42 protein-coding genes, 1 tRNA gene and 15 pseudogenes (1 of these 58 only partly in view) are annotated in these 57,671 nt (G+C 53.5%); 39 read left to right on the plus strand and 19 right to left on the minus strand.

All coding sequences use genetic code 11. The features are described from left to right. From ptsP to JCM12539_RS15460, 3 genes and pseudogenes are all read left to right on the plus strand, one after another. Positions 1 to 413: pseudogene (gene ptsP / locus JCM12539_RS02125) on the plus strand (phosphoenolpyruvate--protein phosphotransferase) (it extends 1,306 nt beyond the left edge of the window). A gap of 123 nt (positions 414 to 536) precedes the next feature. Beyond that, on the plus strand, positions 537 to 986 hold the full coding sequence (locus JCM12539_RS02130; protein ID WP_054648893.1) for a CopY/TcrY family copper transport repressor: 450 nt from the start codon (positions 537 to 539) through the stop codon (positions 984 to 986). Positions 987 to 1,059: 73 nt separating this feature from the next. Then, a pseudogene (locus tag JCM12539_RS15460) lies at positions 1,060 to 3,095 on the plus strand (copper-translocating P-type ATPase). A 55-nt stretch (positions 3,096 to 3,150) separates the two neighbouring features. On the opposite strand, the gene JCM12539_RS13015 reads toward JCM12539_RS15460, so the two are convergent. Together JCM12539_RS13015 and JCM12539_RS02140 are read right to left on the minus strand one after the other, a co-directional pair. Then, on the minus strand, positions 3,151 to 3,336 hold the full coding sequence (locus tag JCM12539_RS13015) for a hypothetical protein (protein ID WP_156301997.1): 186 nt from the start codon (positions 3,334 to 3,336) through the stop codon (positions 3,151 to 3,153). 8 nt (positions 3,337 to 3,344) lie between these two features. Further along, complete coding sequence (locus JCM12539_RS02140) at positions 3,345 to 3,596, minus strand: hypothetical protein (RefSeq protein WP_054648895.1); 252 nt, start codon at positions 3,594 to 3,596, stop codon at positions 3,345 to 3,347. A gap of 121 nt (positions 3,597 to 3,717) precedes the next feature. Between JCM12539_RS02140 and JCM12539_RS02145 the strand changes: the two genes are divergently transcribed. After that, positions 3,718 to 4,455 (plus strand): MBL fold metallo-hydrolase, encoded by a 738-nt coding sequence (locus tag JCM12539_RS02145; RefSeq protein ID WP_054648897.1) that lies wholly within the window; start codon positions 3,718 to 3,720, stop codon positions 4,453 to 4,455. 1,165 nt (positions 4,456 to 5,620) lie between these two features. Continuing rightward, positions 5,621 to 6,358, plus strand: a complete 738-nt coding sequence (locus JCM12539_RS02150) for an adaptor protein MecA (protein WP_054648899.1) — start codon at positions 5,621 to 5,623, stop codon at positions 6,356 to 6,358. 58 nt (positions 6,359 to 6,416) lie between these two features. On the opposite strand, the pseudogene JCM12539_RS02155 reads toward JCM12539_RS02150, so the two are convergent. The 3 genes and pseudogenes from JCM12539_RS02155 to JCM12539_RS02165 all read right to left on the minus strand — a co-directional run bounded on the left by JCM12539_RS02155 (position 6,417) and on the right by JCM12539_RS02165 (position 7,913). Beyond that, positions 6,417 to 6,744, minus strand: a pseudogene (locus tag JCM12539_RS02155) (AzlD domain-containing protein). Continuing rightward, positions 6,731 to 7,438 (minus strand): AzlC family ABC transporter permease, encoded by a 708-nt coding sequence (locus tag JCM12539_RS02160; protein WP_054648901.1) that lies wholly within the window; start codon positions 7,436 to 7,438, stop codon positions 6,731 to 6,733. Before JCM12539_RS02160 ends, JCM12539_RS02155 begins: the two are co-directional and overlap by 14 nt. A 115-nt stretch (positions 7,439 to 7,553) precedes the next feature. Continuing rightward, on the minus strand, positions 7,554 to 7,913 hold the full coding sequence (locus tag JCM12539_RS02165; protein WP_156301998.1) for a hypothetical protein: 360 nt from the start codon (positions 7,911 to 7,913) through the stop codon (positions 7,554 to 7,556). A 189-nt stretch (positions 7,914 to 8,102) separates the two neighbouring features. Between JCM12539_RS02165 and JCM12539_RS02170 the strand changes: the two genes are divergently transcribed. The 3 genes and pseudogenes from JCM12539_RS02170 (at position 8,103) to JCM12539_RS02180 (ending at position 10,557) form a co-directional block, all read left to right on the plus strand. Further along, positions 8,103 to 8,173, plus strand: a tRNA-Gly gene (locus JCM12539_RS02170). A 222-nt stretch (positions 8,174 to 8,395) separates the two neighbouring features. Continuing rightward, positions 8,396 to 10,079 (plus strand): annotated as a pseudogene (argS, locus tag JCM12539_RS02175) (arginine--tRNA ligase). Between the two features lie 22 nt (positions 10,080 to 10,101). Next, positions 10,102 to 10,557 (plus strand): arginine repressor, encoded by a 456-nt coding sequence (locus JCM12539_RS02180; protein ID WP_054648905.1) that lies wholly within the window; start codon positions 10,102 to 10,104, stop codon positions 10,555 to 10,557. A 125-nt stretch (positions 10,558 to 10,682) separates the two neighbouring features. Here JCM12539_RS02180 and JCM12539_RS02185 read toward each other — a convergent pair whose 3' ends face one another. Then, complete coding sequence (locus JCM12539_RS02185) at positions 10,683 to 11,516, minus strand: RluA family pseudouridine synthase (RefSeq protein ID WP_054648907.1); 834 nt, start codon at positions 11,514 to 11,516, stop codon at positions 10,683 to 10,685. A 153-nt stretch (positions 11,517 to 11,669) separates the two neighbouring features. On the opposite strand from JCM12539_RS02185, the pseudogene JCM12539_RS02190 reads away from it, so the two are divergent. From JCM12539_RS02190 to JCM12539_RS02200, 3 genes and pseudogenes are all read left to right on the plus strand, one after another. Continuing rightward, positions 11,670 to 13,719, plus strand: a pseudogene (locus tag JCM12539_RS02190) (PBP1A family penicillin-binding protein). Between the two features lie 38 nt (positions 13,720 to 13,757). After that, positions 13,758 to 14,102 (plus strand): YlbF family regulator, encoded by a 345-nt coding sequence (locus JCM12539_RS02195; RefSeq protein ID WP_054648909.1) that lies wholly within the window; start codon positions 13,758 to 13,760, stop codon positions 14,100 to 14,102. A gap of 1,039 nt (positions 14,103 to 15,141) precedes the next feature. Next, positions 15,142 to 16,128: pseudogene (locus JCM12539_RS02200) on the plus strand (3'-5' exoribonuclease YhaM family protein). 160 nt (positions 16,129 to 16,288) lie between these two features. Here the strand turns inward: JCM12539_RS02200 and JCM12539_RS02205 are convergent. The 4 genes and pseudogenes from JCM12539_RS02205 to JCM12539_RS02220 all read right to left on the minus strand — a co-directional run bounded on the left by JCM12539_RS02205 (position 16,289) and on the right by JCM12539_RS02220 (position 19,307). Further along, on the minus strand, positions 16,289 to 17,215 hold the full coding sequence (locus tag JCM12539_RS02205) for a peptidylprolyl isomerase (protein ID WP_054648911.1): 927 nt from the start codon (positions 17,213 to 17,215) through the stop codon (positions 16,289 to 16,291). A 209-nt stretch (positions 17,216 to 17,424) separates the two neighbouring features. Then, a pseudogene (locus tag JCM12539_RS02210) lies at positions 17,425 to 18,354 on the minus strand (peptidylprolyl isomerase). 194 nt (positions 18,355 to 18,548) lie between these two features. After that, positions 18,549 to 18,875, minus strand: coding sequence for a hypothetical protein (locus tag JCM12539_RS02215; RefSeq protein WP_054648913.1), 327 nt, complete (start codon positions 18,873 to 18,875; stop codon positions 18,549 to 18,551). Positions 18,876 to 18,877: 2 nt separating this feature from the next. Further along, positions 18,878 to 19,307: pseudogene (locus tag JCM12539_RS02220) on the minus strand (HIT family protein). A gap of 114 nt (positions 19,308 to 19,421) precedes the next feature. Between JCM12539_RS02220 and JCM12539_RS02225 the strand changes: the two are divergent. The 7 genes from JCM12539_RS02225 (at position 19,422) to JCM12539_RS02255 (ending at position 24,223) form a co-directional block, all read left to right on the plus strand. Next, positions 19,422 to 20,150, plus strand: a complete 729-nt coding sequence (locus JCM12539_RS02225; protein WP_054648917.1) for an ABC transporter ATP-binding protein — start codon at positions 19,422 to 19,424, stop codon at positions 20,148 to 20,150. 2 nt (positions 20,151 to 20,152) lie between these two features. Beyond that, on the plus strand, positions 20,153 to 21,370 hold the full coding sequence (locus JCM12539_RS02230; RefSeq protein ID WP_054648919.1) for an ABC transporter permease: 1,218 nt from the start codon (positions 20,153 to 20,155) through the stop codon (positions 21,368 to 21,370). A gap of 28 nt (positions 21,371 to 21,398) precedes the next feature. Then, positions 21,399 to 22,064 carry a tRNA (guanosine(46)-N7)-methyltransferase TrmB gene (gene trmB, locus JCM12539_RS02235; protein ID WP_054648921.1) on the plus strand — a complete coding sequence of 222 codons (666 nt, stop codon included), beginning with the start codon at positions 21,399 to 21,401 and terminating at the stop codon, positions 22,062 to 22,064. Between the two features lie 11 nt (positions 22,065 to 22,075). Then, positions 22,076 to 22,717 (plus strand): YtpR family tRNA-binding protein, encoded by a 642-nt coding sequence (gene ytpR, locus JCM12539_RS02240; RefSeq protein ID WP_054648923.1) that lies wholly within the window; start codon positions 22,076 to 22,078, stop codon positions 22,715 to 22,717. Between the two features lie 202 nt (positions 22,718 to 22,919). Next, positions 22,920 to 23,549, plus strand: a complete 630-nt coding sequence (locus JCM12539_RS02245) for a DedA family protein (protein ID WP_054648925.1) — start codon at positions 22,920 to 22,922, stop codon at positions 23,547 to 23,549. Next, on the plus strand, positions 23,539 to 23,760 hold the full coding sequence (locus tag JCM12539_RS02250) for a DNA alkylation repair protein (protein ID WP_054648927.1): 222 nt from the start codon (positions 23,539 to 23,541) through the stop codon (positions 23,758 to 23,760). The genes JCM12539_RS02245 and JCM12539_RS02250 overlap by 11 nt, the downstream gene beginning before the upstream one ends. Further along, a complete protein-coding gene (locus JCM12539_RS02255) occupies positions 23,735 to 24,223 on the plus strand; it encodes a DNA alkylation repair protein (protein ID WP_054648929.1) in 489 nt (162 codons plus the stop codon). The genes JCM12539_RS02250 and JCM12539_RS02255 overlap by 26 nt, the downstream gene beginning before the upstream one ends. Positions 24,224 to 24,343: 120 nt before the next feature. Here the strand turns inward: JCM12539_RS02255 and JCM12539_RS02260 are convergent, their stop codons facing one another. Continuing rightward, positions 24,344 to 26,410, minus strand: coding sequence for a CocE/NonD family hydrolase (locus tag JCM12539_RS02260; protein ID WP_054648931.1), 2,067 nt, complete (start codon positions 26,408 to 26,410; stop codon positions 24,344 to 24,346). 1,172 nt (positions 26,411 to 27,582) lie between these two features. On the opposite strand from JCM12539_RS02260, the gene mnmA reads away from it, so the two are divergent. Further along, entirely contained in the window at positions 27,583 to 28,716 is a 1,134-nt protein-coding gene (mnmA, locus tag JCM12539_RS02265) for a tRNA 2-thiouridine(34) synthase MnmA (protein ID WP_054648933.1), read from the plus strand. A 213-nt stretch (positions 28,717 to 28,929) separates the two neighbouring features. Beyond that, positions 28,930 to 30,132: an MFS transporter gene (locus JCM12539_RS02270; RefSeq protein WP_156302000.1), complete on the plus strand. Its 1,203-nt coding sequence runs from the start codon at positions 28,930 to 28,932 to the stop codon at positions 30,130 to 30,132. A gap of 448 nt (positions 30,133 to 30,580) precedes the next feature. Here the strand turns inward: JCM12539_RS02270 and JCM12539_RS14485 are convergent, their stop codons facing one another. The 3 genes from JCM12539_RS14485 to JCM12539_RS14490 are packed head-to-tail and all read right to left on the minus strand — an operon-like array spanning position 30,581 to position 31,667. Further along, a complete protein-coding gene (locus JCM12539_RS14485) occupies positions 30,581 to 31,129 on the minus strand; it encodes an Mbeg1-like protein (RefSeq protein ID WP_054648935.1) in 549 nt (182 codons plus the stop codon). 8 nt (positions 31,130 to 31,137) lie between these two features. Beyond that, entirely contained in the window at positions 31,138 to 31,218 is an 81-nt protein-coding gene (locus JCM12539_RS15020; RefSeq protein ID WP_369396043.1) for an Mbeg1-like protein, read from the minus strand. 41 nt (positions 31,219 to 31,259) lie between these two features. Further along, positions 31,260 to 31,667 carry an Mbeg1-like protein gene (locus JCM12539_RS14490; protein ID WP_054648937.1) on the minus strand — a complete coding sequence of 136 codons (408 nt, stop codon included), beginning with the start codon at positions 31,665 to 31,667 and terminating at the stop codon, positions 31,260 to 31,262. Between the two features lie 254 nt (positions 31,668 to 31,921). On the opposite strand from JCM12539_RS14490, the gene JCM12539_RS02285 reads away from it, so the two are divergent. The 11 genes and pseudogenes from JCM12539_RS02285 (at position 31,922) to phnW (ending at position 43,455) form a co-directional block, all read left to right on the plus strand. After that, positions 31,922 to 32,332, plus strand: a complete 411-nt coding sequence (locus JCM12539_RS02285) for a hypothetical protein (protein WP_054648939.1) — start codon at positions 31,922 to 31,924, stop codon at positions 32,330 to 32,332. 337 nt (positions 32,333 to 32,669) lie between these two features. After that, complete coding sequence (locus tag JCM12539_RS02290; protein ID WP_054648941.1) at positions 32,670 to 34,196, plus strand: Ppx/GppA phosphatase family protein; 1,527 nt, start codon at positions 32,670 to 32,672, stop codon at positions 34,194 to 34,196. Then, positions 34,178 to 36,379, plus strand: a pseudogene (locus JCM12539_RS12510) (RNA degradosome polyphosphate kinase). The gene JCM12539_RS02290 and the pseudogene JCM12539_RS12510 overlap by 19 nt, the downstream one beginning before the upstream one ends. Continuing rightward, positions 36,376 to 37,358: pseudogene (locus JCM12539_RS02305) on the plus strand (Ppx/GppA phosphatase family protein). Before JCM12539_RS12510 ends, JCM12539_RS02305 begins: the two co-directional pseudogenes overlap by 4 nt. 779 nt (positions 37,359 to 38,137) lie before the next feature. Continuing rightward, positions 38,138 to 39,160 (plus strand): phosphate/phosphite/phosphonate ABC transporter substrate-binding protein, encoded by a 1,023-nt coding sequence (locus JCM12539_RS02315; RefSeq protein ID WP_225350187.1) that lies wholly within the window; start codon positions 38,138 to 38,140, stop codon positions 39,158 to 39,160. Between the two features lie 13 nt (positions 39,161 to 39,173). Continuing rightward, positions 39,174 to 39,904: pseudogene (phnC, locus tag JCM12539_RS02320) on the plus strand (phosphonate ABC transporter ATP-binding protein). A gap of 41 nt (positions 39,905 to 39,945) precedes the next feature. Beyond that, positions 39,946 to 40,704 carry an ABC transporter permease subunit gene (locus JCM12539_RS02325; RefSeq protein ID WP_225350188.1) on the plus strand — a complete coding sequence of 253 codons (759 nt, stop codon included), beginning with the start codon at positions 39,946 to 39,948 and terminating at the stop codon, positions 40,702 to 40,704. Next, positions 40,701 to 41,126, plus strand: a complete 426-nt coding sequence (locus JCM12539_RS02330) for a hypothetical protein (RefSeq protein WP_054648949.1) — start codon at positions 40,701 to 40,703, stop codon at positions 41,124 to 41,126. The genes JCM12539_RS02325 and JCM12539_RS02330 overlap by 4 nt, the downstream gene beginning before the upstream one ends. Beyond that, on the plus strand, positions 41,120 to 41,542 hold the full coding sequence (locus JCM12539_RS02335) for a PhnE/PtxC family ABC transporter permease (RefSeq protein ID WP_054648951.1): 423 nt from the start codon (positions 41,120 to 41,122) through the stop codon (positions 41,540 to 41,542). Before JCM12539_RS02330 ends, JCM12539_RS02335 begins: the two co-directional genes overlap by 7 nt. 27 nt (positions 41,543 to 41,569) lie before the next feature. After that, positions 41,570 to 42,271 (plus strand): annotated as a pseudogene (phnX, locus tag JCM12539_RS13770) (phosphonoacetaldehyde hydrolase); the annotation flags it as partial. A gap of 132 nt (positions 42,272 to 42,403) precedes the next feature. Further along, a pseudogene (gene phnW / locus JCM12539_RS13775) lies at positions 42,404 to 43,455 on the plus strand (2-aminoethylphosphonate--pyruvate transaminase). Between the two features lie 78 nt (positions 43,456 to 43,533). Here phnW and JCM12539_RS02345 read toward each other — a convergent pair. The 3 genes from JCM12539_RS02345 to JCM12539_RS02355 form a co-directional block, all read right to left on the minus strand. Next, positions 43,534 to 44,925, minus strand: coding sequence for an MFS transporter (locus tag JCM12539_RS02345; protein ID WP_054648953.1), 1,392 nt, complete (start codon positions 44,923 to 44,925; stop codon positions 43,534 to 43,536). 74 nt (positions 44,926 to 44,999) lie between these two features. After that, a complete protein-coding gene (locus JCM12539_RS02350) occupies positions 45,000 to 45,290 on the minus strand; it encodes a MarR family transcriptional regulator (protein WP_225350189.1) in 291 nt (96 codons plus the stop codon). A gap of 311 nt (positions 45,291 to 45,601) precedes the next feature. After that, positions 45,602 to 46,018: a MarR family winged helix-turn-helix transcriptional regulator gene (locus JCM12539_RS02355; protein ID WP_054648957.1), complete on the minus strand. Its 417-nt coding sequence runs from the start codon at positions 46,016 to 46,018 to the stop codon at positions 45,602 to 45,604. A gap of 90 nt (positions 46,019 to 46,108) precedes the next feature. On the opposite strand from JCM12539_RS02355, the gene JCM12539_RS02360 reads away from it, so the two are divergent. Together JCM12539_RS02360 and efp are read left to right on the plus strand one after the other, a co-directional pair. Then, on the plus strand, positions 46,109 to 46,555 hold the full coding sequence (locus JCM12539_RS02360) for a GNAT family N-acetyltransferase (RefSeq protein WP_054648959.1): 447 nt from the start codon (positions 46,109 to 46,111) through the stop codon (positions 46,553 to 46,555). A 261-nt stretch (positions 46,556 to 46,816) separates the two neighbouring features. Further along, positions 46,817 to 47,380 (plus strand): elongation factor P, encoded by a 564-nt coding sequence (gene efp / locus JCM12539_RS02365; RefSeq protein ID WP_054648961.1) that lies wholly within the window; start codon positions 46,817 to 46,819, stop codon positions 47,378 to 47,380. A gap of 146 nt (positions 47,381 to 47,526) precedes the next feature. On the opposite strand, the gene JCM12539_RS02370 is transcribed toward efp, so the two are convergent. Together JCM12539_RS02370 and JCM12539_RS02375 are read right to left on the minus strand one after the other, a co-directional pair. Continuing rightward, a complete protein-coding gene (locus JCM12539_RS02370; protein WP_054648963.1) occupies positions 47,527 to 47,886 on the minus strand; it encodes a YxeA family protein in 360 nt (119 codons plus the stop codon). Between the two features lie 311 nt (positions 47,887 to 48,197). After that, positions 48,198 to 48,389: a hypothetical protein gene (locus tag JCM12539_RS02375; protein WP_054648965.1), complete on the minus strand. Its 192-nt coding sequence runs from the start codon at positions 48,387 to 48,389 to the stop codon at positions 48,198 to 48,200. A 390-nt stretch (positions 48,390 to 48,779) separates the two neighbouring features. Between JCM12539_RS02375 and JCM12539_RS02380 the strand changes: the two are divergent. The 6 genes and pseudogenes from JCM12539_RS02380 to JCM12539_RS02400 all read left to right on the plus strand — a co-directional run bounded on the left by JCM12539_RS02380 (position 48,780) and on the right by JCM12539_RS02400 (position 57,461). Then, positions 48,780 to 51,517 (plus strand): annotated as a pseudogene (locus tag JCM12539_RS02380) (HAD-IC family P-type ATPase). 850 nt (positions 51,518 to 52,367) lie between these two features. Continuing rightward, the gene (locus tag JCM12539_RS02385; protein ID WP_054648967.1) at positions 52,368 to 53,039 is read left to right on the plus strand and encodes a histidine phosphatase family protein; all 672 of its coding nucleotides are present in this window, start codon (positions 52,368 to 52,370) and stop codon (positions 53,037 to 53,039) included. Between the two features lie 27 nt (positions 53,040 to 53,066). Beyond that, entirely contained in the window at positions 53,067 to 53,765 is a 699-nt protein-coding gene (locus JCM12539_RS02390) for a tetratricopeptide repeat protein (protein WP_054648969.1), read from the plus strand. Further along, the gene (recD2, locus tag JCM12539_RS02395; protein ID WP_439645106.1) at positions 53,758 to 55,476 is read left to right on the plus strand and encodes an SF1B family DNA helicase RecD2; all 1,719 of its coding nucleotides are present in this window, start codon (positions 53,758 to 53,760) and stop codon (positions 55,474 to 55,476) included. Before JCM12539_RS02390 ends, recD2 begins: the two co-directional genes overlap by 8 nt. Next, complete coding sequence (locus JCM12539_RS15465; RefSeq protein ID WP_439645107.1) at positions 55,452 to 55,997, plus strand: ATP-binding domain-containing protein; 546 nt, start codon at positions 55,452 to 55,454, stop codon at positions 55,995 to 55,997. Before recD2 ends, JCM12539_RS15465 begins: the two co-directional genes overlap by 25 nt. 249 nt (positions 55,998 to 56,246) lie before the next feature. Then, positions 56,247 to 57,461, plus strand: a pseudogene (locus JCM12539_RS02400) (GNAT family N-acetyltransferase). The last annotated feature ends 210 nt before the right edge of the window (positions 57,462 to 57,671 follow it).

The following is a 57,671-nucleotide window of genomic DNA, read 5'->3' on the forward strand; positions in this document are numbered from 1 at the left end:
GCTGCCGTTTTGGCAGACCAGTTTGCTAAGCACGTTGACTTCTTCTCCATCGGTACTAACGACTTGATCCAGTACACGATGGCCGCTGACCGTGGTAACGAGCACGTTTCGTACCTGTACCAGCCGTACAACCCATCCATCTTACGCCTTGTTAAGCACGTGATCGAGCTGCGCACAAGGAAGGCAAGTGGGCCGGTATGTGTGGTGAAGCCGCAGGGGACCCAATTATGGTGCCACTGTTGCTCGGCATGGGCTTGGACGAATACTCAATGAGTGCGACTAGCATTTTGAAGGTACGGAGTCTGATGAAGCGCCTCTCAACGACTGACATGCAGAAGTTGAGTGAAGTCGCCATGAACGAACACATCAGTAACGACCAGAACAAGGAATTAGTGGAAAAGAACGTTCACTAACACCTAGATGGTTGTTTAGAAGAGCTGTCCGCAATGATGCGGGCAGTTTTTTTTACGCTTTATGTTTACAAATGTAAATCTTAGGTGTACGATTACACTTGTAAACGAACGGAGGAATTCTTCATGGCAGACTTAACTTTTGACGTGAGCCCCGCGGAGTGGGCCGTTTTGCGCATCGTGTGGACGCTGGACGGTGCGGATACTGGCACCATCGTGGACGCCTTGGTCGCAAAACGTGGCTGGGCACCCGCCACCATTAAAACTTTGCTGGGCCGGCTGGTAAAGAAGGGCGCACTCACGACCACCAAGGACGGTCGGCAGTTCCACTACACCGCTACCATCGGCGAGCAAGACTCCATGCATCACGTACTGCAGGCGCAGGTGGCCGCGATGTGTGCGATGAAGGTGGGGAGTGCCTTAACCCAGACCATTGCCGATATGCCGTTAAGCAAAGACGATATCACTAACCTAGTGGAAGTTTTGAATCAGAAACTAGCCACGGCACCGGCGATGGTTGAGTGTGACTGCTTACCAGCGTCAATGCGGGGAGTACAGCACGAAGGACACTGCTAGACGTAATTAATTATTGGGGGTAACCATGACGGATATGAATGAGCACGAAACAATGGATATGACGGGGATGGATATGTCCTCCATGAACAATATGCACGGTATGCACCACAACATGGCGGGGATGGACGATCCGGGGATGAAGTACATGGGCAACCTGAAACAAAAGTTTTGGGTCAGCCTGGTATTAATGGTCATCGTGGTGTTATTGGCCCCACTAATGGGGATGCAGTTGAGCGTTGGTGGACTGAGTTTGCCAATTACTTTTCCTGGTAGCGAATGGGTACTCCTAATCGTGGCAACGGCACTATTTCTCTACGGTGGGCTCCCGTTTGTCCGCGGCGGCATCGAGGAAATTAAGGCGCGCAAACCCGGCATGATGGCTTTGATTGGGTTGGGAATATCCGTTGCGTATTTGTACTCCGTGTACGCCTTTGTGGCGAACAACCTCATCCCAGGTCACGCCCACGTGATGAACTTTTTCTGGGAGTTAGCCACGTTAATTGTCATCATGTTGCTCGGCCACTGGTCGAGATGAACGCCGTGATGAAGGCGGGCAACGCGACTGATAGTTTGGGCCAGATGTTGCCCGATACGGTGCACATGTTGCACGGGGACGAAGTGATGGACATGCCTTTGGCGCACGTCCAGCTGGTAGTAAACTCCGTGTTCTGGCTGGGGAATCGATTCCAGCGACGGTCAAATTGATGACGGAGATACCACCGTTAACGAAGCGTTGGTTTCTGGCGAATCGGCCCCCGTGGTTAAGCACGCCGGCGACCAGGTGACAGGTGGTACCGTAAATGGCGATGGCACCATTACCATGACGGTGAGCGCGGTCGGCGAGGACGGCTTCATTGGTCAAATCGGGCACATGGTTAGTGATGCCCAGCAGCAAAAGAGTCGTGCCGAAAACGTCGCGTCGCGTGTAGCTGGCTGGCTGTTCTACATTGCGCTGGTAGTCGGCCTGTTGACGGTGGCGGTGTGGACGCCGATTAACGGCTTTGGTCCCGCCCTAATGATGGGTGTAACGGTGCTTATTATTGCCTGTCCGCACGCTCTGGGGTTAGCCCTGCCACTGGTCATCGTGCGCGCGACCGGGATGTCGGCTAAGCGTGGGTTGCTGGTCCGGAACCGCAACGCGTACGAGGCAACGAGCAAGGCCCGCTACATTATGTTCGATAAAACCGGTACGTTGACTACTGGTCACTTTACGGTGAACGCCGTACAACCGTTGGTGGATGGTGTGACCGCAGATGACCTGCTGGCCGACTTTGCCGCGCTGGAGCAAAGTAGCACGCACCCATTCGCAACTGGGTCCTGGCAGCAGCTAAGCAAAAGCGTGTGGACGTGACTCCCGCTGATAACGTTCAGACCATTCAGGGTGCCGGTCTGAGCGGCGAGCTGGACGGCCGCCAGTTGATGATTGTTAACGCTAAGTACCTGGTGGCGCACGGCCTTGACTTCGATGCCACCAAAGTCGACCAGCTAGCGGCGGCCGGCAACACGGTATCCTTGCTGGTGGTCGACCAGCAGGTTCAGGGTCTGGTGGCTGCGGGGGATGTTGCTCGTCCAGAAGCAGCCAAGGCCATTGCCGGTTTGAAGCAGGCCGGGTTGACACCAGTTATGTTGACCGGTGACAATCAGCAGACCGCCGCGACCGTCGCGGCCGCCCTCGGAATTGATGATGTGCACGCCGAATTAATGCCCGCCGACAAGTCCCGGCTGATTAGCGAATATCAGCGGCGGGGCGGCGTGCTGATGGTGGGAGATGGTATCAATGACGCCCCCAGCCTGGCAGGTGCCGACGTTGGGATTGCCATTGGCGCTGGTACCGACGTCGCGATTGACGCTGCCGACGTGGTGTTAGTGTCTAGCAAGACGACTGACATCCTCAACTTTGTCCGTCTGGCCAAGGCTACAAACCGTAAGTTGGTGCAGAACATTTGGTGGGCGGCGGGTTACAACATTGTAGCGATTCCGCTCGCTGCCGGCGTTCTGGCACCAATTGGTATTACGATGCCCGCAGCGTTGGGTGCGGTGGTGATGAGCCTGTCCGCAATCATTGTGGCGATTAACGCAATGACTTTGCGCGCACCGAGTGTTGAGTAATTGAGCAAGCAAAAAGCGTCGGCCAGGTTGGTCGGCGCTTTTATGCTAGACGCGGTTATTGGAATGTGGCCGGATCAAGCACCTTATAGCCAGTCTCGAAGTAACCGTTGGCACTGGCAGCGCGGTTGGTGAACGCTTGGAGGGGCTTAAACGCGGGCGTGGTTTTAAGGGCAAAGTAGTTGCTACCGCGCAACCACGAGGTCATCAACATGTAGTTAACCTCCGGCGATTCTTCGCGCATCAAGCACATCATGCCGACGCGGGGTACTGTTCACGCTGGTCGATTAGTTTGGCCATATTTGCTTCAAAGACGGACACGTCGTCACTGGTCAAACCAAAGTGCATGAAGTGTATGTACTCGTTCAGCGCAACGTGTCCCGTACTGATCACGGGCCGGTAAGTAACGGGCATGGTATAGCGACCCTCACCGGATAGGTCGAGCAGCGCGTAATCGGCACCGTGGTTACTAGGCTCAAGTAAAAATTGTTGGTCATTATGCATAAGACTGCGCAGTACGCCTTGCGTACAAAGACAGTTTGGATACGATTAGTCATAGAAAGCACCTCCATAATGATTATACCGCGGACTAACGGGTGGATGGTGACTGGGAGGTAATTAACTAATGGAAATTCGTGTATTAGGTTATTATGGCGGTTATCCAGCCGATGGTGTTGGTACCAGTGCGTACCTGGTCACCAGTGGGGATTACCACTTGCTGATGGATGCCGGTAGTGGCGCTCTGTTAGAGCTAGAGCCGGTACTGGACCCGTTGCAGCTGGATGCCGTATTATTGACGCACTACCACCACGATCACACTGCCGACGTGGGCACGCTCCAGTATTACTGGCAATTACGTCCTGGCGCCAAGAAGGAGCCGGTGTTACCCATTTACGGCCACACAAAGGATCCGTTGAACTTTGCAGCGTTGACGTTTGGTGATTTTACTATTGGCCGGGGCTACACGGCTGACAGCACGGTTGACCTGGGCCCGCTGCGGTTGACGTTCTTGGAGACGGAGCATCCGGTGCCCGCCTTTGCGGTGCGCATCGAAGAGACGACCACTGGCAAAGTGGTGGTGAACACGAGTGATACGCGTTACTTCGGCGGTCTGGCTCCGTTTAGTCGGGGAGCGGACCTGCTACTGGCGGACACGAACTTCCTGGCGGATAAACCGGCACCACGGTGGCATTTAACGGCGCCAGAGGCTGGCAAAGTAGCGGCGGACGCCGGTGTCGGCCAGTTGGTGCTGACGCACTTGCCGCAGACCGTTAACTTGCACGTACTGCAGCAACAAGCACAGGACGCGGCGGGGGACATCCCCGTACTCTTGGCCAGCGAACACCCGGTATTGCGGGTGTAGGTGGCGGTTTTGGTCGGTGGGGGTGCCGTGGCGTGCTGCGACTTTGTGGACCGCTCCACGGTGACCGCTGCTAGTGGCTGGTCGTACTGACGCGGTGGTTCCGGTTGAGCGGCTGGCCCCCGCGACCGGCTACGTGCCTCACGCTCACGCCCGTGCCGGGCTACCGCGAATTGCCGTAGCCCGAGAAAACCACTCGGTCTAGCCAATTTGATTCTGGGGTCGCTCAAGTGACGGTCTGCGACGGTCACTTGAGTTAACTCCCGGTAAGGGCTAAAGCCCAAACCGGAAGTAAACCAACAGAACTACGGGCATGCAGCCGTCGCGGTGACCAGCCGCTCAACCTCCACCACCACGCCAGTACGACCAACGGTAGGTGTTCACCGTTCCGGGTCCAGTCGTCTCCACACCCCCGGCACCCCCACCGGCCAGAACCACACTTGCGAACGAATTTACGACTGGTTTAGGCAACTGCAGCCATAGTACCCGTATTTTCAGTAGTAGCCGTTAACCCTTATGTGTAAGGGACGGCTCGCAATCGAAATTTTAGATGGGTTAGTGCCTGACTTGTAATAAAAGTGACTGAATTTGTCGTCAATTTCCTGTCCGGGGGCTTGTAGAGGGAACATCCTTCTGTAGGGTATTCGTGATTGGTCATGGTAGTGTGAGGCCGCGTCGGTCGGAACGGTGAGCGAAGGCGTGTGGGTTAGGAATGGTCCCCACCGTTACTGGGTAACGGGAACCCGGGGTTGGGCTTTGGTACGGAGCGTCGTGCCCGGAGACGTAGTTGCTGCGACCCCGGAGCGCCGTAGGAACGGAGTGACGTACGGCGGCATGTTTTTGAGACCGTGATTTTTCGGGCTCAAAACTCGTGGGAAGCCCGGCACGGGCTGGAGCGTGCGGGTGTAGCAACCTACGGCGTAGGCTCGTAAGCCGCAGTACCAAAGCCCAACCCCGCGTTCGTACGCAGCCCTAGCAGTGGTGACCATGTAGTACCCCACGAAAGCCGCAGCTCACCGTTCCGACCAACGCTGCCGCCAACCACACCCCCAACCACACGGATTTGAAGGTAACTTGCACGCTCAGGGCTTTAGCGTTAAACTGTTCTCTCGAGTAGGCAATATGCTTAAATTTGCGGGGTTATCCGCAGCAAAGGGGTGATTGCAACATGGAAATGGAAAGAATCAACGCCGACACGATCCGCGTCTTTTTGGGTTCCGATGACCTGAAGTCACGTGGCATCAAGATGTTGGATTTGTTGAGCAATCACGAAGACATTGAACACTTCTTCTACGGGGTGCTTGAAGAGGTCGACCAACAGCACGAATTTGCTGATAACGAGTCAGTTACCTTTCAGGTTATGCCCAGTAGCGGTGGCCTCGAAATGTTTATTTCGCGTAACCATCGCCACAATCAGAGCCAGCAACCGCAAAAGGGGCAACAGCCAGCCGATGCTGGTCAGGAAACGGCACCCATCGACGAATTCGCTGCTTTGGCCAAGCGTCATCTCGACCAGGCGCAGGTGGACAGTGTTCGCGACGAACCCAATCAGGATGAGGTACAACCATTATTTACCGATGAAAGTACCCCTGTAGCCGTGGCATTACGCTTACCCGACTTTGAAGCGTTAATTGGGCTTTCACGGAGCCTCCGTATGAATGGGGGTACGAGTGACTTGTTCCGGTACCAAGGACACTATTTCCTAGTACTGACGTTCCACCCGAATGCCATCAGTGAACGCGAGGCGCAGATTCAGCTGGCCATCGCGCATGAGTACGGTGATACTGCTGACGTGACCGCTGAACAGTTGGCAGAGTACGGGCACCAGTTAATGGCCACCAGTGCGCTAGAGACCACCAGGTACTACTTTAAAAAAATAATGCATAACAAACTACTGGGCCCATAGCCGTATCCGTTAGAACGTGACGAACGCGGCTATGGGCCTAGTTGGTGTTTCGGCATATTCACATAAGCAGGCGGGTAATCGCCAACGCGGCAATACCGACCACCGCCACGGCGAGTAAGGACCGCGTAACTACGGCCACGACGACGGAGGGAATAGTGGCAATGGCGTACGGTACGTTGAGGGTCGGTAGGCGGCCGAGGTGTTGCGTGAACAGGCTACTGACCACGAGGGCGGCCATAATGCTGACGGGTACAAAGCTGAGGAACTCCAGTACGGGTGCGGGCAGACGCCATTTTTTTGAGTAGAATAAACGGAATCACTCGGCACAGCCAGGTGACCACACCACAACCGATGACCACGAGTAACGAATATTCAAAAGAAGGCATGTTTAACCCCCATTCCTAATAGGCAGGCCACCACTGTGACCACCAGAACCAGTACGCTGCTGGGAATGAAGATGAGGCCCAGGTACATGAGTACGCAGACCAAAATCACCACGAGTCCTTGCAGTAGTAGCCCCATAGCGCGGTCACCAATAACTTGTAAGTACAGCAGCCCGATAAACATGGCGACAAGCGCAAAGTCGAGGCCGAACGCGTTCGGGTTGGGAATGAGGCTACCAATTAGATTGCCGACTACTGACGATAATGCCCAAATGGAATACGCGAAGATATTAGCAGCGTTGAGCCAGTCAAAGTTTAATTTGTGGTCAGTGTAGTTCAATTTGCTCATAGTGAGCGCGAAGGTTTCGTCCGTAATCAGTGTTCCTAGCCAAACGTTCCGCCACATGCTTTCATGGCGGAGGTAGGGGGCAACGGTCATGCTGACAAGAATCATCCGGGCGCTAACCATCAACACTGCGAATAGAATCGATATGTATGCACTACTAGCCGCAATCATACTGACGATGATAAATTGGGCGGTGCCGCTGTACGCTAGTAGTGACATGAGTAGCGTTATGATTGGTCCGTGACCCGCACCGCGAGCAACCACCCCAAACGCCAAGCCAATACCAATATAGCCAAAGGCGGTGGGAATGGTGTCACGAATACCGGTACGGAAATCTAGCTGGTTATTCACAGAAACACCTCCAAAAATTATGATGGTACAAATAAGTGGCGCCCGCCGATTGAGGGTTATGGTTCCCTCGGATCGTCGTCGCCACGTTGCTGATGCCTGTATAGATGCAATCCCGTTACGCTGGTAGTGAACCAAAGTCGACCAGGTGCGATAGTTGAGCCGCCTGTTTCCGAATATCATCGGGTAGGGCCTGCGAAATCGTGAAGGTCGTGTTCATACGGTGGGGGTTGAAGTCTGATGGCACACTAACAATTGAGTAGAACGTATTATCGGTATTGTCGGGAATTGCGCTGAGGGTGTAGGCCGTGATGGCCGCTTCTTCCTGTGGCAACTGCTTGAGAAAGTCCGCGAGTACCCGGTATGAGTAATACACCGTTTCGGCGTAGGTTTCTCCAGAAGCGTATAGTTGCGGAATGTTGAGGAACTCAATAGTGTAGCCATGATCAGTCTTGGTATTCTTAGCAACAAAAAAAATACCGGTGTTGTGTGTCTGGCATAAAGCATCACGTCCCTTCGTCGCTTGATTTCCCTTAATAAATTATAACACGGTGAGAAACGCTAGTCCACACTCAAAAAAAATCTAATTTTTGATTAAATGGCAATTTTTTTTCCTCGTCTCTACTTGGCAGGGGTTAATCTCCATGCTATACTTACTTTCGTTGTTGCGGTCGTAGTTTAATGGTAAAATCTCAGCTTCCCAAGCTGATGTCGCGAGTTCGATTCTCGTCGACCGCTTGTATTTTGTCAATATGCCAGAGGAAGTCCGGTTGGTCCTTACAGTGAGCCTGCAGTTAGTGCGATGTGGGTAGGTGCCGTCGGGTGGCGCGCTGGCACGACCATCAATCATGAATAACATTTAAGTGGGCGGTCACGCCAACAAGAGTGGTACCGCGGGCGCTGGCTCGTCTCTTTCAGTTGAAGGGGACGGGCCCGTTTTTGAATACACGGAGGAATAACATGGATTACAAACAGCAAGTTGTTACGGCGTTATCAGCAGTCTTGGGTGCGGACCTGGACGCAGAGACGATTAGCCAACTTATTGAGCAGCCTAAGTCTGACGATCTGGGGGACTACGCCTTCCCCACCTTTGCGCTGGCTAAGGTTCGGCGGATGGCTCCGCCCAAGATTGCCGCGGACATCGTGGCCGCAATTGACCAGACGGATTTTGATCACGTAGTTGCCACCGGTGCCTACGTGAACTTTTTTTTCTCGATAAGGTGGCCTTTGCCCAAGATACGCTGACCGCCATCGCGGAGCAGGGTGAACATTTTGGGGACGCCCAGGCCGGATCTGGCAACGTGCCAATCGATATGAGTAGCCCCAACATTGCTAAGCCAATGTCGATGGGCCACTTACGTTCAACTGTCATCGGTAATTCTCTGGCGAAAATTTTGACCAAAGTGGGGTACACCCCCATCAAGATTAACTACCTCGGTGACTGGGGGACGCAATTCGGTAAACTGATTGTGGCCTACAAAAAGTGGGGTAGCGAGGCCGACGTTAAGGCTGACCCCATTAAGCACCTGCTGGAATACTACGTGCGGTTCCACGCTGAGGCCGAGACGCAGCCCGAATTAGACGACGAGGCGCGTGCCTGGTTTAAGAAGCTGGAGGACGGTGACGCTGAGGCCACCAAGCTGTGGGAATGGTTCCGGGGTGAATCACTGAAGGAATTCAAGCGTATCTATGACGTGCTGGGTGTCGACTTTGACAGCTACAACGGCGAGGCGTTCATGAATGACAAGATGGACCCCGTTATCAGGGAGCTGCAGGACAAGCACTTGCTCAAAGAGAGCCAGGGGGCCGAAATTGTGGACCTCGACGCGTACGGCATGAACCCCGCCCTGATCCGTAAGAGCGATGGGGCTACGTTGTACATGACGCGTGACTTGGCGGCGGCTATCTACCGGCATGACCACTACGACTTTACCCAGAGCCTCTACGTCGTGGGGATGGAGCAAAAGGAACACTTTGCCCAACTGAAGGCCGTGCTGCTCGAAATGGGCCACGAATGGGCTAACGACATCCACCACATTCCGTTTGGTTTGATTACGGCCAACGGCAAAAAGTTGTCCACGCGGAAGGGTAACGTGATCCTCCTGGACAAGGTATTACAGGAAGCCGTAGACCTGGCCAAGGCGCAGATTGCGGCCAAGCACCCGGACCTTGAAAACCAGGACGAAGTGGCGCAGGCGGTCGGTGTTGGTGCCGTGGTGTTCCACGACCTTAAGAGTGAACGGAAGGACAGCTTTGACTTCAACCTCGAAGAAGTCGTGCGGTTTGAAGGCGAGACTGGTCCTTACGTTCAGTATACGACGCCCGGGCCCACAGTATTTTGACCAAAGCGGCGGTGCAACCCGACGCTACCGTTCACCTGACGGACGCAAACGCCTGGCCGGTATTGAAGCAGTTGGCGGCCTTCCCGGACATCGTGCTTCGGGCCGCGACTGAGTACGAACCATCCGTCATTGCCAAGTATGCTTTGCGGTTGGCGAAGAGCTTTAACCAGTACTACGCACACACCAAGGTGTTGGTGGACGATGAAGAACTGGCCGGCCGGTTGGCATTGGTGCAGAGTGTAACGGTTGTTCTGACCGCTGCGCTAGGTTTGTTAGGTGTAAAGGCACCGGCCGCAATGTAGCCGGAGAACGCGGAGGCAGCCGATGAAAAAAGCGGAACGACAACGCATTATGAGCCGCATCATTAGTGGTAAGGTAATCGAAACGCAAAAGCAACTGCTGGAGGAATTACAGAGTGCGGGTGTGAAGGCTACTCAGGCAACCGTCTCCCGCGATATCCGTGAACTGAACATCGTGAAGTCTAAGGGGAATGATGGCCGTATGCGTTACGTCATCTTTTCGAAGCAACCCCACAATGATACTGACAGGTTGCAGCAATCCATCCGCGAAAATGGGCTGAGCATCGTGCGTGTTCAGTTTATGAACGTGATTCACACGGTGCCCAGTAACGGTAACCTGTTGGCGGCCCTCATTGATGACATTGAGTTCACCAAAGTAGTCGGTACGTTGGCTGGTCATGATACCATCGTGGTTATTAGCCCGGATGAGGCTGGGGCCGAGTGGTTCAATGATTTCTACCAGAGTTCATTTATGGACTAGTGGCAAGAATAGAATAGTGATACTCAAAATGGAGCTGACCGCAATTAAGTGGTCAGCTCCTTTGCTTTGTTATGACTAAACCGGTAAGATAAGTGACCGTTTGGCGTGCGCACACATTTTGGGCGTTAGAACGGTACCGTACTCGTAACCGTTCGGAAATGGTTACTGAGTGGTTCCTGCCAGGTTAACGTGGTGGCGTGCAACATGAGGCGTGGGGCGGCCTCTTGTCCGTACAAAGGATCGCCTAGTAGTAAGTGGCCGATATGGTCGAGGTGTACCCGAATTTGGTGGGTACGACCAGTTGCAAGGCGCAGGCTAAGGCGGTCGGCGGTCGCGCTCCGGGTTAAGACACGGTAAAAAGTGGTGGCCGGGAGCCCGTTTGCGGCCACCATGCGCCGGCGGATATCATCGGGCCGGTGCGCGATGGGGGCATCAATGCGGCCCCAACTTTGGGTCATACCCGGACGTACCAAAGCCGTATAGGTTCGGTGCAACGTTTTGGTAGCCAGTTGTCGGTTGATGATGGCCTGGGTGAGGGGGTCGCGGGCCAGCAGAATCAGACCGCTGGTCGCCATATCCAGGCGGTGGGTGATGTAAATCGGGGTCCCGGCAAAGTGGGCCGCCACCCGGCCAATTAGGCTGTCCGTATCGCCAGCCGCACTAGGGTGGGTTTTCAGGCCCGCGGGCTTTTCGGCCACGATGACGTGTTCATCGGCGTATGCGATGGTGACGGGCGCGTCGTAGGGCGGAACGATGGGAGCAGGCGCACTAAAGCAGATATTGATGGTTGCGCCCGCGGGCAGCGGATTGGTCAGCGGCTGGTAGACGCCGTTCACGGTAATTAATTGCTGACGACGCCACGCACCTTGGAAGTGTTTAGGAACGTTCCACGCGCGCAGTTGTGCGCGCAGACTGACGTTAGCGGGGACGTTGGTGACAGTGAAATGAAAGTCGGTCATGGCTACCTCCTGTAGGTTAGGAATTATGTAAAAAAAAGGTGTGTAAGTACGGGCGTAGCAATGGTTATGCTACAATTATTGGGATAGTCATTGAAGGGAGTTTGTCTGGTGGATATACGACAAATTGGGCGGGCAATCCGTCACGCGTTGGGAGTGGCATTACGGGCTCTTTGGCGCTTCATACATCGATTCCAACTGATTCGCTGGGCGATTCTACTGGTACTGACACTGATTTTGGTCATGAGTGCCTACTTTACCTATGAAGCCAAAACGGTCGATATGGCCGATATTAAAAGCTCGTTGCAGACGAAAACCGAAATTTACGACCACAAGGATAATGGTGTGGGGTCGCTCTACTCACAAAAAGGGACGTATGTTTCGCTGGAACACATTTCTAAGAACGTCCAGAACGCCGTCATTAGTACCGAGGACCGCAGCTTCTGGACAAACCCCGGATTTGATATTAAGGGGATTCTGCGCTCGGTAGTGAGTCTGATTATCAACCGGGGATCAATCGCCGGTGGTGGTAGTACTTTGACGCAGCAATTGGTCAAGAATACTTTGCTCAGTCAAAAGCAAACCTTTCTGCGTAAGGGTCAGGAAATCTTTATGGCCGTGCAGATGAACCGCGTGTACACTAAGAGCGAAATCCTCGCGATGTACTTGAATAACGCGTACTTTGGTAACGGGGTCTGGGGTGTTGAGGACGCGTCTGAGCTGTACTTCGGTAAGCATGCTAGTGAGTTGAGCGTTGGTGAGGGCGCGACGTTGGCGGCAATGTTGCGGAACCCGAGCTACTACAACCCCATTGACCATATGGATAATGCCATCAGCCGCCGCAACCTAGTGCTAACGCTAGAAGTTGAGGCGGGTCACCTTACTAGTGCGCAGGCGGACGCGGCCAAGCAGACCACTTTGACGCTTAACAACAATTATAACGAAGATTCGACTGATAAGTACCCGTATTATTTTGACGCCGTGATTGAGGAGGCTGAAAGCAAAGGGTTCTCCGAAAATGACCTGCTCAATAAGGGGTATAAGATTTATACCAGTCTCGATACAAATTACCAGGATGCGTTGGACCAAACTTGGGCCAACGACAACAATTTTCAAAATGATGCTAGTGATGGGACCAAGGTTCAGGCATCATCGGTGGCCATCGATCCGCAAACGGGCGGTGTGCGCGCGATTGAAGGCGGCCGGGGGACACACGTCTTCTTAGGCTATAATTATGCGACGCAGCTACACCGTTCACCCGGATCAACTTTGAAACCATTGATGGTTTACACTCCGGCCCTGGAAAATGGTTACCACTACGACTCGGAATTATCCGACAAGAAGCAGTCCTTTGGGAAGAACAATTACTCGCCATCGAACTGGAACGGTGTTTACCAGAACACGGTGCCAATGTACACGGCATTGGCCAACAGTCTTAACGTCCCGGCGGTATGGTTACTGAATAAGATTGGTGTCCAGAAGGGTGTGTCCAGCTTGAAACGGTTTGGGATTACCCTCGAAAAGAAGGACCAGAACCTGGCGGCGGCTTTAGGTGGTGTTTCGACCGGGGTATCGCCGCTGACCATGGCCCGGCTTATGCCGCCTTTGCAAACGACGGAAGATGCCCCAGACACACTTTATTCGCAAAATTGTTGACGCGACGGGGACGACCGTTTATCAAGCCGACACGCAAAGTAAGCAGGTGATGGCTAGCTCGGTGGCCAAGGAAATGACCAGCATGATGATGGACACGTACAATAACGGGACGGGTGCAAGCGCCAAGCCGTACGGGTACACCGTTGCTGGTAAGACGGGGTCGACCGAGACTCCTAAGGAATGGAACGTGAACGGCGACAAGGACCAGTGGGCCGTTGGCTATACGCCTGATGTGGTGGTGGCGACCTGGACCGGCTTTGCTTACACGACTAAGACCCACTACCTACAGACTGGTGATGGCGGTAACGTTGACAGTATCTTCAAGTCGGAGATGACTAACCTGTTGCCGGAGACCACACAAACGCAGTTTAACGTGACGTCTGCATCAGCCAAAGTGGCTGCGACCACCGCCAGCAGTGCGGGTACCTCCAGCGGTAGCAGCAGCGGCTCGGTGTGGAGCGATATTCAAGATGGTATCCAGGACGGGGTGAATACGGTGAAAGACAAGGCCCAGGAATGGTATAATGACGTGCAAGGTTTATTTAATTAATTACCGCGCCATGGAGTGACGGTATAAAGGAGAATAATATGGTTAACATTTACGACAACGCTAACGAAATGGCGTCCGCACTAAAGGAAACCACCCAGTACCAGGAATTGAAGCAGGCATTTGATCTGCTGAAGCTTGATCCGGTAGGTTATGACTTGTTCAAGCAGTTCCAAAACAAGCAGATGGAACTGTCCCAGAAACAGGCTACCGGTCAGGACATCTCTGATGATGATATTCACTCCCTGCAGACACTGGGCGACAAGATTAAGGATATCGACGCCATCAAGACCTTGATGACCAAGGAACAGGCTTTGAGCCAATTGATGGACGAACTGAACAACACCATCAGCAAGCCCATCGTCGAACTTTACAGCCAGTCTTAATTTGCCTGGTTCTACGACACCGCCCTCTTTACTGGGGGCGGTGTTTTTGGTTGGCGGCTCTGGTTGGCGGCTCTGGTCGGCGGTTCTGGCCGGTGGCGGTGCCGCGGGGTACTACGACTTTGTGGACCGCTCCACGGTGACCGCTGCTAGGGCGAAACCTCCAACCGCAAAGCCCGCGGTTTCCGGTGCGACTTAGAGCCTGCCTGCCAAGTGCAGGCAGCCAGTCTCTAAGCTCGTCGCGCTGTACATCGCTACGCTCTTACAGCGGCAAGCCCCTAACAGCGGTCACCGTTCCGGGTCCAGTCGTCTCCGCACCCCACGGCACCCCCACCGGCCAGAACCACACATGCGAACGAATTTATACACAAATTACTGATAACAACACGAAGCATACAGAGTGGGCGAGGCTCTTTATTCGCGCTCGGAGACGTAAATACGACAACAACACTGTGCTATATCGTCTGGGCTTGATGCGACGAAGACCCTGAGAGAGAAGTTATAACCCGGTACTATCGCTATGTTTTGATGAAGCCCGCAAGTGGACTATGAAACGGAGTAATCGTGTATCGTCGCAATCATCACAGTAGCGTGCGACTGCGTCGCTCGGGCTGGTGAGCGGAGGCATATGTAGCCGGAGTGGTAACCCCATGCTATTACTATGGAACGGGAACCCGTGGGTGGAGTTTGGGGTGGAGGCGTCGTGTCCGGAGACGTGGTTGCTGCGACCCCCAGAGCGCTGTTCGAGCGTAGCGAGTTACAGCGGCAAATCTTGGAGACAAAGTGGGTTTCTTTGTCTCCAAGATTCGCGGGAGGACGGAACGTCCGGAGCGTGCGGGTGTAGCAATAACGGCGCAGGGCACGTAAGCCGCAACCCCAAACTCCGCCCGCGTGTTCTAACCGCACAGCCTTCTCCCTAGCAGTGGATTTCCATGGAAAGCCACAGCTCGCCGGTCCGCCCTACGTTGCCGTTCACCCGCTACTGGTATTTTGCGTGAGGAATCGGTATGATGATGGTAGTGAATGAAAGCGGGGAATCAACATGGCAAAACGCTTGTTTGAATACCAGAACGGCGACGAAATGAAGTTGCCAGTACTAGTGAAGTCGGCCGATGTGCGCGTGGCCAAGAACGGCAAAAAGTTTATCGCGTTCGTACTACAGGACACCTCCGGGCACCTACCAGCCAAGATGTGGGATGCCAGCGATGATGCTATCGCGCAATTTAAGGCGGGCGAGGTTGTCCAGTTGTCCGGCAAGCGCGAGCTATATCACGATAACCCACAAATTAAAATTTACGGTATTCGTCTAGCCACCCAGGAGGAGGGGAACAACCCCCAGAAATTCCTTGAACGCGCACCCGAAGCGCCGGCCACCATGCAGGACGAGATTAACGACTTCGTCTTTGAAATCGTTAATCCCAACTGGAACCGGATTGTCCGCGCCTACTGACGGAGCATAAGGACGCCTTTTTTTAGTTACCCCGCAGCGAAGTCCAACCACCATGCTAGCGGTGGCGGGTTGGCCTTCCACACGCTTAGCATTCTCCGCCTCGCTAAGAGCGTGGGCAACCAGTATCCCGGTATCAACATGCCTTTGCTCTATTCTGGTGCAATTTTGCACGATATGGGTAAGACCATCGAGCTCTCTGGGGCCATGTCCACGGAGTACACGGTGGCAGGGAACCTCATCGGCCACATTGTGCTGATTGACGAGGAAATTATCAAAGCCGCGCAGGAACTCAAAATTGATCCGCAACAGGAAGAAATGTTGATGCTGCGCCACGTGGTGCTGGCCCACCACGGTTTGTTGGAATACGGTTCGCCAGTCCGGCCGCAGATGGTGGAGGCGGATATCCTGCACCAGTTGGATGAGTTAGACGCGTCCATCAACATGATGACCACCGCCACCCAGCATGCGGATCCTGGTACCTTTACTCATCAATTGTTCGGTATGGACGGCCGCCGTTTTTACCGGCCAGAGTCGCTGCAACACTATTCCGGGACCGGTAATAGTAGCGATAAAGCATAATTACAGTCAGATAGACTTTGTTTGTAGGCTCGACCCATTGTGGTCGGGCCTTTTTGGTGGAGCAAACGGAGTGGGGGCAACGACAATCAAAAAGGGCACCAACCCCATTACGGAGTTGGTGCCCTCACGTTCGGCCAGACGGCTAAACGTGATTAGTATTTTAGTTACCCGTGGTGGTAGCGGCGCTGTTACTACTGCTACTACTGTCTAGGTAAGTCGACAATACGTTCTTCAGGTCGTTATCCTTGATGGTAACGTTGGCCTTCTTGAGAACCTTAGCAATCACCTTGTTCATAGTGGTGGAGTCGGATTCCCAGGTCTTGTACAGTTGATCCTTCAGCGCGGTCTGAACCTTCTTGCTGGAGAAGTCACCCTTGCCAGGGTTGTTAATCATACGAATAATGGAGTAACCGTATTCGGTCTTAACGGGCGTCGTGGTGAAGTCGCCGTTCTTGGACAACTTGAACGCTGCGTCCTTGAACGTTGAGTCCAGGCTGGTATCCGTGTTGTCAAAGGCGGGCAACTTACCACCGTTGCTCTTAGTGCCAGTGTCAATCGAGTTCTTCTTAGCCAAAGCCGAGAAGTTAGCGGTAGTGTTCTTTTCGCCCTGGAAGTCCTTGACAATCTGCTCAGCAGCATCCTGCTTCTTGACCAGAATGTGCTGCACGGTGACCTTTGGTTCGTACTTTTTGTACTGTGCCTTCAATTGCTTAGTTGTTGGCTTCTTCAGGTCTTTGAGCGCAGCCTCGGAAAGCAGGGAAGTCTTAATTTGTTCCTTGAAGCTAGACTCAGTGTAACCGTTGCTACTGAGGGTAGCAGCAAAGCTGGAACCATACTGCTTCTTGACGGTGTTGTACTGCTTGTCAACTTTCTTGTCGGAAACCTTCTTGCCGTATTGCTGCTCCAGGGCCTTACTAACAATCATCTGCTGTAGCACTTGCTGCCCAGCAGAACTCTTTTTCATCTTGGAGTAGTATTCACTCTGGGTGATCTTCTCACCCTTCATGCTAGCAACGGTTGAGCTACCACAGCCGGCCAGTAGCAAGGCCATGGCGGCAGTCGTTACGCCCACGATCCATTTCTTCATCATGACACATCCTATATCTTTTTATTGTGGCGAATCATACGCCCAGTATGAGCACCCGGTGACTAATATAACATACTGCTGGGCCTGCTGACACCAATTAGCTTCAATTAGTCGCTTCTGGGTAGTGATGAGTACGACAAACCGGCCCCGTCACAAAGCGTGGCGGGGCCGGTTAATGATTCGTTAAACTTATTGTCGGTTGACGATTTTTAGTTGCTTGATGAAGTAGAAGTGGTCGAAGTGGAAGACGACGAGCTACTCAAGTAGGTGGAAAGTACGTCCTTCAAGTCGCTGTCCTTAATGGTAACGTTGGCCTTCTTCAACACCTTCGCAATGACTTTGTTCATCACGGTGGTGTTGCTTTCCCAACTCGTGTAGAGCTGGCTGGTTAAGGTCTTCTGAACCGCCTTGCTGGAGAACTTACCCTTGCCCGGGTTGTTAATCATCCGGATTACCACGTAACCGTAACTAGTCTTGACCGGGGTGGTGGTGTAAGAGCCGTTCTTAGTCAACTTAAAGGCTGCGGTCTTGTATGAAGAGTCCAGGCTGGTGTCGGTATTATCAAAGGCGCTCAGCTTACCTTGGTTGCTCTTGGTGCTGGAGTCCGTGGAGTACTTTTTGGCTAACTTACCGAAGTTAGCGTGGTGTTGTCCTCGGAAGCAAATTCTTTGATAATCTCTTCGGCTTTGGCCTTCTTCTTCACCAGAACCATCTGCGTGGTGACCTTAGGCTCGTACTTCTTGTACTGGGCCTTCAGTTGGGCAGTGGTTGGCTTCTTCAGGTCCTTCAGCGCTACGGCGGACAGGAGGGAGATCTTAATCTGTTCCTTATAGCTTGATGCCGTGTAGCCGTACGTGCTCAAAGTAGATGACCAGCTAGATCCGTACTGACTCTTAACGGTCTTGTACTGGTTGTTGACCTTGCTGTCCGAAACCTTGCTACCGTACTGCTTTTCTAGGGCCTTTTCGATAATCATCTGTTGCAGAACCTGCTTACCGGATGAGGTGGTCTTCATCTTTGAGTAGTACTCGCTCTGGGTGATTTTTTTCGCCCTTCATACTGGCAACGGTTGAACTACCACAGCCGGCCAACACCAGCACCATGGCTGCGGTTGCCGCGCCGAGGATCCATTTCTTCATCATGACACATCCTAATCTGTCTATATTTGTGCGGAACAATCCTCCGCGTCAACAAAGGGTAGTTGAACGCGAGGAGTCATCTCGCACCGTCATGAGTGGTAATATAGCACAGTATTTTGCGATAAAACGAGAAATGGCGTGGGTTTCACACAAGTTTCAAACCCCACGCCAAATATTCACAATATTCACAAAAATTATTCGTTTTCTGGTAACGCGTCCGTAATAGTTTCAAGGCTGGCCGTCAATTTTGCAATGCGGGGCTCAGTCTGGAACTTGAATCTGGTAATAGCATCGTTAATGCCCGCTTCGGCCTCAGGAACCGTGTCCTGAATGGCCTGCTGTAGGGCACTGGTGCGTTGCTGCACGCTGCTCATGGCGCGTGTTAGGTGGGTAGCGTCGCGCTCGAGGTTGTCTGCTGCTCGGTCCGCTGCAGCTACTTCTGCCGCGCTGGGTCGGTGGGTGATGGCCCAAGTGGCTGCGATGGCCGCTCCCGTAATAAAGCCGCCGATAAATGATTTCATGTTTAGTCCTCCAACTGTTGGCGAATTGATGCCGCGATGGCTTCCAACTTTGCACCATCGTATTGGTCAGTGTGGTCACCAAAGTGAATACTGAAGTCGTCGTTTGCACCGTAGCGGGGAATGAAGTGAATGTGGCTGTGGAAGACGCTTTGGTACGCAACCGCACCGTTGTTGTTGATTATGTTCATCCCCTGGATCTTGGGGTTGCTGGCCTTGATGGCGCGGGCCAGTGCTGGTACGCGGCTAAACACGCGTTCGGCTAAATCGGCGTCGTAAGCAAAGATGTCCTGGATGTGTTGCTTCGGCACAAGTAACGTGTGACCAGGCGTGGCTTGCGAAATATCAAGGAAGGCCTTAACTTCGTCGTCCTCGTAAACCGTCACGCTGGGAATATCCCCAGCAATAATTTTACAAAAAAATGCAGTCGTCCATAATTGGGTAAATCTCCCTTCGTAGTTTGGTTCAAAATACTGTTTTCAATAGGTTTGGTTGTAATTATGCTATCATATATCAGATAGGAATTCGAATGTAAACGGGGGTAGTACCATGAGTCTCGAAGTGACAAAGCTGAACGGTGGTTATGGGCAGGTGCCGGTTCTCCACGACGTGAGCTTCAACGTCCCGGACGGTCAGGTGATTGGTCTGATTGGTTTGAATGGTGCGGGTAAGTCCACCACCATTAAGCATATTATCGGGCTGTTGCAGCCACAATCCGGTTCCGTAACGGTTAACGGTTATACCTTGGCTACCGATGCCAGCGCCTACAGGGGGAGCATCGCGTACGTGCCTGAGACGCCGGTACTGTATCCGGAACTAACTTTGCGTGAGCACCTAGAGCTCGCCATGATGGCTTATGGGTTGGACCAAGACGAATCTTGGCGGCGGCTTGACCGTCTGCTCAAAATGTTCCGGTTAGATAATAAGCTAGATTGGTTCCCGGACAACTTTTCCAAGGGGATGAAACAAAAGGTCATGATCGCCAGTGCGTTCATGACGGACGCTAGCTTGTTCATTATCGATGAGCCGTTCACCGGGCTGGATCCCGTGGCGGTGCACGACCTCATTACCCTGGTTAACGAACAGAAGGCTCGCGGTGCCTCGGTGCTCATGTCGACCCACGTGTTAGCCACGGCGCAGGAGTACGCTGACGGTTTTGTGCTGTTAAGGGACGGCCGGGTGCGTGCGGAGGGCACTTTGGACGCGTTACGGTCAGAGTTTGATCTGGCTGGGGCTAGCCTAGATGATATCTATATGGCCATGACGCGGGAGGTGTAGCCATGCGGCAATTATGGCAAAGGCGATTACGCCGTCACCTGACGCAGCAGGGCCGGTACCTCCGGCTGGTCTTTAACGACCAGTTCACGATTGTCCTGTTCGTGATTTTGGGAGCAGCTTTATATGGCTACGCGCAGTTTGTCCGGGGAATGAGTGCGACCGTTTCTGGTTGGCTGCCGTGGATTGTGGTGGTGTTAGTGGCTCTATCCGTGCGTGTGGGACAGGTTGCCACCATGTTCACCGACGCCGACGCGACCTTCTTGTTGCCCCGTGCGGCGGGGATGGGCGACTACCTGCTGGCCGCCATGCGGTACAGTCTCGTTTTACCGGTGGTCGCGACCGTGCTTCTATGCGTTGCGGCGTGGCCCGTGTTGAGTGTTAGCTGGCACGTCGGGACTGCCTCAATTGTCTGTCTCGCCGTGACGGGAGCGCTGGTACAATACGGTGATTTAATGCTGCAGACCAACGCGCTGTTATTGGATCAGCCGGCGCAGTTGCCGCACCGTGTGTCGCTGGTACTGCTCATGGGGTTAAGCGTCTATGCAACGCAGTTTCCGGTCTACTGGTTCCCCGTAGTGGCTGCGGCCGTGATGGACGTGGTCTTGCGGGTTTGGTTGCAGCAACGGCTCCAAAATGGTCAGGTCAACTTTTTGTTGGCCGCACAAAACGAGAACGCGCGCATGCAAAGGGTTTACCGCGTTTACAGCATGTTTACGGACGTGCCTGGATTGCGTGCAACCATCAAACGGCGCCGCTGGTTGGACGGATTCTTACGGCGTGGCGCGCGCAAGCAGGCGCGGACCTGGGACTACCTGTACCTGCGCGGCTTTATTCGACGGCCAGAATATGGTAACCTATTTATTCGGTTAACGGTGTTGGCGGTTGTGCTCATGTGCTTAAGTACGGTAGCGTGGACCAGTATGGCAATTGGTCTCGTCGCCATGTATTTAACGGCCATCCAGATTGTGCCGCTGACAACTCAGTACCGTGAAGTGGTTTTTGCTCATCTGTACCCGTTGCCGGCTACGGCGCGGATAGCGGCTTTGCAACGTTTGTTGTTATGTCTTTTGCTGATACAAACGCTGGTCTTTACGGTTACGGGATGGTTAACGGTGGGCTCTATGGCGGCGGGCCTGAGCCTATTGGCAGGAGTGCTACTGGCTGCCCTAGTGGTTGGCTGGTACGTTCCGCGTTATTCGCATCAGCACCTACAGTGGTAAATCAACGTAATGAGAATATGGAGGCAGTATGCGACTGCGTAACAAGAAATGGGCTAAGCCATTAATTGATGCCCACCCAGACATGATTTCAATCCATCCCAACGGGCAGCAAGGCACGTGGCAGCAACACTTCGCCGCCACCCAGCCGCTGTTCTTAGAGGTGGGCTCGGGTAAGGGTCAGTTTATCGTCAATATGGCCCAGAAGTATCCCGAACGGAACTTCATTGCCCTCGAGATTCAGGAGGTGGCCGTGGCGTACATTTTGCGGAAGCAAGTGGAACTCCAGTTGCCCAATTTGCACCTCATTCTGGGTGACGGCGCGGACCTAACCGAATACTTTGCGGGCGCTGAGGTGGACGGGGTGTACCTCAACTTCTCCGACCCGTGGCCCAAGAAGCGTAACGCAAAGCGGCGGTTGACGTATAAACACTTCCTTGAACAGTACCGGCGGATTATGGTTCCAAACGGTGAACTCCAGTTCAAGACGGATAATCAGGGCCTTTTTGAGTACTCACTGGTGAGCATGAATAACTTCGGCATGCATTTTGACCTGGTGAGTTTGGACCTGCATAATGACGGTGTAGCAAATGCCGATAACGTCGAAACTGAGTACGAGCAACGTTTTAGCGCCGATGGTGGCCGTATTTACAAATTAATTGCGCGTTATGATGATGAAAACACAATCAAAGATTAAGGGGCTTGATAATGTTAATTGCTAGTTATAATCCCGACGCAATGGGCGACACGTTAATTGTAGTGTTAGCACAGGACCAGCCGGGCGAAACGCACCAGCAGTTTGGTGATATCGTGGCGATCAGTGACGCCCAGGGCAAAGTAGTGGGGTACAACTTCTTCAACGTCAGCCAAATTCTGGGGGCGTTGAGTGATCGGGGCCAGGTATTCCTCACCGATACCCAGGTCGACAAACTGAATGCGGCCATTACGGCGGCTGGTGCTCCCGGTCAATTGGTGGCTGATCACGATCCAAAGTTGGTGATTGGGGTCGTGAATGAGCTGGCTGCACACCCGGATTCTGACCACTTGCACGTCGGTCAGATTGACGTTGGGTGGCCGGAAACGGTGCAAATTGTTTGTGGAGCTCCGAATGTTGCTGCTGGTCAGCACGTGGTGGTGGCTCTACCTGGTGCAATGATGCCTACCGGCCAAATTATTTGGCCCGGTGCCCTACGCGGTGTCGATAGTTACGGTATGATTTGCGCGGCCCGGGAGTTAGGTGTTCCGGGTGCGCCAGACCGTCATGGCATCCTAGTGATGCCCGATGATTTAGCGGCAGGCACACCCTTTGACATGGATGTGGCCATTAAGGTTGTTGCCGCTCAAGCGTAGATTGTTATCAATGTCTCCGTGTTCGTTAATGCGGGGGCATTTTTATATGGTCCGGTGCGGCGCTTGTCGTGTTATTATGACAATGGTAAAGATTTATGCAAGGATGCTCGCCGTATGTAAAAATATGGCTACAAAGATTGCACCATGTCAATCACTCCTGTATTATGAAAACTATAATAAACAATCATAATGGGAGCGAAGAATGCAGACAGCAATTGAATCTGTTATTGAACAGTTTGGTTACCTCGGTATTTGCTTGCTAATTTTGTTAGAGAACGTGTTTCCACCGATCCCCTCGGAAATCGTGCTGACCTTTGGCGGGTTTGTGACCCACCATACCAGTCTGGACGTACCCGGGGTCATCGTGGCGGCGACCATTGGCTCGGTTTTGGGGGCCATTGTATTGTACTGGGTGGGGCGTATACTCAGTGCGGAGCGTATTGAACGGTTGGTAGCGGGACGGACCGGTAAGGTTTTACGCCTAACCGTGGCGGATGTGCGCAAAGTTGAACGCTGGTTCACACGCCACGGCAATAGCACGGTCTTCTGGGGACGGTTTGTACCCATTGTCCGTAGCCTAATCTCGATACCCGCCGGGACAACGGGGATGCCCTTTGTCCGGTTCGTGGTGTTGAGTGCGGTGGGAACGAGTATTTGGAACGTAGTGTTAGTAATGCTGGGTCGCGCTGCGGGCTCGGCATGGCAACAGGTGGCTGCATACGTCGACACGTACGCGCTGATTGTGTTGGTGGTGGGCGTCGTTGCGGTGGTCATTTTTGTGGTGTGGTACTTCAAAAAACGCGTAGTAAAGGGTGTTGATCATGGCGAATAGTGCGAGTAAGGCACGAACCGCAGATTTTCAGTTAGTCGGTAACAGTGACAGTGCGCAGCGGATGGCTGCTAACACGGGCAATCAATTTGATTTCCTGGGTGTTCTGGTCGGGCAGCGCCGTCAGCAGTCGACAGATTTAGTGCATAGTTCTAAACAGTGGTCGATTGTGGAGATTTTTTTCCGCGATGGGGGACCTATTCAGTCGTCCTGAGCGGGAGTATCAGTACGTCGCCATTGATATTGCTATCGCGAACGTGCGGCGTTTTGATATTGACGATATGCAGCATTTTTGCCAGTGGATCACCGTCAATGCTTGGCGTGACACCGGTGACAACTGGCGTCAATTCTTTAGCAAGTACCTAACCTTTCATCGAGAACAAAAGCCGATGGTGTTTGCCTTGTTCTTCAAAAACGAGAATATATGGTTACGACGGATTGCCATCTTACTGCAAATCAATGAGGACTTTAGTTTGGACACGGACATGTTGTCGGCGGCCATCCTGTATGATCGGAATACGGACGACAAGCAGATTCAGCTGGCTATTGGCCGGGCACTGCGGACGTATTCAAAGTACAATCCTGTGTGGGTCCGCAACTTTTTACGCCAGCACGGCCTGAGTATGGTTGCTGCCAAAGAGGCCCGAAGATATTTATTGTCATACGACTTTGAGTAAAAATAATCAGCACAGCAACGGGGTCGACGAGTAGCGTCAACAAGATAAGACGAGCCAGCAGCTTCTTGAATTCAGGAAGCTGCTGGCTCGTCTTGTTTTATCAGTATTTAGGCGTGCAAACTATTGTACTCGGGCAGTAAAGCTCAGCGTTGAGGGGTAGTCACTGCCCGTGTAAATACGCTGGTGAGCGACGACCGATTCGGAGCCGCCCAGGCCCGCGCGTGTGTTGGGATTCGGAAAAATTAGGTTTCTGGCGGCACTGGTAATATCAAGACGCACCTGGTGGCCCGCCGGAAACTGGTAGGAAGTCTGCAGTGACGACAGCGTGTATTCCGTCACGGCGCCGGGAGTCAGCCACTTTGGCTGGTCGAGGCCATCCCGGAATTTGGCGTTCATCAGTGCGTCGGTAACGTTACGGGCGCTGCCGTCGGGACCAACATCAGTGATACGAATAGCCCAGTCGGTATCCTCCGCGCTAGAACTGGCAAAGAAGTGAAGGCTGAACCGGCCGTTAACGGTCAGGGGGCTGGCCAAAGGTGCGCTGGTAAAGCTCACCACGTCGGGTCGTTGTTCCCACTGGGCGTAATTCGTGGGAAATTCAAACTCGTTACCGGACACGTCAACGAGCTGGGGAGCGGCGTCAGCGGGATCGTAATCGAACCCGACACTGGCTTCACCCGCGGTCGAGTTATTGCTGAATCCACGGTCGGATGCGTCTAATTGCCAGTCAACCCGCGGTCCGGCGGGTGGGAAGGTATCCGCTGTGGACCACTCGTTGGCGTTCATGGTGAAGTATTCTGCTACCGGTTCCCGGTCGATACCGTTATCAATATCCAATAGGAAGTGGTCAAACCACTGGGTGTGCAACAGGTCAACGTCATGGCGGATGGCGTTTGCTGGCAGGGCCAGGTCGTCCAGGTCGTATTGGGCGTTACCACCGTGGAGCCAGGGCCCAAGCAAAATGTGTCGCCGGCCGGGGGCGTAGTTGCGGGTGGCATCCAGCGCCTCAATGGTCCCCATGGCGTCGTCATCGAACCAGCCGCTTTGAATAAAGGCAGGGACGGTGATCTGATCCTGCCGGGCGTGCCAGTCCGTGTTGGCCATAAAGTCATCGTAATAGGTATGCTCCAAGTATGCCGAGTACCCGGCGATGGGGTGCCCGAGACCGTGTTGCGGAATATCAACGATGGGGCGAACCTTAAATAGCTGGTCCCAGTCGTCACGGTGCATCAACTCCGGTTGGAAGTGCTGCCCGGAAACCGCAAAGAACCAGGCCAGCTGGCCCATGGAGGGCGCCCCGCCATGAGCAAAGGTGTCGGTCATCGCACTACCCGCGGTCACCATGCTCACAATTGCCTGTAAGTGGGGATTGCCGGACGCGGCCGCCGCCCACTGGGTGTAGCCGCCGTACGAGCCGCCAATCATGCCCACACGCCCGTTACTCCACGGTTGCTGGGCGATCCAGTCGAGGGTATCGTCCGCGTCGTCCCGCTCGTACTGGAAGGGAATCCAGTCACCTTCGGAATCCTCCCGACCGCGAACGTCCTGAATAATTACGGCGTAACCCCGGTGTGCAAAACGTTGGTAATCGGGGATGAACAAGTTCCGGCCGTAGGGAGTCCGCTCCATAATCGCGGCAATTGGTTGTTCCTGATTGTCCGGCAGTAATATTTCGGTTGCTAGACGGGTGCCGTCATGCATGGGCACCATTGCCGTGAAGCGGCGGCCAAGTTGCCCTGCCGGCCGCACCATTCCGGCTTCGTCCCACATCTGGACGATGGTGTACGCAGTTAGTTCTGGTTGCACCAGTACACTGGTGACGGCCCGCTGCGTTTGCTGGTAACCAGCGACGTGGCCGTTGTCATCAACGATAATATCCAGCGCCGGACGCGCGTGGCGGTTCATCCAGTAATGTGCGTCACGTTGGGCGTACGTGGCCCCCCAGCCGGTGGTAAACGCACGACCGGACTGAATTTGTGGCCGGTATTCCTCAAAGTCGGTGAGGTGGGCGAGTGCGGTGCGGGGGTCAAAGTGCATCACGGCCCCCAACTCTGTTGCCAGGGCGTCAGTTAGTGGTTCGTTGGTAACTGGTTGGTGGTCGTACCGTGTCACGATGGTGTCATCATCTCCGGTCGTAAAATCGTACAGGCGCATGCCGGCCTGGTAAAAAGCGTATGTAGAAGTCAAAAAGCGTACCCCCTAATTAAATGTGTAGATTGGCATTAATATAATAAAGTGCTGAGATGCTTCTCATTATTATGTTATCATACACCCGCAAACCTCACTTTGCATCACTAACGGGTTCCATGGGCTCACTGCTAGTGGCTGGTCGTACTGGCGCGGTGGCTCCGGTTGAGCGGCTGGTCCCCGCGACCGGCTACGTGCCTCACGCTCACGCCCGTGCCGGGCTACCGCGAATTGCCGTAGCCCGAGCAAGACCCGCTCGGTCTAGCCAATTTGATTCTGTACGTCGATCTGCTCTAGGGCTGGCCTTGCCAGACCGGCGAGTTAACTCCCAGTAAGACGCTAAAGCGTCAACTGGAAGTAAACCTACAGAACTACGGGCATGCAGCCGTCACGGGGACCAGCCGCTCAACCTCCGCCACCACGCCAGTACGACCAACTGTAGATGCTCGCCGTTCCGTGTCCAGTCATCTACGCACTCAAACGGCCATAACCAACATTGCGGGTGCATTTATGAACGATTTACCCAACTGTCGCTCCAAATAATGATGTATCTCAAAATTAATGCTGACTAAAGCACGAGTTCTGAATCAGTGCATCATAAATTAGGGACCACGTACTATCGGGAACCCGCGGATGGTCTTTAGGACGGAGGCGTCGTGCCAGGAGACGTAGTTCCCACAGTAGCGTAAGGCCGCGTCGGTCGGACCGGTGAGAGGAGGCGTGTGGGGTCGGAGTGGTAACCACTGCCAGGGGGTACCGCCGTAGGTTTACTTCCAGTTGGTGCTTTAGCACCTTACTGGGAGTTAACTCGAAGGGCTGGCAGAGCCAGGCCTAGAGCGTAGTGACGTACGGCGCGACGAGTTCAGAGACTGGCCGGTGGGCCTTCGGACAGGCTCTGAATCGCGGCGGAAACACGCCCGCACTTGGCGGGTTGTAGCCTTCGCCCTAGCAGTGGATTACCATGGAGCGCCCCACGGAAGCCGCAGCTTACCGGTCCGGCCGACGCTGCCGTCGACCACTACCGTAGCATTGGTTACTGTGTGGCACCCCAAATCACCGGGTCGACGCCCCGCTTACTTTTACAAAGCGTTGCGTTTTGTCGTCATGGACTTTATACTGGTAAGTACTGGAATTCCCGACCTTCAAACCGTGGATTTTAGAATTTTAACGAAATGATGGTGATTAATGTGGATAATGCCAACACACGAGTAGTTGTGGGCATGTCAGGCGGGGTGGATAGCTCCGTTGCCGCGCTGTTACTTAAGCAGCAGGGATACGATGTTGTGGGCGTCTTCATGAAAAATTGGGACGACAGCAACGACGATGGCGTTTGTACTGCCACGGAGGACTACGAAGACGTAGCCAAAGTGGCGGATCAAATCGGTATCCCGTATTACGGCATCAACTTTGAAAAGGAGTACTGGGACCGCGTGTTCACGTACTTCCTGGATGAGTATAAGGCTGGGCGTACGCCTAACCCGGACGTAATGTGCAACAAGGAGATTAAGTTCAAGGCCTTCCTCGACTATGCCGAGGAGCTGGATGCGGACTACATCGCAATGGGGCACTACGCTCAGGTTGAGCGCGACGCTGACGGTACGGTGCACATGCTGCGCGGTGCCGATCAGCACAAGGACCAGACGTACTTCCTGAGTCAGCTTAGCCAGGAGCAGTTGCAGAAGGTGATGTTCCCGATTGGCCACCTGCAGAAGGCGGAGGTCCGCTCCATTGCACGCCGTAACGGCCTGGCAACGGCCATGAAGAAGGACTCCACCGGTATCTGCTTCATCGGCGAGCGTAACTTCAAGCACTTCCTGAGCGAGTTCCTGCCTGCAAAGGCGGGGCGGATGATGACCGTCGACGGTCAGGACATGGGCGAGCATGCTGGCCTGATGTACTACACGATTGGTCAGCGTTCTGGTTTGGGGATTGGCGGTAGTAGCGACAACTCCGAGCCTTGGTTTGTGGTTGGCAAGGACCTGCAGAAGAACGTGTTGTACGTTGGGCAGGGCTTTGATAATCCAGCACTGATGGCGACGAGTTTGGACGCATCCGGCCTTAACTGGGCGAACGGCCATCAGCCTGGGACTGATTTCCACGTGACGGCCAAGTTCCGTTACCGTCAGGCGGATACCGGTGTGACGGTGCACGTGCTGGGCAACGGGCAGGCCAAGGTCACCTTTGACCAGCCAGTTCGCGCTATCACCCCCGGTCAGGCGGTTGTCTTCTATGACGGTGCTGAGTGCTTGGGTGGCGGTACGATTGACGCGGCCTACAGTGAGGCTAAGCAGTTGCAGTACGTATAATTTTAATGGAGCTCCGCAAGATTAAATTCTGGGAGTGTAGCGTAGGTTAGTGCCAATTCCCATCGAGGAGGCGCTGAGCCACGCTTTTTTTTGTAGCCAAAGTTGGTGAATGCCCGGACTGATTGTGGGGGTGGCATGGCCGTATTGTGGGTCGCCGGCTGCAAGCCGCGTGGGCGGTATGTCACAGCGGCGACGGTCCGTATGGTACACTAAATGGCGAAGAAGTTTCAGAAAGAAGGCCAATTGTGTCTGCAAAAAAAACGGTTGTTTGGTCGGGATGCCGTATTAATCCTGCTGGGTAGTTTCTGCTACATGTCGTCATCCATGCTCATTAATCCGCTCATCGTGGGTTTTACGCACAGCATTGGTGCTAGTGCGTTAGTGGCGGGCATGGTGGCGGCCTGCATGAACCTGTGCTCGTTGCTTTTCCGCCCCTTTGCTGGGCAGTTAACCGACCGGGTGTCTAAATTCCGCCTGGCTTTACTGGGTGGAATTCTCCTGTTAATCGCCGGAATTGGTTACGCGCTGTCCGTGGCCCCGTGGATGGTGGTGCTGTTTCGGATTGTTAACGGGTTCGGCTTTGCTTTGTGTTCGGTCTGCATGGCTACCTGGTTGTCCGGATTGCTGCCGCGCGACCGGATCGGCACCGGGATGGGCTACTACGGTATGATGAACGCGTTGGGGATGGCAATTGCCCCGGCCCTGGGGATTTTCATGTATGGCCGGTTTGGCTACCGTTGGGCGTTCCTGTGCGCGGCTGCGTTCAGCCTGCTACTAATCATTTTAATTCAGTTTGTGGCGAATCACGGGCAACCGGTCGTACGCAAAGTCGCGCCGACTCAGCACCACGTGCGTATTGTCCAGCCGCGGGTTGTACCAATTGCTTTACTAATCATGATTTTATCCATTCCGTACTTTGCTACGCAGTCGTACATTGTCGAGTACGTCGCGGTACGGCACCTGCACGTGGCTGTGGGCAGTTTCTTCCTGATTTATGCAGGCATTTTATTAGTTTTGCGACTGGCACTGAAGGATTATTTCGACCGGGTACCATTCAAAGTTTTCTTGTTAGCCGGGATTGCCAGCAACCTAGTTGGAATGCTGGGCTTAACCTTCTTGGTCAATGATGGCATGCTCGTAGTTGCCGCCCTGGGTTTAGCGGGCGGTTATGGCCTGATGTACTCAGTGTGCCAAGCAACCGCGTTATTGGTAGCGCCGTTGAACGAACAGGGGCTGGCCAACAGTACCTTTTACATTGGGATGGATTCCGGAATGGTTTTAGGACCGATTATTGGTGGGGCGTTGTTCGACTTTCTACCATACGGCTGGTTTTACCCGGCGTTAATGTGTACACTACCGCTTGCTGGTTTAGTGTACTGGATGTACCGTCGTGGACTTGGCCCCCAAGCGAATTAAAAGGCACCCAATCTGCAATCTCCACACGGAGTATGTGTGGGGATCGCAGATTGGGTGCTTAATTGATTGGTTAGTGAATTGGTATGGTACAAACGGCAACTGATGCATAATTTGCGTGGGAATATACAGTGGTATTTCGTCGTCAACCAGTCCCGTGACGCCGGGCGCCAATTGATTTATGCACAGCGTTTTCTGAAAGCGCCAATGAATACTAATTATTCTTTGCAAGTGGTGGTGACGCCAAACCGTAATGCCAACAAAGGCCCCAGAGCGGGAAAAGCGCGAAACCACAGCAATTGTGATAGGGAAGCCGACATTCTAGAAACCGTTATCGTGGTTATCCACAGTTTGTGAAAATTGCCGTGAAAGGTCAATGCTGACGGCGACCAAGGGCCATGATTAAGAGCCTGGAAATAAACAAATTGGTTGTAAAATTGGCTTGGGCCATCTACCAATTATGGGTACCGGTACTGGCTTGTTGACCCGTTGGGGGAGCAATCAGCGCTGGCACGGCCGAGAGACCCGACAGTAACAGGCGGCGCGTGGTTTCACGCATGGCCGTTCGCGTACGCGATTGACCGCGACCAAGCTCGCGAATCAAGCGCCTCAAGTTGCTCTGCCACTTTGAACCGAATTGCTCAAAGTTGTTCGTGCCGGTGCGGCTAAGTGCCCCAAACAGCCCGTCTACGAATAGCTCGATGTGCTCGCGGTCGAGGCTACGGACCCACCCAGCCAGCGTGTGTTGCCAGTAGTGCGCCCATCCATCGATACGCGCACGCCGGAGGAAGCTGTCGCCCGCTGTGGTCCAGGTGAACGGGTTGTGCTGGTCCATCCAAACGGCATGGGCGGCGATAACCTGAAAGTCGGCGGTGGGGTCTAGCAGGATACCAATAAAGGTGCTTTGCGGTACTAGCTTGGTAATCCGACTGCGAATACGGCCGTGTGGTAGCCGGTCCGGCGCGTCAAGACTAAAGCAATGACGAACGCGCGCACTCAATGCTCTCGTTAGGTGACTGAAGCGTACACCGCCAAGCTGCCGCCTTTAGAGTGACCGCCAACGTAATAGGTCCCGGTGTTTTGTTTCATGGCGCGTTCGAGAAACCGCAACGCTGATTTTTGCGCTGGGATTACTTTTTTTTAAAAGCCATCGTGAAATCTTCCCGCCAGTCGCGGAAATCAGACTGCGTCCCGCGAAACGCAACGTAGTGAAAACGTCCATCCAAGTCGAAGTCCATTGCCGTACAATGCCCGTTTAGTCCGTCCAGCGAGACTGTCTGGACGCACCGTAGTTCGCGGTAACGACGACTTTGGGCCATTAGCTGCAAGAGTTTCAGGCTCTTGGTCTGTTCCCAGACCTGGTCGGTGAGGCGGCCCAGCTGAAACTCCGTGAGGGTGTTGATGGCGTAGTGGCCGGCAAACTGGGGGAAATTCAGGTAGGCGAGTTGGGCGATGATGACTGCGTCCACGTCGGTGAGTGGCTTGTCAGCGAAAGTTTGATCGCCATATTGTTCTACGAAACTAAATAAATCTGGCATCGCGTTAACCTCGATTATCAATGTTAATTTAAACCATACTATACCGCGTTTGGCGGTGTTAAATGTGACTTTTTAGTGAACGTTAATGCGCTTTCATACCGATTTAACCAAAACCGAAGTAATTGAAGAAAGTCTTTAAACGGCAACGTGTCGAAATGAACCGAATTTTCGGTATAATGAAGCAACCACCTTTGCCGGATAACTTGATTAGTGGTATGACGGTATCGATACTGTTATGTAGAAAGAATGGTAATATGCCCACAAATAATATTAAACGCCGGGGCCAGAACCCCGCGGTAATTACGGGTGAGACGGTCACCTTTATGAATAAATGGAAGAGCGACTTTGCTAGCGACGTGTTGGCGGCTCAGCAACAGATTGTTGATCACGTTGCGCATACGCACAAGTTGGTGTCAGTTGACGAGGCCCGGGGACTGGAACGGATGGCGCTGATGAACGCTTGCCTGAATAACGCCCGGTGTTACTCGCTAATTCTTGCGTTTGCGAATACGCACCTGGAAGCAATTTTGCACACCAACACCCAAAATATGATTAGCGAGTTGATGGGTTGCATTGATTTGCAGTTCGACCAGCCCAAGCTGCCGGAAATCATCAAGCAAGCCTTGATTAAGTTGGCAGACCAGCTGTTGGCGAACGAAAATTAGTCCGTTGATTGGTAGTTTGATAATTTTAATATTACAAGCACTGAGCCGGGATGCCTGATGGGACCGGCTTTTTGTTTGATTGTTGGCGTTGGGGGTTGATTGTTGTACTAGGATACTACTCTACTACAGTTGGATTACTATTGCGCCCGTGAACGTTGAATGTAGCCTGTTGCCGTCAAGCGCTCAAATTTATGGCTGTTCGAGGACGACACTTTGCCGCAAATGTCTGAAATTATTCCCCGCGATTGTGTCTAGAAATCACACAGTGCTATGATTAGGTCAGTGTTGTTGAACTACATATTTGCAGACTCTAAAAGTAGCTGGGATGGTGGTAGTAATGGCTGGGCAACCTTACGGATTAGTTGTTATTGAAAGTCAAGGCGTCGCGTTTAGCGTGACAAATTTACAGCAGTTACACGAGCTGGACCGAGGATTTTATCCGGTGGCAATTGGCACCGATAACTTTAGCGATAATTTTCTTAGTGTTGAAACTGCGGACGCACTGCAGACCGCCCTCAATACCGTCTTGCGCGTGTTCAAGGAGTACGGCGTGGAGGACTACACCGGCTTCGCGGGCAATGTTTTCTTTGAGGCAGATAACGCTGAATTTGTGCGTGACCAGTTGTATAACCGCACGGGTGTGTGGTTGCGCCAACTGGCAGTGTCGGAAGAAACCTATAACCGTGCTAACGCCGTAATGCAACATTTCCCCCAGTTCGACCAGCTGGCAAACGAGGGAACGTTGCTCATCGATATTGGTGGGGGCACCGTCGAGCTAATGGCGTTCCAACGGGGCCAGTTCTGCTTTGCACGTAACCTCCCACTCGGACCAATCCGTGTAGTTGAGGACCTGAAGCAGGTGCAACGCACAGAGACCAACTACGTGGCGGTTTTGCGGGACTATATTGATAGTGAACTGGTCAACTTCCTGCGGCTATTACCGCACGCACAGGATTATAAGCACCTGATCATCATGGGGACGGGCCAGCACCTCCTGGCCAAGCTGTTGCCAGCAAACGACGCGAATCGCGAAGTTCTCAACGATCTGCGCACGGTGTACCGCTCCGTTATACAAGCCAGTGACCAGTTGTTAGTGGACCGCTACGGATTGAACAACTCGGAACTGGATCAGGTGTTGCCGACCGTGTTGCTCGAGCATGAATTGGTTACCAGCCTGCAGATTCGCCACGTCTGGACCAGTAGCATCGACCTGCTGGACGGGTTGGCGGTGAATGCGGCCATTGATGCGGATAGTCGTGCCATCAAGTTTGACCATACGCGGATTATTCGGTCCAGCGCCATGTGGCTATCGGATTGGTACCACGTTGACCGTCAGCACCGGAACGCGGTGGCGGAGTTTGCTTTGCAACTGTTCGACCGACTGAAATCCCTGCATGGCCTGGGAAAGCGGGAGCGGGTGTTACTGGAGACCGCGGCCATTCTTGCCGACGTGGGCACCTATATTGACGAGCACGACGTGGGCGTGAACAATGAGTACCTAATTCGCGCGACCGACGTTATCGGTCTCTCCACGCACGAGCAACGTATGGTTGCGCTGGTAACGCACATATATACGAGTCACAAACCCGGAGTCTACCTGTCGATGGACAATGGTTTGCGGCGTGCGGAAAGGGTGGCGGCGGCCAAGCTGGCGTCCCTGTTGCGAATTGCGGACGCGTTGGACGCATCACGCCGGCAAAAAATCAGTCAAATTCGCGTCTCATTGCGTAGTCAACAGCTGACAATCACGGCTACCAGTCAGGACAACGTGGATTTGGAACGGTGGTCGTTCAATACGCGGAGTCGATTCTTTGAGTCTGTATTTGGTGTACCGGTCAAATTTAAATGGAGGAAAGTCCAGTGAGTGAAAAGCAAAAATTAGATAGCCCCAAATTTTATACTAACCGGGAGTTGTCCTGGATTGCCTTCAACGATCGCGTCCTGGAAGAGGCACGGGACGCTGATAACCCGTTGTTTGAAAGGGTTAGTTTTTTAGCCATTACCCAGAGCAACCTGGATGAATTTTTTTAACGTCCGCGTTGCTTCTTTGCGCAAAATGGTATCCGTCAAGTATAGCGAACCCGATGCTGCGGGGATGACCCCTAAAGAACAACTGAAGGCAATTAGTAAACGTGTGCACGCCATGGTTGCAAAGCAATACCGGACGCTCACCCGGTCGCTATTACCGTCATTGCGCCACCGGAAAATTTATCTCCGCACGCCGGAAGAACTGACGGAGGCCCAGCGGGATTTTATTGGTGACTATTTCCACCAGGAGGTTTTTCCCATCCTGACACCAATGGCTGTTGATGCATCGCGCCCGTTTCCGTTTTTGTCTGATGGCAGCATGAACATGGCTGTGCGGTTGGCACGACCGGATGGTGACGGTAAACACCACGATGAGTTTGCGACGGTTCAAATTCCCGGCGGGGTGCCACGTGTAATTCATCTACCAGGCGGCGACGAATTTATCATGCTTGAGGATGTCATCCGCACCTTTGTGAACGAGTTGTTCATTGGTTCAACCATTAAGGAAACGGCCACATTCCGGGTAACCCGGGATATGGGACTCGACGTTGACGAAGCTGACGCATCTGACTTGATTAAGGAAGTTCAATCCCAGCTCAAAAAAAACGTGAGCGTGGTCGTGTGATGCGTCTGGAAGTTGATGCGGGGATGGGCAAGCGGTTGGTACGCTACCTGACTAAGCAGATGCGGATTGATAGTGACGATGTTTATCCTATCAACGGGCCCATTGACCTCACTTTCTTGAAGCAAATCATTAAGCGGGTACAACCGGATCCCGACGCGGTTTACCCTGAACACACGCCGTACCTTAACCCCGTACTGCAAAATCAGAATATCTTTGACACTATTCGGCAACAAGACGTTTTCGTTCACCTACCTTACGATAGTTTCGCGCCGGTCACGGAGTTTATTCACCAGGCGGCCGGGGATCCCGAAGTCTTGGCGGTTAAGATGACGCTGTACCGTGTGTCTAGCCAGTCACCAATCATTAAGTACCTCAAGCAGGCTGCTAATAACGGCAAGCAGGTGACGGTGTTGGTTGAGCTGAAGGCCCGCTTTGATGAAGAAAACAACGTGCACTGGGCCCGCGAGTTGGAAGAAGCCGGTTGTCACGTTATCTATGGCCTGGTGGGTTTAAAGACGCACTGTAAACTAACGCTTGTTGTTCGCCGTGACGAGGACGGGCTGCGGCGGTACATGCACATGGCGACTGGTAATTATAATGACGTTACCGCCCGCCTGTACACCGACATGGGCCTCTTTACGTGCAATACTGAAATTGGTATTGACGCGTCCAGTATCTTTAATATGCTTAGCGGTTTCTCCGAGCCGCCATTCTTCCACAAGTTATCCATTAGTCCCGATGGCATCAAGGACTTTTTGAGCGACCAGATTGACGCCGAAATTAAGGAGGCGCGGGCCGGCCGCAAAGCCATCATTTGGATGAAGATGAACTCACTGTCCAATCCCCACATGATTCGTAAATTGTACGAGGCGTCCGCAGCCGGTGTCCAGGTCAACCTGTTGATTCGGGGTATTTGCGACCTCAAAGTGGGCATTCCGGGAGTTTCTGATAACATCAGCGTTCATTCCATCGTTGGGCGCTTTTTGGAACACAGCCGGATTTATTACTTCTATGCTGGTGGGGAGGAGCACGTGTACCTATCCTCCGCAGACCTGATGACCCGTAACCTGAAGCGGCGGGTTGAGATTCTGTTCCCAATCTTGCAGGACAACATCCGCGTGCATTTATTGCAGATTTTTGACTTGATGTGGTCCGATAACGTTAAGACCCGGGTACTGCAGCCGGATGATACCTGGAAACTTGTTGATGGGCGTGGCCATCCCCGTCTCGACGTGCAGGAATACTTTGTGGAGCACGCGGCGGCAATGAACCAGGAATTGTTGCCGGTGCCAGAGTCTACGCCCGCCGTCACGAACGATGGGCAGGGGATGCGCTTTACGCCGTTACAATCACCAGATGATCCGGGATTAGGAAAGGCAGGTACACGTGTATGACACACTTTGCAGTCATCGATTTAGGTAGTAATTCGGTACGAATGTCCGTGTGGTCAGTGAAGGACGACGGACAGCCCGTTGCGGAATCAAAGGTGAAGGAAATGGTTCGGCTGTCTGAGGATATGGGCGCTGAAATGACGCTCAAGGAACCGGCAATTTCACGGACCATTGACGCGTTGTTGCGGTTTAAGGATACCTACAGTAAATTGGACGATTTGACCATCAAGGCGTACGCCACGGCGGCAACCCGGCAGGCTAAGAACCAGAAAAAGTTTTTGAAGCGCGTCCGTGATGAGGTGGGCCTGCAAATTGAGGTTATTCCGGGAGTCCGCGAGGCTGAACTGGACTATGTGGGTGTGATTAACACCCTCAACGTGCAAAGTGGGTTAATTATGGATACCGGCGGGGCTTCCACCGAACTCGTGCTAATTCAGAACCGGCAGATGGAGCACCGTATCAGTATTCCGTTTGGTTCGGTCAATCTCACCGAGCACTTTGTGCAACACGACCCCATTACGCCTGGTGACTTGTTTCGATTGTGGTCGTCGGTGTCGAACGTTTTCAACGGCATTTGGTGGCTACGGGAAGCCAGAATCTACCGATCATTGCTTTGGGTGGGTCGAACCGGACGCTGGCCAAAATTCAGCGGCGGAAGCACCACTTCCGCAACTTTGAGGATATTCACGGGTTCAGAATGTTGAGTCGCAACGTCAACAGTGTCTTTGCCGAGGTGGTTGACGCCGACGTGGAGGCGCGCCGGGCGATGCCAGGATTGGCACGGGATCGGGCGGACATCATCGTTGCTGGCTTGGTGCCCGTGGTCACGATGCTGCGGTTCATTGACGCGGATAAAATCATCTTCTCGCAAAACGGATTACGGGAGGGTGCGCTGTACGAGTACCTACAGGGTAAGCAGCAGGCGGCCGCGCCTGACGAGGTTGCGGACGAAACGCTGAGCGACTTCACTGCGGACGAGTAGCGCGTGGATTATTAGCAAATATGTATGCAAGGGAGCTGGAGGCAGCTCCTTTTTTTTGCGCTGTCCGGAGATGGTGGGCTGTGCTGGTAAAGTGGCGGTGGGGCTGCGGCTTAGTGAACCGCTCCGTCATGACCGCTTCTGGGGCGAAACCTCCAACTCGCAAAGTACGCGAGTTTCCGGTGCGACTTGAAGCCTGCCTGCCAAGTGCGGGCAGTCAGTCTTCAAGTTCGTCGCGTTCTAACGGCTAAAGCCGTAAGTGCTCTCGGACTGGCTTCGCCATTCCTGCGAGTAGCACGCAGTAAGCGCTAAAGCGCAAACTGCCTGCGTAACCCCGGTAGCGGTCATAACTCCTGGTTCAGTCGCCTCCACCCCACCACCACTTTGCCGGCACCCGCCAGGTTGAGGATGATAAGCCAATATTGAGCTGACATGCGTGTATTTAAGCAAGGGCAAACCGGCTCGAGTGATTTCCCACCTGATAGTTACTTTGGCTAGCCGTTTAGCCGTAATAACTGTGGGGTACGAGCAGATTTTGACCAGTAAGGTAGAGGTTATTTAGCAATGAACAAATTTGATTACTTTAAAGTCTTGCACCGTGCTTACGCTCTCACGATTTTGGAAAATTCGACGCAGCCGCTACCCACTATTTGTATCGCAAGCCGCCGGTTCGTTTACACAACTGACACCAGGCTTTACCTAATCTACGCCGTGGCGGTTACACTACTTCGTTACACTGAGCTTACAGTTGTTGTTGTGCTCACCAATGAGGAGGAAGTGCTTTGAAGTTTAGTGTTAAACATCTCGTGTCCGTAAGTGCGATTGCCGCGGTGGCCGTTGTCGGTCTGAGCGGGTGTAGTAGCAATACCGCTGCCAAGCAAAAGTCAGATACATTAACCGTGGTCTTTTTACCGTCTGACTCGACCAAGGAACAGGAACCGGTGCGTAACGCCCTGAGTAAGTTGATCCACAAAGCAACCGGCAAACAAGTTAAGCTCCAAACGACCACCGACTATAACGTGGCCATTGAAGCAATGGCCTCTGGGAAGGCCCAAATTGGGTTAATGGGACCAGACAGTTACGTCGAGGCCCGCAGGCAGAACGGCAAAGTTGCCCCGCTTGTGACCTACTCTGGTGCTTCCGGAACGCTGCGCGACGCCCATTACTTTAGCTACTTAATGGTGCCCAAGAACCAAGTGGCAGCCTACCAACAGGACGGCAAGTATTCATTGACCAAGTTGAAAGGTAAGTCAATCTCATTTGTGGCGGCAACCTCCACGTCCGGCTTTGCCGTACCTGCCGGCGCCATTGCCAAGGAGAATAACGTCAAAGTTACGGCCCTACAAAAGGGTGGAGACTTCTTTAACAAGGTCCTTTACGGGCAATCACACCCCGGATCGGCGGTTAACTTGTTCAACGGTGACGCCGACGTGGCCGCCTTTGACGATATTGACCTGGTGAAGTACGGCAGCTTTACCAACGATAAGACTAAAGCTGGCGCTGATTTCAAGGTTAGTGCGGACGCACCAGCCCCATTAGATAGAGCGCGGGGCAAAGAATCGGTGGCACTGGCTGCGTACCCGGTACAAAACGAGCCACTGGCTGTGAACAGCAGTGCCGTTAACAAAGCCGACCAGGATAAGATTGTTAAGGCGCTCACATCAAAGTCGACCACCGATAACCAGCTGTTCTTCTCCAAGCCTGGTGCTAAGAAGGCGGGGTTGTTCACCCAGACCGGCAAGGTGCACTTCATTCATGTGACGGACAAGTGGTACGCGCCAACCCACAAGGTGTTGGGGCATTAGGGAGACTGACAATATGCTGACAGTACAGTCATTATCCAAGAGCTATACCCGCGACAAGGTGTCATTGAATGACGTCAGCTTTGATGCACAGCCGGCACAATCACGGCGGTTATCGGACCGTCGGGGGCGGGCAAAACAACCCTGTTGCGTAGCCTCAACCAGTTAATTCGGGATGACGCCGGTACGGTAACGTTGAACGGTGAGAATTTGCGACTGCTGAACAAACGGGCGCTACAGCGTGCCCGACGCAATATTGGCATGATTTTTCAGAATTACAATTTGATTGATGCCCTGACGGTTGTGGAAAACGTTCTGCACGGCTGTTTAGGCCGTAAGTCAACGTTGCGGGGCATGCTGGCACTCTATTCAGCGGATGAACGGGCCGAAGCAATGGCATTAATCGGGGAAATGGGTCTGAGCGAATTTGCGTTTGTGCAGTGTCGGCACTTATCGGGGGGACAAAAGCAGCGGGTCGGTATTGCCCGAGCGCTCATGCAACACCCCCAGGTACTCTTGTGCGATGAACCCATTGCTTCCCTCGACCCCAAATCTGCCACGTTGGTGATGGATATCCTCCGTCAGCAGGCTGACAACAAGCAACTGATCGTAGTGGTTAACCTACACCAGGTTGCCATCGCGCGGGGATATGCGGACCATATCGTGGCGTTAAATCAAGGGGCCAAAGTGTTTGACGGCACCGCGGCTGCACTGACCGATGCCCGGGTGCAGGAGATTTACGGTTAGGGGGTAAATATGACTCAAGCACGATTTTTTAGGCGGAAGCAGTGGCTAACTGTTGTGACCGTAGTTGCCTGATGGGAATGTACGCTGCGGCGAGTCTGGCGCTGGGGTTTAATCAGTCTACACTGTTGGAGCTGCAAACCGGCTTTGCGTGGATGGCCCGCAACTTTGTGCCCACTGGCGGGGCGTTGGCCAACCTCACTACCATTTTGTACCAGCTATGGCGGACGTTTGTGATTGCGGTAGCCGCAGCCGGAATTGCGGGGGTGATGAGCCTCGTAATAGCGGTGATTGGCGCGCAGAATATTGGCGTCCGGAACGCGGGGGTTACGTGGTTGGTTCGCGGCTGCGCTTCGATTTTGCGCAATATTCCTATCATTGCCTGGGCACTAATTCTATTATTTTCGTTTAAGCAAAATGAACTGACCGGTTTTCTAGCGCTGTTTTTGATGAACCTAGGATTTCTTACCCGGGCCTTTCTGGAAACCATCGAGGACTTTGACACCAACAAGTTTGAGGCGTTGACGGCTACGGGGGCTAACAAACTCCAGGCGATTTGTCAGGCCCTGCTTCCGGAAATTGCCGTTCCTCTGGTTGAATGGTTACTATACATGATTGAAAACAACGTACGTGATGCCACGCTGGTGGGACTGCTGACGGGGACTGGTATTGGCTTTTTGTTCGACCTCTACTTCAAAAGCCTCAATTATCCGGCAGCAGGGCTAGTTGTACTGACGCTAATCGTTTTGGTCATTGGCTTGGAGTTGCTGTCGAACCAGATTGAGAGGAGGATGTCGGCATGAAGGTAATTGACGAATCGCCAGCAGTAGTGGCGAGCCCAGAGGCCACCCCGACGCCCCGACCAAGAAGTTGCCGTCGTACAACCTTACGCGTCTTTGTGGCGGGCATCAGTCTTATCAGCGTCTACGGCGTGGTCAGCGTGATTCCCCAACATTTTGATCTGGGGACGGCCACACGCAGTTTTCTGGGACACCTCCAACTAATGTTCTTGAGCCCTAATTTTGGGACCGATAGCTTCGTCAAGTTGGGGCTGGCCCTGATGCAAAGTGTGGAACTAGCATTACTAACTACGATGCTGGGTGCAGTTGTCGGCCTTGTTTGCGGGCTAATGGCAGCGCAAAATATCGCTCCTCGATGGTTGGCCTTACTGGTTAAGAGCGGGATGGCTTCATTCGGGCGATCCCCACCATTCTGTGGGTGCTAATCTACAGTGTGGCACTGGGGCTGGGGCCGAACGCCGCGGTGGTCGGGCTGACCTTCCACAGTGTGGCGTACCTAGCCAAAGTTTTTGCGAACACAATCGAGGAGATTCCTGCCGCCACCATTGAAGCATTGAAATCCAGCGGCAGTGGGTTGTTGCCCATCATTACGCAAGCCGTGTTGCCGTCACTCACGTCGCGGCTACTCAGCTGGACGTTTATCCGCTTTGAAATTAACTTTGCGAACGCCGTTGTGGTTGGCGCCGCAGCGGGTGCCGGGGGAATCGGTTACCAACTGTTCGTGGCCAGCAACTTCTACTTTGATTTTCACGAGGTAGGCATGATTGTGTACTACATTTTAGCGTTCGTTTTGATTTTGGAACTAGTATCGTCGCGGTTACGGCACCGCTTTATAGCGTGATGACCGCAAGCAAAGGGGGAACTTTCAATGACAATCCAAGCAGTGGTATTTGACTGGGCGGGTACCACGATTGACTATGGCAGTCGTGCGCCAATTATTGCCTTCCAGCGGGCCTTTGCCCACTTTGGGATTACCGTTCCTGAACCCGTCATTCGCGCCGACGTGGGTCTCGACAAGGAGCAACATATTGCAAAAATTTTTGGTGAACCGATGGCGTGGACGGTGTGGCAGGCCGCTGGTTATGGTCACGACCGGGATGCGGCGGTCCAGGCCGTCTACGCACAATTTAAGTTGGAAATACAGCGGGTCTTGACCGAGACGGCCACGTTAAAGCCTGGGCTCACAACTTTGCTCGACTACCTAAATCTCCACCACGTGGCCATCGCGTCTACGTCGGGGTACACCGCTGACATGATTGCGCAGGTTGCCCCCGTGGCCGCCGAGCAGGGCTATCAGCCCGAAATTAACGTCACGTCCGAGCTGACCGGTGGGGTGGGACGGCCACAAGGGGACATGCTGAACTACGCCATGCAGGTACTGCACGTGACTAACCCGCAGAACGTCATCAAAGTTGGCGATACCGTGAACGACATTCTGGAGGGTGCCAATGCCGGCGCCATTAGTGTGGGCGTCCTTGAAGGCAGTAATGTGGTCGGTCTCGCTGAACCGGAGTACGTTAACTTGACACCGGCCGATCGGCAACAAGTTTTGGCTGATGCTAGACGGGTATTTATGGACGCGGGTGCGGACGCCGTCGTGGACACTTTACCCGACCTCATTCCGCTGATTGAGCGGTTCAATGTCGCCGAACAACAGACCGCCCCGTTACTATTAACACCAGGGCCGCTGACGACATCCCGGATGGTCAAAGAAACCATGTTGGTTGACCACGGTACTTGGATGATGAGTACAAAGCGGTGACGGAGGACGTGCGTCGCGACCTACTGCGGGTTGGCCAGGCCAACCCGCAGGACTACACCACGGTATTGATGCAGGGTAGCGGTAGCTTTGCGGTGGAGGCCACCTTACAAACGGCGATTCCCAGTGACGGGACGGTGTTAATCGCCATCAACGGTGCGTACGGCCAACGAATGGCGACGATGGCCGATCGGATAGGGATTAGGCATCTCGACGTGGACTTCGGTGAGTTAAACCAGGTCACACTTCAGCCGGTATTAACCGTGCTGGCGGAGCATCCTGAGGTCACCCACTTTGCGATGGTCCACTCCGAGACGACCACGGGCATTTTGAACCCGCTCGTCCCGATCATTCCTGAGCTCACGGCGCGCGGAATCGTCACCATTGTGGACGCCATGTCCAGCTTTGGTGGCGTGCCGCTGGAGATCGATGCAGTGGGCATGGACTACCTGATATCCAGTGCCAACAAGTGTATTCAGGGTGTGCCTGGCTTTGCCTTTGTGATCGCCAAGCGGGCGGTATTGGCTCAGACTGCCGGGCGTGCGCGCTCACTCAGTTTGGATTTATACGACCAGTGGCGGTGCTTTGAGAACAACGCGGGCAAGTGGCGTTTTACCAGCCCACGCACACCGTCTACGCGTTTCACCAGGCGCTCCACGAACTCTTTGTGGAGGGCGGCGTGCGGGCCCGTACCAATCGTTATGCCCGCAATGAGGTTCGTCTACGCAAGGGGATGGCCAGTCTGGGCTTTGAACCGTTAATTGCGGAGGTTGCCCAGTCGCCCATCATTACTAGCTTTAAGTATCCACACGCCGACTTTGACCTCACCGCCTTCTACCACGCCCTGAAGGATGAAGTTCATTATCTACCCCGGGAAGGTGTCGGCTGCCGCCAGTTTCCGGATTGGTAACATTGGGGAAGTTTACGACGGGGATGTTGACCGTCTGCTCGACGTCGTCAGTCGCTACGTTGAGCAACCAGCACCTGTACGTTAGGGGCAAAACGCAAAGTAGCCGGATCAACCATGCGTCGTCATCGTGACGCGGAGTTGGTCCGGCTACTATTTTGTCTGGCTATTGTTGACCAGAAGGGACCCGGGCCGTGAGCACCCAGACCAGGATTGTTTCGGCCGCGGCGATGGCCACCACCACGCCGAGCGCGTTGACGGTGCCCGCCGTTGTGCCCTGCACGAGGTTGTGGGTGCCAGCTTGACCGGCGGCCACGATGGTCGACGCGAGGCTGGTGCCCAGCGCCGCCGTGAACTGTTGTGTGGTGTTGAAGAGGGCATTACCGTCACTTTGCTCCTGCGTGTGCACCTGCTGCAGGCCGGTGGTCATTAAGTCGCCAAAGCTAATGCCAATACCAACCATAAAGGCGGTGTACCAACCGATAATCAGGGGGTTACTCAAACGTTCGCCCGTGATGAACATGCCGACGATGCCTACAAGTACAAAGAGAGCGCCCACGCGCAATGGTAACTTGGGGCCTGATTGATCGAGCAGGTGGCCACCAACGGGTGAAACGGCTGCCCCGATAGCAGCTCCGGGCAACAATACGAGGCCGGCAACGAGCGCGGAGTTGTGGTTAACTAACTGAATGTAATTCGGCATGAGAAACGACAGCGCGAGCGCAGCGATTTGCAGGCACGCAAAGGCGAGAATACTGACGGTAAACAGTGGTTTGCGCAGTAACGCGAGGTTAATGATTGGCTGTTCAATGCGTGCCGAGCGCAGCACGAATAGTGTCAGGGCGATGATTCCTATCACCAGAGCGCCGGCAACTGACCAGCTGATTAAGGGTTGTCCGCCAAAGTTACTGATGCCGTATATGAGCCCGCAGAACGTAATGACGATAAGGCCAACGCTCAGTCCGTCAATGCTAGCGGGGACCGGTGCGTGTTTTTGCTCAATGCAGAGTAGCCCCAAAATTAACGCCAGCACCAGTACTGGTAGGAGGAACACGAAGATGTAACGCCAGTTGAGGCTGGAAACGATGAACCCGCCAAACGTGGGCCCAATTGCCGGCGCGATACCGGTAATTAGCGTACCCACGCCCATCATTGTGCCGACTTTGCTGGCTGGCACCTGTTCCAAAATGATGTTGAACATGAGTGGCAACGCGATACCCGTTCCGAGACCCTGGACGGCGCGTCCCAACAGAAGCACCCAGAACTGTGGGGCCGCTCCGTCAAGGATGACCCCCAAAATAAACAGACTGATGGCCCAAAGAAACAGCGTCCGGGTTTTAAACCGGCGTTTCAGGGTTGCGGACATCGGCACCATGGATGCGACAACCAGTAGGTATAGGGTGGTGAGCCACTGGACCGTATTGGTTGGGACGTTAAATTCACGCATCAGGGTGGGAAAGGTGATGTTCATGGCCGTCTCGACGATGACGCCGCAAAAGGACATGAGGCCGGTGGCGACAATGGCACCGATAACCTGTGGTCTAATTCGTTCGTTCATGGGTATGGCCTCCGTTCAGTTCGATGAAGCGATGGAGCATCTGGGTAATGAGCGCTTGTTCGGTTGATGAAAATTCAGCGTTGATTGCGTTTTGTTGTTGCGTAATGTAGTTGGACGCACGCTCTTGTAGCGGTTTGGCCGCGCTGGTTACGGTGACGATTTTTTTGGCGCGAATCGTTTGGTGACGGGTGGCGTTCAACCAGGTCCTGCTTCTCCATACGTTGGAGGGTCACGGTGGCGGTAGAGCGCTGAATGTTGAACTCAGTTTCGATGTCGCGTTGCAGAACGTCGGTCCGCGTGCCAATAAAATCGAGGATGGACATCTGGGTGCCCGTCAGGCCGAATTGTTTGGCGTAATTGTCCATGGATTGGTTCATTTGGTTGGTTGCGTGTTTAATTAGTTTACCTAGGTCAATCGTTGCATATCATTCCTTTCGTTAGTTAGCTAACGAAATCTAGTATACGTCAGCCAATCATAAATGCAAGGGGATATGTTGGGTATGCACCATCCATCACTGGCGATAATTATTGACTTGTTGATGCAGTAGATAAGTATAGTAACGGCCGTATTCCAGTGTTGGTCTGGATCGAAACGATTCGCCGGTTGCCGAAGTGATGGTGTACGCCCAAATTTGAAGTGTTAGTTGCAAACGCAACTAACAGTGCTATAATCACTTTATTGCAAGTTCAAGTCAATTTGGTTGAGAATTACGTGCAATTCCTGTCTCTGGCCGGCAGTTAATCCGGACATTGCCCGTTCAACGTAACCCTGTTCGAGGGCCTTTATTTGCGGGTAAACGGATTTGGCCTTGCCGGTGGGCCGGACGTGCTTAAACTTGCGGTCGTGGGCGTCGGGCACGCGCACTATGTACCCGCGGCCTTCCAACTGGCTCAGTGCACGGCTGAGCGTGGTTTTGTCAATGCGGGTGAGGTGGACGAGTTCTGCCTGGGTGAGGTCCTCGTGTTCGACAATACGCATTAGGTAGATGAAGAGGTTGTTGGACAGGCCTAGGGAGCGTACCTGTTGGTTGACGTCAGAGGTGGCTTGCCGTGAAATGGAGCCAATGAGTCGGAATAGCGCGGTGTCATCCATGCTGTGGTCTCCTTTGCATGCTTTAATCAGGTTGATAGTTGTATTTTCAACTACTCACGTACATTTTAACAAATAGGGGTGTTTAAAACTATGTGGTACGAAAAGAAATTGCAGGATTTAACGATTGATGAATACTTTGAGATTATGCGTTTGAGGGTCGATACCTTTGTGGTTGAGCAAAATCGGGTTTACCATGAAGTTGACGACAACGATCCGCGCGCACGGCACGTTTTCTATCGCGACGAGGAGAGTGGACGCGTGCAGGCATACGCCCGCATCTACCAGGAGCCTGGTAGTGATCAGGTGACATTTGGCCGGGTGGTGACGAGTGCGGCCACGCGCGGGCAGGGAATGGGTGCGGCATTGCTGAACCGGATTTTGCAAAGTTGCGCTGCCCATTGGCCGCACCGCGACATTGTGATCGAAGCTCAACAGCAAGTGACGGGCTTTTACGAGCGGGTGGGGTTTGTCATGGACGGTGAGCCGTTTATATTCAACCAAACACCCCACGTACGGATGGTGCGGGTAGCGGGTTAACCAACGCGGAATTTCCGCGGCGGCTTTGCATTAATGTGGTGCATCGCCCGAGCAATTGTTATAATGAACAGCGTACCGGGGTGCGAATTAGGCGACCCCGACTTAAACGTGGCGGGTGGTTTCGTGCCCGGCCCAGATTGGAGTATCAGATGCTGATTCATCATAGTGAGCGCCCGCGCAACTTAATGGCACTCCTCCAGCCCCCTAGCTGTTGTGCGCAGTGGTGGATGTTAACTAAGTCAAAGCGAGGAGTTTAATCAAATGATTGAAGCAATTAACTTGAAGGCCGGCATGGCGTTCGAAAAAGACGGTAAGCTAATCAAAGTGCTGTTCACGAACCACCACAAGCCAGGTAAGGGTAACACTGTTATGCAGATGAAGCTGTATGACGTCCGCTCCGGGTCAATCGTGCAGACCACGATGCGCCCAACTGAAAAGGTGGAGCAGGCCATTCTGGACAAGAAGAAGGCACAGTTCCTGTACAGTCAGGACGATACAGCGTACTTCATGGACACGGATACCTACGACCAGTACGAACTACCAACGGCTAGTATCAGTGACGACATGCAGTTCCTGCTGCCGGACACCATTGTCGACATCGAATTTTATGGCGATGAGGTGATTGGTGTGACTTTGCCAAGCACGGTGACGTTGGCCGTGAAGGAAACCAGTCCAGCCATTAAGGGCGCTACGGTTTCCGGCGGTGGTAAGCCCGCCACTTTGGAAACTGGCTTGGTGGTTCAGGTGCCTGACTTCATTAAGGAAGGCGACAAGCTGGTCATTAACACCGACCGTGGCGGTACTTACGCTAAGCGTGCCGATTAAATAGATTTGCAACCGACGTTACGTTGTGACCCCGCTGGGCTTTGGCTGGCGGGGCTTTTTTTTGTTGCTCGGACTATTGAGTTGTTGGGGTTGTCTGACAGGAAAACGCAAAAACCGCTTACAATTTGCGCGGGTTGTGCTACGAATTACTTATTCAACTTTGTTAACGCCTTAGCCGGCACGGCGCTCTTCGCGACCGCTTCCCACTTGGTGACACCCTTCTTCTGGTTGTAGGTTAACTTCAGGTAGGCGTTGCGGTGTAGTGGGCGTGCCTTGTTACCGTTAAAAGTCAGCTTTTGGGCTGTGCCTTTGTCGTCATAACCGGTTAGAACGTAGTTGTAGTCGACGTATTCTTGGCCGTTGTCGCCCTTATCAACGAACCTCTTGCCGTCGGTTGTTACTTGCGTGTAGTAGCTGGGGCCGCCGTAATTAACTTCTTCATATATTTTTAGGCCACAAACTGTGACCAATAAGAAGGCTATTAACCCAATTAGTAACTTTTTCATAGTCCATCACCTCGATAGTTATTTTGCCTTAACTGGCCGGGTAGCACTACGGACCAAAGTCTGATTAGGAAATGTTAAAGGCGGTGCGGGTCTACCAATGCGGCGGAAATCAGAAAATGTGGCTGTGCCAAAAGGCGGTTAGCTCCCGATATACAAGACGGCATCAGTGGAAATCCCGAACTTAGGATTTCTGCTGATGCCGGCTTGTACGTTAGGGAGCTGCCTTTTGGCGCGCGATCACGATGTATCTTTATGTGCTAAAGGATTCCGTCACAATCCCGTTTTGGTTTCCGTTTAAGCGCACTAATGACCTAGCTGGCCGTTAGCCCAAGCCGTGATGATTGCCATGCGAGGCCAACGATGACCATAATCACGCCGACAACGGTCAAGCCCGGAATATGACTCTCATAGTGGGTGAAGAAGCCGTAACGCATGCGGGTGTTTAGGGCTACGATGATCATGCCCACCAAAAAGATACCGCCACCAATTGCAATAAGATTCATTTCAAATTTTCTCCTTTATTGTACGTTGCTACTCAATTTGGTTGTGCCGAACGGAATGACTACCCTCAGTATTGGGCTAGCACCGTAATTTGCTTTGAGCATATTTTACCATAATCCCTGTTGTGAAAAAGTTATCCGCGTATCCTATTATGGCCGGTCGCACCGTTGATCTGGCTGGTGATAGGCCGCTGACTGGTGGGGGCATAACTCAAGCCAATTACGTCGGTCCCATTGGTCGGTAAATCCGGTATTTTATCCCGTAATATTACGATAGTAAAAATTAGTCTACAATGTGTTGACTGGTTCACTGATATGCTAATATTACAGTAGACCAACAAGTGTATTGGTACTATTAGACCGGGGCATTCCCGGATTAGGAGAGTGTTTTGAATGGATGATTCTGCGCAACCAAGTCCTCAACGGGACGATCAGGACGTGGATAAACCGCCTTTATGGCAGTTGGATGATAATCAGTTACGGGCGCGTTATGGCACCGATACTGACAACGGTTTAACTGACGACCAGGTGCGGCAACAACGGGCGAAGTACGGCTTTAACGAGTTGACGGCCAAGAAGCAATCGCGCATCTTGCGATTCTTACGGCAGTTTAACGACAGTATCAACTATATTTTGGCTGGTGCGGCCGTGTTAACACTGTTGATGCAGCACTGGTCGGATTCGTTTGTTATCTTCCTGGTGATTATGGCTAATGCGTTTATTGGCTACTTTCAGGAAGTGTCGGCGGATAACGCGTTGGCTAAAATCCAGGAGTTACTGGTCTCGCAAAACTTTGTGTACCGGAACGGCGTTAAGTTAGAGTTACCGTCACGGGAACTTGTGCCAGGTGACTTGGTGCAGCTGGAGGCTGGGGATGCAGTTCCCGCCGATATGCGGCTAATTTCAGCGGACAATTTGGCCGCCCAAGAATCGATACTGACTGGTGAAACCAACTCGGTGGCAAAAACCGAGGAACCGCTGGCTGACGCACATTTGGCCCTCGCCGAGCGTACCAACATGGTGTACGCTTCGACCGATATCACCCAGGGATCGGGGTTGGGCATCGTGGTGGCAACAGCCGCCCAGTCCGAAATCGGTCACATTCAAAGCAGCGTTAAGGAAATCAAATCAAAGCCCACGCCGCTGGTGCAAAACCTGAACCGTCTCGGTTTAGGCTTGTCGCTGGCGATTGTGGCGGTCGCAGTCATCCTCTTTGTGGGGGGACTGTTGACGCATATATACAGCTTGCCGACTTTGACCATCGCCGTGATTACCATGGTGGTTGGTTCCATGCCGGAAGGGCTGCCGGCCAGTACTTCGGTGGTTCTGGCCATGGGGACGCGCCAGTTAACGCGGAAAAACGCCATCGTCAAAACATTGCCAGCAGTGGAAACGTTGGGCGCCGTGGACATTGTCAACACCGACAAAACGGGTACGTTGACGAAAAACGAAATGACCGTGACCGATGTTGCCACCCCTGACGGTGATTTTCAGGTATCGGGTGTGGGTTACGACGCTGACGGTACGCTGACAGACCAGCAAGGCGAACCAGTTGATTGGCGCAATGATGAGCGGCTGCACTGGCTGGTCCGGATTGCTGGCGAAACCTCAGACGCACAATTCCATGAAGAGGACGGCCAGTGGCAACTAACGGGTGAGCCGACCGATGGTGCGTTAACGGCTTTGTACCACAAGCTTTACGGTGAAGAGCCTGACGTTAACGAGGTCGATTCGCTACCATTCGATTCGCAGTTCCGCTATTCGGCCCGCCTAGCTGACGTCGATGGGGAACGGGTGCTGATGGTCAAAGGTGCGCCGCAAACTTTGGCGCGCCTAATCAAGGAGCACGGCGGTACCGTGATGGAGGCCGAGTTAGAGGCAACCATCACGCGCTTTGCTAAACAGGGTAAACGGGTTGTGGGATTGGCGCGGCAAACGGTGCCGCAGGATCTGGAAGAGATTGACCAGTCCCAAATTGGTACGGACATGCAGATTATGGGGCTGGTAGGGATTATCGATCCGCCCCGGCCAGAGGTCGCTGCGTCCGTGCAGCAGCTCCGTTACGCCGGAATCAAGGTTAAAATGATTACTGGTGACGATCCACAAACCGCCGCGGCCATTGCGCAACAGTTGAACCTCGGAGAAGATGTGCGCGCGATTACCGGTCCTGAACTTGACGCCATGAGTGACGCCGAACTTGACCGGGAAATTGGCAAGTACACGGTGTTTGCCCGTGCGACGCCGGCCGAAAAACTCCGGATTGTGCAGTCGCAGCAGCGTAATGGTCACGTCGTCGCCATGACTGGTGACGGGGTGAACGATGCGCCCGCGTTGAAGCAGGCCGATATTGGGGTTGCGATGGGTATTAAGGGTACCGACGTTGCCAAAGGGGCAGCGGATATGGTCCTTGCGAATGACGACTTCACCACCATTCAAACGGCGGTGAAGGAAGGTCGCCACGTCTTCGATAATATCCGTAAAACGATTCGCTACTTGCTACCGACCAGTTTTGCTGAAGGATTCGTGGTGGTGTTGAGCATGTTGCTTGGCCAGGAATTGCCGCTGTACCCGACGCAATTACTATGGATTAACATGGTGTCGGCGCTGACGATTCAGTTTGCCTTTATTTTTGAGCCACCAGATGAAGGCATTATGGCTCGTGGACCCCGGAACGTGCACGAGGGGATTATTACCAAGGCTTATGCCGTGGAGATTGCCTTTGTGGCGTTGATGATTGCCGGACTAGGAATTTATATCTATGACCTACTGACCAGCATGGGCTTTAGCCACACAGTGGTAGTACCGTCACGTTACAGGTCATCATCTTTGGAAAAATTTTCTACCTGTTCAATTTACGGACGGAACATCCGGTATTCTCACGTTACTTGTTCCAGAACAAGATGGCGTTTTGGATTATCGGGTTGTTGCTGTTACTGCAGGGTGCGATTATCTACCTGCCGTTTATGCAGGATGTTTTCCAAACGACCACGGTGGGCGCGGCCGTTGGCTGGGGGATTCCAGCCCTAGCTGGGCTCGTTGTGATGACGGTTATGGAAGTCTGGAAGTTCGTCCAGATGACTTATCGTCGTCATGTCGGCCGGGTGCACGACAAAATGGAAATTAAAGACTAATCGGCAACTCGATTGTGGGGGTCGTACTAACGTGGTGGGCAGCCAAAACGTTGGTGCGGCTTCTTTGCGCTCTAGTGGTGGTTCTGGCCGGTGCGGGTGCCGTGGTGCGCTACGACTTTGTGGACCGCTCCACGGTGACCGCTGCTAGGGCGAAACCTCCAACCGCAAAAACCGCGGTTTCCGGTGCGAATTCAAGCCTGCCGACCAAAAACGTCGTCAGTCTTGAATCTCGTCGCGCTGTACGTCGCCTCCGGCTCCTACAGCGGTGCCCCCTAACAGCGGTCACCGTTCCGGGTCCAGTCGTCTACGCACCCCACGGCACCCGCACCGGCCAGAACCACACTTGCGAACGGATCTATTAATGATTTGGCCACGTGCCGTCTTCATTTCAACTCGTCCAGTGATGGTTATTGATTGTAGGAGATTATACAGTAGCAGCACCTAACCATCATCAACTAGTGAGCTTCAGTTAACCATAAAATTTAAAATTGTGCCCGATTTAGTTTTAGCTAGTTCGCACTTGTGATGAATACAGGTATGACAGTTTTCACGGATGCTGTATGACGTCCTCGATCTATCGGGAACCTGCAGGTGGGCTCGGGGATGGAGTTGTCATGTCCTGAGATGTGGCAGTGGTAACAGTATCGTGAGGCCGCGTCGGTCGGACCAACGCTGCCGTTAACCACCACCGTAGCAACCTACGGCATAGGCACGTAAGCCGCAGCCCACTGGTCCGGCCTACGCTGCCGTGAACCGCTGCCGTGGACCACCACCGTGTGGTTCGTTGACCTTGCGGCGCGCGGGGGACAATGGGATAATTGGGGGTATTGAAAACGGAGGATGCAAAAAGGTGACAAAACTGTATTTTGTGCGGCACGGTAAAACGGAGTGGAATCTTGAGGGACGGTACCAGGGGGCGTTTGGCGATTCGCCATTATTGCCTGAAAGTTACGTGCAGGTGCACGCCCTGGCGTCATACCTGAACCAGGAGCACGTTCACTTTGACCACGCATACGTGAGCCCGCTGAAACGTACGCGTACAACCGCACTGGAACTGTTGACCCACCTTGACCAGCCCGATATTCCGTTAACCATTTTGCCCGCATTACGCGAGTTTAATTTGGGCCTCATGGAGGGCCAAAGCTTTACGGACGTTGCGGCGCGCTTCCCCAATGAGTTGCATGCGTTTCGGCACGCGCCGGCTGATTACGACCCTAGTGCACTGCATGGGGAGACCTTTGACCAGCTACTCGACCGAATGACACCGCCAATTCAGGAGATTGTGGCTAACGACTACATGGGTAGTGCCAACTACCTGTTCGTTGGGCATGGTGCCTCGCTGGCCGCGTTAATCCAGCACCTGGTGGGGACGCCCGTCGCCGATTTACGTAAAGACGGCGGGTTAACCAACAGCAGCCTAACTACCGTACAGGCAGACGGACCCGCGTTGCCGTACCACATGGTGCAGTGGAACGACACGCACTTTTTGCCCGGAACACGCTCGGCAACGGATACAATTTAGTGGCATTGAATGGTTTGGAGGGTGAACATGACAGCACACGATGATGCGATTGAACAGTTTAACCATGGCGAGCAGGAAGCAGGCATCCAGGCGGCCGTCCGCGACATTGACGCGCACCCACACGACGCCAGCCGGTATTCCGTGCTGGCAACCATGCTGATTACCGTCCGCGCATATGACCAGGCAACCACTCTCATTACGCGTGCACTCGGGCTATTCCCGGACAATCCCGAGCTCCGTTATTCGTGGGGGCTGTTGGCGTACACGCAACAGGATTTGCAGGATGCCCTGGCGCGCCTGCTACCGCTTACGAGTGGTCCGGCGGCAGCCAGCGGCTCGCTGCGGGCCGACGCCGACTACATGGTGGCGTTATGCTACAACGACTTGGGGCAATCTGCCCGGGCGTTGGCCTTCGCAATGACCGCCCACGACTTAAATCCAAGTGCGCGTGACGCCGTGGTACTAATGGCGAACATTCTGCTGGCGTTGGGTGAATTCAAAGCCGCGGTGGACGCGCTAGAACCGTACCTAGACCAGAACGATGCGCATATCGACTTTGCGTACGGTATGGCCCTGACCGCTTCCGGTCGCGACGGCAGCGCATACTTGGATGCCGCTAAGCAGGCCGATCCGGCGGCGTTTGCTAATCAATCCAGTCAGATTCACGATATTGCCCGATTTCTAAAACTTGGTCAGACCGACACGGAGGACAGTCAGGATGCCTGATATGGATACAGTCACCGGTACGGTCCGCAACGTTATTTTTGCGAACCACGACAGCCTATTCAAAATCGTGGCGGTAGATATTACCGCCACGACTTTGGTGTGGACTGAACCGGAGATTGTGGTCAAAGGCAATCTTGGTGACCTCCAGGAGGGCACTGAGTATGAATTTAGCGGACGCCTAGTGGCTCATCCCAAATACGGGCAACAGTTCGACGCCGTGTCGTACCAGAGTCAGCGGCCCACCAGCCACGACGGTTTGGTCGATTATTTGGCGAGTGACCGGTTCCCGGGTATCGGGCCAAAGACGGCCGCCAAGATTGTCGACGCGCTGGGCATTGGCGCGGTGGATAGCATCGTCAAGGATCCGGGGGTGCTCACCAAAGTTGGTCTGAGTGAGAAGAAGGCTGCGGCTTTGGCTGACGCCCTCCGTGAAAACCTTGGCCTTGAGCAGGTGATTATTGGTCTCGGCGAGGTGGGCCTCACTGGTGCGTTAGCTAACAAGGTCTATAGCCGGTACCGTGAGGACGCGCTGGACATCGTCCGCGAGAATCCGTACCAGCTCATTGTTGACATTGAGGGTATCGGGTTCCGCGTGGCCGACAGTATTGCCCGCCAGATGGACGTTGCGCCCGATGACCCGCGACGTCTGGGCGGGGCGATTCTTGACGCCCTTTACCAAATGACGGATCGGGATGGCGACACGTACGCCGAACCCGCCCGCCTACTGGACGGGGCAAAGTCGCGCCTTGCAGGCGGTGGTTTGGGCGGAGTCGCCGACGAACAACTAATGGCCGCGGTCCAAGTGTTGGCTGACGACCGGCGGATCAGTGTTACGGACGGGCGTATTTTCCCCAAGCGTTTGTTTGACGCGGAGTGGCAGATTGCCAACCACCTCTTTGCACTGAATAATCATGAGGATGGGTATGACGATGACGACCTGACCGCAACGCTGAAACAAGTCGAGGGTGACCTTGACATCGAGTATGATGATACGCAGCGTAGTGCCGTCATCGATGCGCTGCAGAACCACGTGTTCCTGCTGACTGGTGGCCCGGGGACGGGAAAGACGACCGTGGTGAACGGTATCGTACGGGCGTACGCACAACTTAATGATGTTCGGCTCGACCCGAACAGTTACGATAGTGAGACGGCCTTTCCGATTATGCTTGCGGCGCCCACCGGCCGGGCTGCTAAGCGGATGGCGGAGACTACGGGGCTGCCAGCCAGTACTATTCACCGCCTGTTGGGTTTGTCGATTGATACGGTTGATTATGATCCACCGGAGTTACCGGATGGTTTGCTGATTGTGGACGAGATGTCCATGGTGGACACTTACCTGTTTCGGATTTTGCTGGACGCCGTTCATCCGGGCATTACTTTGATTATGGTGGGGGATAAGGACCAATTACCTTCTGTGGGTCCCGGCCAGGTGTTTGCTGACCTTCTGGCGAGTCACGCACTTGCGCAAGCCGAGCTCACCCATATTCATCGGCAGGACGCGCAGTCTTCAATCACGACGCTGGCTCATGATATCAATGGCGGCAGGTTACCGGCCGACTTTGGGGCCAAGCAGGCCGACCGTAGTTTCATCAACTGTGGTCCGGGTCAGATTCAGGAGCGGTTCGGCAAGTCGCGACTGCGGCCAAGGGTAAGTTTGGGACGCTCCAGGTGCAGGTGCTGGCCCCCATGTACCGGGGTGTTGCTGGAGTAGACGCGCTTAATCCACTAGTTCAGGACATTTTTAACCCTAAAAAGAGTGACCGCACCAAGGAAATTGATGCCGGTGATCACCTGTACCGTATTGGTGACAAGGTGCTGCAGCTGGTTAACAATCCGGAGAAAAACGTTTATAACGGCGAAATTGGGATTGTTACTGGCATCCAGCCAGCCACAAAGGATGACGGTGCACACCTGATTGTTGATTATGATGGTAACGAAATTGATTACGCGCATAATGAATTGAAAAGTATCACTCTGGCCTATGCCACCAGTATCCATAAGGCTCAGGGGAGTGAATTCGACATGGTCATTCTTCCGTTGACGATGGCGAGTCGGCGGATGCTGAAGCGAAACTTAGTCTATACCGCGATTACGCGGGCTAAAAAGTTTTTGATTATGATTGGTGAGCTAGAGGCGTTTGATGTTGCCGTCACAACGATGGCCGACAACCGCCGGACCGTTGGTAGACCGTTTGTGCAAAGTGTTCAAGCTCGCGCAGCCGGTAACGGATAACGATGCCGAAGCGGAGACGGTGGTCACCACTGCAAGTCCACAGGAGCAGTCAGCCCGTCTCCGGCCGCCGATCAAGTACTGCACGAGGAACCGGCGCCCAGCATTGAGGCCCCGACAAATACGGAAGGGCCGACCGTGTTGACGCCGACTTTGGTTACGCACGAGCAGGTTGACCCAATGATTGGTATGGACGGAATTACGCCGCAAACGGCTTAGTGTAGTTGGATGTAAGATTGTGAGGAATTTGCGATGACAGACATTCGAGAGCAATTAAAGATGCGCCCGGTGACACCACAGTATTTGGATCAGTTTAACGACTTGTTGGGGTACGTATTTCAGGTAACCGCAAAGGAAGTCAGCGAATCCGGCTACGAAGAGGGCGAGCTAGAACGAGCTAAGCGTCCGGTTTTAGAGGAGGCCGACGTTTTTGGCTGGTTTAACGGTGAAGACCTGGTGAGTCAGCTGGCCATCTATCCTTGTAAGGTCAACATCCATGGTCGCGAATTTGAGATGGCGGGGTTGACGGGGGTCGGCACTTATCCGGAGTATGCGGGTCACGGTTGATGCACGACCTTATCAGTACCGCGTTGGAGCACATGCGTTCGCGTCGGCAGTGGATCTCCTACTTGTATCCGTACAGCATTCCCTTTTACCGCAAAAAGGGTTGGGAAATTATGTCGGACCACCTGACGTTTGACGTTCGTGATATCCAGTTGCCCAAGCAGCAGAATCTGCCCGGACACGTTGAACGGATGGATATTGATGCGGAGGATGTTATCAGGACGTACGACCGCTTTGCACTCCTGAACCACGGGGCGATGATTCGTAATCAACTGAACTGGGACGAGTACTGGCGTTGGGAGAATGAGGAAGAGCGCACTGCCGCGGTGTTTTACGATGAAAATGACGAGCCGCAAGGTTTTTTTGCTCTACTGGATTGCCAACGAGATTTTCCACATCAAGGAAATGGTGTACATCACCCAGGAAGCGCGCATTGCACTATGGAACTTTGTATCGGCACACTTCTCGATGGTGGAACACGTGCGTGGGAATATTTATAAAAACGAACCGCTCCACTTCTTGTTGGATGATGGTGATATTAAGCAGACCATCAAGCCGTACTTCATGGCACGAATCGTGGATGTCGAACAGTTTCTGCGGGCGTACCCCTTTGCCGCGGTGGGGCAGCCGCTCCATTTCATCGTTAGCGACCCCATGGCACCGTGGAACGTGGGCACCTTTGGGATTACGTGGGATGACGCGGGTCAGGTTCACGTTGAACGTGACCAGCACCCGGGGCTGCCGGTTCGGGTGGATATTCAGACGTTAACCACCATGCTGATGAGTTACCGGCGGCCGTCATACTTGTCCCTAATTGAGCGGTTGGATGCGGATCGGGCGGCTGTGAAAAATTTGGAGCAAATCATTCCCATGGAAGAGCCGTACTTTTCCGATTACTTCTAAGCATATTATGGGCATGTAAATGAGAAAGCAAAAATTATTAATGTGAAAATAACAGTTGACGCTCGCGCAAAATGAGCGTATCGTGAACCACATACCAAGACAGGAGTGTTGACGATGATTAAGCCACAACTAACACAACTGAATAAGTATTATGCCGACTACTACGGATAGCAGGCTTGCACATGGATGCAGGCTTGTCCTTGCATCCAT

This window comes from Lacticaseibacillus pantheris DSM 15945 = JCM 12539 = NBRC 106106, from assembly GCF_001311175.1.
GTDB classification, from domain to species: Bacteria; Bacillota; Bacilli; order Lactobacillales; family Lactobacillaceae; genus Lacticaseibacillus; species Lacticaseibacillus pantheris.

Bases quoted from the DNA above. Each gene is read 5' to 3' on its own strand.
- JCM12539_RS02270 (WP_156302000.1), top strand. From the start codon at position 28,930: ATGGCGAAGAAGTTTCAGAAAGAAGGCCAATTGTGTCTGCAAAAAAAA.
- JCM12539_RS02350 (WP_225350189.1), bottom strand. From the start codon at position 45,290: ATGGACAATTACGCCAAACAATTCGGCCTGACGGGCACCCAGATGTCC.
- JCM12539_RS02140 (WP_054648895.1), bottom strand. From the start codon at position 3,596: ATGCATAATGACCAACAATTTTTACTTGAGCCTAGTAACCACGGTGCC.
- JCM12539_RS02185 (WP_054648907.1), bottom strand. From the start codon at position 11,516: ATGACCGACTTTCATTTCACTGTCACCAACGTCCCCGCTAACGTCAGT.
- JCM12539_RS02215 (WP_054648913.1), bottom strand. From the start codon at position 18,875: ATGAAATCATTTATCGGCGGCTTTATTACGGGAGCGGCCATCGCAGCC.
- JCM12539_RS02150 (WP_054648899.1), top strand. From the start codon at position 5,621: ATGGAAATGGAAAGAATCAACGCCGACACGATCCGCGTCTTTTTGGGT.
- mnmA (WP_054648933.1), top strand. From the start codon at position 27,583: ATGATGGTGATTAATGTGGATAATGCCAACACACGAGTAGTTGTGGGC.
- ytpR (WP_054648923.1), top strand. From the start codon at position 22,076: ATGTTAATTGCTAGTTATAATCCCGACGCAATGGGCGACACGTTAATT.
- JCM12539_RS15020 (WP_369396043.1), bottom strand. From the start codon at position 31,218: ATGAAACAAAACACCGGGACCTATTACGTTGGCGGTCACTCTAAAGGC.
- JCM12539_RS02250 (WP_054648927.1), top strand. From the start codon at position 23,539: ATGGCGAATAGTGCGAGTAAGGCACGAACCGCAGATTTTCAGTTAGTC.
- JCM12539_RS02290 (WP_054648941.1), top strand. From the start codon at position 32,670: ATGGCTGGGCAACCTTACGGATTAGTTGTTATTGAAAGTCAAGGCGTC.
- efp (WP_054648961.1), top strand. From the start codon at position 46,817: ATGATTGAAGCAATTAACTTGAAGGCCGGCATGGCGTTCGAAAAAGAC.
- JCM12539_RS02375 (WP_054648965.1), bottom strand. From the start codon at position 48,389: ATGAATCTTATTGCAATTGGTGGCGGTATCTTTTTGGTGGGCATGATC.
- JCM12539_RS02360 (WP_054648959.1), top strand. From the start codon at position 46,109: ATGTGGTACGAAAAGAAATTGCAGGATTTAACGATTGATGAATACTTT.
- JCM12539_RS13015 (WP_156301997.1), bottom strand. From the start codon at position 3,336: ATGCGCGAAGAATCGCCGGAGGTTAACTACATGTTGATGACCTCGTGG.
- JCM12539_RS02285 (WP_054648939.1), top strand. From the start codon at position 31,922: ATGCCCACAAATAATATTAAACGCCGGGGCCAGAACCCCGCGGTAATT.
- JCM12539_RS02355 (WP_054648957.1), bottom strand. From the start codon at position 46,018: ATGGATGACACCGCGCTATTCCGACTCATTGGCTCCATTTCACGGCAA.
- JCM12539_RS02225 (WP_054648917.1), top strand. From the start codon at position 19,422: ATGAGTCTCGAAGTGACAAAGCTGAACGGTGGTTATGGGCAGGTGCCG.
- JCM12539_RS02330 (WP_054648949.1), top strand. From the start codon at position 40,701: ATGAAGGTAATTGACGAATCGCCAGCAGTAGTGGCGAGCCCAGAGGCC.
- trmB (WP_054648921.1), top strand. From the start codon at position 21,399: ATGCGACTGCGTAACAAGAAATGGGCTAAGCCATTAATTGATGCCCAC.
- JCM12539_RS02390 (WP_054648969.1), top strand. From the start codon at position 53,067: ATGACAGCACACGATGATGCGATTGAACAGTTTAACCATGGCGAGCAG.
- JCM12539_RS02145 (WP_054648897.1), top strand. From the start codon at position 3,718: ATGGAAATTCGTGTATTAGGTTATTATGGCGGTTATCCAGCCGATGGT.
- JCM12539_RS02205 (WP_054648911.1), bottom strand. From the start codon at position 17,215: ATGAAGAAATGGATCGTGGGCGTAACGACTGCCGCCATGGCCTTGCTA.
- JCM12539_RS02245 (WP_054648925.1), top strand. From the start codon at position 22,920: ATGCAGACAGCAATTGAATCTGTTATTGAACAGTTTGGTTACCTCGGT.
- JCM12539_RS02345 (WP_054648953.1), bottom strand. From the start codon at position 44,925: ATGAACGAACGAATTAGACCACAGGTTATCGGTGCCATTGTCGCCACC.
- JCM12539_RS02195 (WP_054648909.1), top strand. From the start codon at position 13,758: ATGGTTAACATTTACGACAACGCTAACGAAATGGCGTCCGCACTAAAG.
- JCM12539_RS15465 (WP_439645107.1), top strand. From the start codon at position 55,452: ATGTACCGGGGTGTTGCTGGAGTAGACGCGCTTAATCCACTAGTTCAG.
- recD2 (WP_439645106.1), top strand. From the start codon at position 53,758: ATGCCTGATATGGATACAGTCACCGGTACGGTCCGCAACGTTATTTTT.
- JCM12539_RS02230 (WP_054648919.1), top strand. From the start codon at position 20,153: ATGCGGCAATTATGGCAAAGGCGATTACGCCGTCACCTGACGCAGCAG.
- JCM12539_RS02370 (WP_054648963.1), bottom strand. From the start codon at position 47,886: ATGAAAAAGTTACTAATTGGGTTAATAGCCTTCTTATTGGTCACAGTT.
- JCM12539_RS02130 (WP_054648893.1), top strand. From the start codon at position 537: ATGGCAGACTTAACTTTTGACGTGAGCCCCGCGGAGTGGGCCGTTTTG.
- JCM12539_RS02255 (WP_054648929.1), top strand. From the start codon at position 23,735: ATGGGGGACCTATTCAGTCGTCCTGAGCGGGAGTATCAGTACGTCGCC.
- JCM12539_RS02180 (WP_054648905.1), top strand. From the start codon at position 10,102: ATGAAAAAAGCGGAACGACAACGCATTATGAGCCGCATCATTAGTGGT.
- JCM12539_RS14490 (WP_054648937.1), bottom strand. From the start codon at position 31,667: ATGCCAGATTTATTTAGTTTCGTAGAACAATATGGCGATCAAACTTTC.